Origin of the sequence: Paeniglutamicibacter antarcticus (assembly GCF_039544305.1) — a bacterium.
Taxonomy (GTDB): Bacteria; Actinomycetota; Actinomycetes; order Actinomycetales; family Micrococcaceae; genus Paeniglutamicibacter; species Paeniglutamicibacter antarcticus_C.
Genome location: NZ_BAABLK010000034.1, coordinates 226,941 through 283,121, shown reverse-complemented (window position 1 = coordinate 283,121; position 56,181 = coordinate 226,941). Strand labels below are relative to the sequence as shown.

General features: G+C 63.3%; 55 protein-coding genes, 1 tRNA gene and 2 pseudogenes (2 of these 58 running past the window's edge). 40 read left to right on the top strand and 18 right to left on the bottom strand.

What is annotated here, in order from left to right; translation table 11 throughout:
* From ABEA12_RS12905 to ABEA12_RS12880, 6 genes are all read left to right on the top strand, one after another.
* Positions 1-828, top strand: the 3' portion of a protein-coding gene (locus ABEA12_RS12905; RefSeq protein ID WP_210099937.1) for a TadA family conjugal transfer-associated ATPase. The gene continues 441 nt to the left of window position 1, outside the view; 828 of the gene's 1,269 nt are visible here — the last part of the coding sequence; its start codon lies off the left edge, out of view; the stop codon is at positions 826-828.
* On the top strand, positions 822-1,565 hold the full coding sequence (locus ABEA12_RS12900) for a type II secretion system F family protein (RefSeq protein ID WP_210099938.1): 744 nt from the start codon (positions 822-824) through the stop codon (positions 1,563-1,565). The genes ABEA12_RS12905 and ABEA12_RS12900 overlap by 7 nt, the downstream gene beginning before the upstream one ends.
* The gene (locus ABEA12_RS12895; RefSeq protein ID WP_210099939.1) at positions 1,562-2,125 is read left to right on the top strand and encodes a hypothetical protein; all 564 of its coding nucleotides are present in this window, start codon (positions 1,562-1,564) and stop codon (positions 2,123-2,125) included. Before ABEA12_RS12900 ends, ABEA12_RS12895 begins: the two co-directional genes overlap by 4 nt.
* A 231-nt stretch (positions 2,126-2,356) precedes the next feature.
* Positions 2,357-2,581 carry a DUF4244 domain-containing protein gene (locus tag ABEA12_RS12890; RefSeq protein ID WP_345468532.1) on the top strand — a complete coding sequence of 75 codons (225 nt, stop codon included), beginning with the start codon at positions 2,357-2,359 and terminating at the stop codon, positions 2,579-2,581.
* A gap of 18 nt (positions 2,582-2,599) precedes the next feature.
* The gene (locus ABEA12_RS12885) at positions 2,600-2,944 is read left to right on the top strand and encodes a TadE family type IV pilus minor pilin (RefSeq protein WP_210099940.1); all 345 of its coding nucleotides are present in this window, start codon (positions 2,600-2,602) and stop codon (positions 2,942-2,944) included.
* Positions 2,941-3,348, top strand: coding sequence for an Rv3654c family TadE-like protein (locus ABEA12_RS12880; RefSeq protein WP_210099941.1), 408 nt, complete (start codon positions 2,941-2,943; stop codon positions 3,346-3,348). Before ABEA12_RS12885 ends, ABEA12_RS12880 begins: the two co-directional genes overlap by 4 nt.
* A 39-nt stretch (positions 3,349-3,387) precedes the next feature.
* Here the strand turns inward: ABEA12_RS12880 and ABEA12_RS12875 are convergent, their stop codons facing one another.
* Together ABEA12_RS12875 and ABEA12_RS12870 are read right to left on the bottom strand one after the other, a co-directional pair.
* Positions 3,388-5,733, bottom strand: a complete 2,346-nt coding sequence (locus ABEA12_RS12875; protein ID WP_210099942.1) for a DEAD/DEAH box helicase — start codon at positions 5,731-5,733, stop codon at positions 3,388-3,390.
* Between the two features lie 102 nt (positions 5,734-5,835).
* A complete protein-coding gene (locus ABEA12_RS12870) occupies positions 5,836-6,504 on the bottom strand; it encodes a GNAT family N-acetyltransferase (RefSeq protein ID WP_210099943.1) in 669 nt (222 codons plus the stop codon).
* A 137-nt stretch (positions 6,505-6,641) separates the two neighbouring features.
* Here ABEA12_RS12870 and trhO point away from each other — a divergent pair, with 137 nt between their 5' ends.
* Positions 6,642-7,556 carry an oxygen-dependent tRNA uridine(34) hydroxylase TrhO gene (gene trhO, locus ABEA12_RS12865; protein WP_210099944.1) on the top strand — a complete coding sequence of 305 codons (915 nt, stop codon included), beginning with the start codon at positions 6,642-6,644 and terminating at the stop codon, positions 7,554-7,556.
* Between the two features lie 138 nt (positions 7,557-7,694).
* On the opposite strand, the gene ABEA12_RS12860 is transcribed toward trhO, so the two are convergent.
* A complete protein-coding gene (locus ABEA12_RS12860; protein ID WP_345468526.1) occupies positions 7,695-9,425 on the bottom strand; it encodes an HNH endonuclease signature motif containing protein in 1,731 nt (576 codons plus the stop codon).
* Positions 9,426-9,627: 202 nt separating this feature from the next.
* Positions 9,628-10,212 (bottom strand): GNAT family N-acetyltransferase, encoded by a 585-nt coding sequence (locus tag ABEA12_RS12855; RefSeq protein WP_345468523.1) that lies wholly within the window; start codon positions 10,210-10,212, stop codon positions 9,628-9,630.
* A gap of 58 nt (positions 10,213-10,270) precedes the next feature.
* Between ABEA12_RS12855 and ABEA12_RS12850 the strand changes: the two genes are divergently transcribed.
* From ABEA12_RS12850 to proC, 6 genes are all read left to right on the top strand, one after another.
* Positions 10,271-11,881: a DUF7059 domain-containing protein gene (locus ABEA12_RS12850; RefSeq protein ID WP_210099947.1), complete on the top strand. Its 1,611-nt coding sequence runs from the start codon at positions 10,271-10,273 to the stop codon at positions 11,879-11,881.
* 10 nt (positions 11,882-11,891) lie between these two features.
* Positions 11,892-12,536, top strand: coding sequence for an ArsR/SmtB family transcription factor (locus tag ABEA12_RS12845; RefSeq protein ID WP_210099948.1), 645 nt, complete (start codon positions 11,892-11,894; stop codon positions 12,534-12,536).
* Positions 12,537-12,670: 134 nt separating this feature from the next.
* Positions 12,671-15,469: a type I DNA topoisomerase gene (topA, locus tag ABEA12_RS12840; RefSeq protein WP_210099949.1), complete on the top strand. Its 2,799-nt coding sequence runs from the start codon at positions 12,671-12,673 to the stop codon at positions 15,467-15,469.
* Positions 15,470-15,508: 39 nt separating this feature from the next.
* On the top strand, positions 15,509-16,534 hold the full coding sequence (locus ABEA12_RS12835; RefSeq protein WP_210099950.1) for a Ppx/GppA family phosphatase: 1,026 nt from the start codon (positions 15,509-15,511) through the stop codon (positions 16,532-16,534).
* Between the two features lie 22 nt (positions 16,535-16,556).
* The gene (locus ABEA12_RS12830; RefSeq protein ID WP_210099951.1) at positions 16,557-17,399 is read left to right on the top strand and encodes a sugar phosphate isomerase/epimerase family protein; all 843 of its coding nucleotides are present in this window, start codon (positions 16,557-16,559) and stop codon (positions 17,397-17,399) included.
* A 77-nt stretch (positions 17,400-17,476) separates the two neighbouring features.
* A complete protein-coding gene (gene proC, locus ABEA12_RS12825) occupies positions 17,477-18,337 on the top strand; it encodes a pyrroline-5-carboxylate reductase (RefSeq protein ID WP_210099952.1) in 861 nt (286 codons plus the stop codon).
* 74 nt (positions 18,338-18,411) lie between these two features.
* Here proC and ABEA12_RS12820 read toward each other — a convergent pair whose 3' ends face one another.
* Positions 18,412-19,083, bottom strand: coding sequence for a potassium channel family protein (locus ABEA12_RS12820; protein ID WP_210099953.1), 672 nt, complete (start codon positions 19,081-19,083; stop codon positions 18,412-18,414).
* Positions 19,076-20,515 (bottom strand): TrkH family potassium uptake protein, encoded by a 1,440-nt coding sequence (locus ABEA12_RS12815; RefSeq protein ID WP_210099954.1) that lies wholly within the window; start codon positions 20,513-20,515, stop codon positions 19,076-19,078. The genes ABEA12_RS12820 and ABEA12_RS12815 overlap by 8 nt, the downstream gene beginning before the upstream one ends.
* A 259-nt stretch (positions 20,516-20,774) precedes the next feature.
* Here ABEA12_RS12815 and ABEA12_RS12810 point away from each other — a divergent pair, with 259 nt between their 5' ends.
* The 6 genes from ABEA12_RS12810 to ABEA12_RS12785 all read left to right on the top strand — a co-directional run bounded on the left by ABEA12_RS12810 (position 20,775) and on the right by ABEA12_RS12785 (position 26,108).
* The gene (locus ABEA12_RS12810) at positions 20,775-21,923 is read left to right on the top strand and encodes an acetoin utilization protein AcuC (RefSeq protein WP_210102464.1); all 1,149 of its coding nucleotides are present in this window, start codon (positions 20,775-20,777) and stop codon (positions 21,921-21,923) included.
* Between the two features lie 46 nt (positions 21,924-21,969).
* Positions 21,970-22,422 (top strand): ArsR/SmtB family transcription factor, encoded by a 453-nt coding sequence (locus tag ABEA12_RS12805; RefSeq protein WP_210099955.1) that lies wholly within the window; start codon positions 21,970-21,972, stop codon positions 22,420-22,422.
* A gap of 191 nt (positions 22,423-22,613) precedes the next feature.
* The gene (gene gdhA / locus ABEA12_RS12800) at positions 22,614-23,957 is read left to right on the top strand and encodes an NADP-specific glutamate dehydrogenase (protein ID WP_210099956.1); all 1,344 of its coding nucleotides are present in this window, start codon (positions 22,614-22,616) and stop codon (positions 23,955-23,957) included.
* Positions 23,958-24,352: 395 nt separating this feature from the next.
* Entirely contained in the window at positions 24,353-25,453 is a 1,101-nt protein-coding gene (locus ABEA12_RS12795) for a 3-deoxy-7-phosphoheptulonate synthase (RefSeq protein WP_210099957.1), read from the top strand.
* Between the two features lie 201 nt (positions 25,454-25,654).
* Positions 25,655-25,867, top strand: coding sequence for a helix-turn-helix domain-containing protein (locus ABEA12_RS12790; RefSeq protein WP_210099958.1), 213 nt, complete (start codon positions 25,655-25,657; stop codon positions 25,865-25,867).
* A gap of 142 nt (positions 25,868-26,009) precedes the next feature.
* A complete protein-coding gene (locus ABEA12_RS12785; RefSeq protein WP_003792170.1) occupies positions 26,010-26,108 on the top strand; it encodes a 30S ribosomal protein bS22 in 99 nt (32 codons plus the stop codon).
* 122 nt (positions 26,109-26,230) lie between these two features.
* Here ABEA12_RS12785 and ABEA12_RS12780 read toward each other — a convergent pair whose 3' ends face one another.
* Positions 26,231-27,097: an HAD family hydrolase gene (locus ABEA12_RS12780; RefSeq protein WP_210099959.1), complete on the bottom strand. Its 867-nt coding sequence runs from the start codon at positions 27,095-27,097 to the stop codon at positions 26,231-26,233.
* Between ABEA12_RS12780 and ABEA12_RS12775 the strand changes: the two genes are divergently transcribed.
* Together ABEA12_RS12775 and ABEA12_RS12770 are read left to right on the top strand one after the other, a co-directional pair.
* Positions 27,096-27,350: a glutaredoxin family protein gene (locus ABEA12_RS12775; RefSeq protein ID WP_210099960.1), complete on the top strand. Its 255-nt coding sequence runs from the start codon at positions 27,096-27,098 to the stop codon at positions 27,348-27,350. The genes ABEA12_RS12780 and ABEA12_RS12775 overlap by 2 nt on opposite strands.
* Before the next feature lie 100 nt (positions 27,351-27,450).
* Positions 27,451-28,224 (top strand): redox-sensing transcriptional repressor Rex, encoded by a 774-nt coding sequence (locus ABEA12_RS12770; RefSeq protein ID WP_210099961.1) that lies wholly within the window; start codon positions 27,451-27,453, stop codon positions 28,222-28,224.
* A 76-nt stretch (positions 28,225-28,300) separates the two neighbouring features.
* Here ABEA12_RS12770 and ABEA12_RS12765 read toward each other — a convergent pair whose 3' ends face one another.
* Positions 28,301-29,056, bottom strand: coding sequence for a hypothetical protein (locus ABEA12_RS12765; RefSeq protein WP_210099962.1), 756 nt, complete (start codon positions 29,054-29,056; stop codon positions 28,301-28,303).
* 273 nt (positions 29,057-29,329) lie between these two features.
* On the opposite strand from ABEA12_RS12765, the gene ABEA12_RS12760 reads away from it, so the two are divergent.
* The 7 genes from ABEA12_RS12760 to ABEA12_RS12730 all read left to right on the top strand — a co-directional run bounded on the left by ABEA12_RS12760 (position 29,330) and on the right by ABEA12_RS12730 (position 36,406).
* The gene (locus ABEA12_RS12760) at positions 29,330-29,992 is read left to right on the top strand and encodes a histidine phosphatase family protein (RefSeq protein WP_210099963.1); all 663 of its coding nucleotides are present in this window, start codon (positions 29,330-29,332) and stop codon (positions 29,990-29,992) included.
* Between the two features lie 4 nt (positions 29,993-29,996).
* Positions 29,997-30,623 carry a TlpA family protein disulfide reductase gene (locus tag ABEA12_RS12755; protein WP_210099964.1) on the top strand — a complete coding sequence of 209 codons (627 nt, stop codon included), beginning with the start codon at positions 29,997-29,999 and terminating at the stop codon, positions 30,621-30,623.
* Positions 30,624-30,649: 26 nt separating this feature from the next.
* Positions 30,650-31,414: a cytochrome c biogenesis CcdA family protein gene (locus tag ABEA12_RS12750; protein WP_210102465.1), complete on the top strand. Its 765-nt coding sequence runs from the start codon at positions 30,650-30,652 to the stop codon at positions 31,412-31,414.
* Positions 31,415-31,428: 14 nt separating this feature from the next.
* Complete coding sequence (resB, locus tag ABEA12_RS12745; protein WP_210099965.1) at positions 31,429-33,033, top strand: cytochrome c biogenesis protein ResB; 1,605 nt, start codon at positions 31,429-31,431, stop codon at positions 33,031-33,033.
* Positions 33,034-33,041: 8 nt separating this feature from the next.
* Positions 33,042-34,070 carry a c-type cytochrome biogenesis protein CcsB gene (gene ccsB, locus ABEA12_RS12740; RefSeq protein ID WP_345468498.1) on the top strand — a complete coding sequence of 343 codons (1,029 nt, stop codon included), beginning with the start codon at positions 33,042-33,044 and terminating at the stop codon, positions 34,068-34,070.
* 634 nt (positions 34,071-34,704) lie between these two features.
* Positions 34,705-34,778: transfer RNA gene (locus ABEA12_RS12735), tRNA-Met, on the top strand.
* Positions 34,779-35,239: 461 nt separating this feature from the next.
* Entirely contained in the window at positions 35,240-36,406 is a 1,167-nt protein-coding gene (locus tag ABEA12_RS12730) for an RtcB family protein (RefSeq protein WP_210099966.1), read from the top strand.
* Between the two features lie 69 nt (positions 36,407-36,475).
* Here ABEA12_RS12730 and ABEA12_RS12725 read toward each other — a convergent pair whose 3' ends face one another.
* Positions 36,476-36,892, bottom strand: a complete 417-nt coding sequence (locus ABEA12_RS12725) for a PLD nuclease N-terminal domain-containing protein (RefSeq protein WP_210099967.1) — start codon at positions 36,890-36,892, stop codon at positions 36,476-36,478.
* Positions 36,893-36,944: 52 nt separating this feature from the next.
* Here ABEA12_RS12725 and ABEA12_RS12720 point away from each other — a divergent pair, with 52 nt between their 5' ends.
* Positions 36,945-37,214 carry a DUF4229 domain-containing protein gene (locus ABEA12_RS12720; protein ID WP_210099968.1) on the top strand — a complete coding sequence of 90 codons (270 nt, stop codon included), beginning with the start codon at positions 36,945-36,947 and terminating at the stop codon, positions 37,212-37,214.
* Between the two features lie 473 nt (positions 37,215-37,687).
* On the opposite strand, the pseudogene ABEA12_RS18715 reads toward ABEA12_RS12720, so the two are convergent.
* Positions 37,688-38,056, bottom strand: a pseudogene (locus tag ABEA12_RS18715) (hypothetical protein); the annotation flags it as partial.
* Between ABEA12_RS18715 and ABEA12_RS12715 the strand changes: the two are divergent.
* Positions 38,055-38,573, top strand: coding sequence for a heterodisulfide reductase-related iron-sulfur binding cluster (locus ABEA12_RS12715; RefSeq protein WP_345468490.1), 519 nt, complete (start codon positions 38,055-38,057; stop codon positions 38,571-38,573). The pseudogene ABEA12_RS18715 and the gene ABEA12_RS12715 overlap by 2 nt on opposite strands.
* Positions 38,574-38,655: 82 nt before the next feature.
* Here the strand turns inward: ABEA12_RS12715 and ABEA12_RS12710 are convergent, their stop codons facing one another.
* From ABEA12_RS12710 to ABEA12_RS12695, 4 genes are all read right to left on the bottom strand, one after another.
* On the bottom strand, positions 38,656-39,543 hold the full coding sequence (locus ABEA12_RS12710) for a 1,4-dihydroxy-2-naphthoate polyprenyltransferase (protein ID WP_210102467.1): 888 nt from the start codon (positions 39,541-39,543) through the stop codon (positions 38,656-38,658).
* 94 nt (positions 39,544-39,637) lie between these two features.
* On the bottom strand, positions 39,638-41,005 hold the full coding sequence (locus ABEA12_RS12705) for a short-chain fatty acid transporter (protein ID WP_210099969.1): 1,368 nt from the start codon (positions 41,003-41,005) through the stop codon (positions 39,638-39,640).
* Between the two features lie 155 nt (positions 41,006-41,160).
* Entirely contained in the window at positions 41,161-42,288 is a 1,128-nt protein-coding gene (locus ABEA12_RS12700) for an AMP-binding protein (protein ID WP_210099970.1), read from the bottom strand.
* Positions 42,289-42,315: 27 nt separating this feature from the next.
* Positions 42,316-43,281 (bottom strand): 1,4-dihydroxy-2-naphthoyl-CoA synthase, encoded by a 966-nt coding sequence (locus ABEA12_RS12695; RefSeq protein WP_210099971.1) that lies wholly within the window; start codon positions 43,279-43,281, stop codon positions 42,316-42,318.
* A gap of 358 nt (positions 43,282-43,639) precedes the next feature.
* Here ABEA12_RS12695 and ABEA12_RS12690 point away from each other — a divergent pair, with 358 nt between their 5' ends.
* Positions 43,640-45,145, top strand: a complete 1,506-nt coding sequence (locus ABEA12_RS12690; RefSeq protein ID WP_210099972.1) for an amino acid permease — start codon at positions 43,640-43,642, stop codon at positions 45,143-45,145.
* A 208-nt stretch (positions 45,146-45,353) separates the two neighbouring features.
* Here ABEA12_RS12690 and ABEA12_RS12685 read toward each other — a convergent pair whose 3' ends face one another.
* Positions 45,354-45,878 (bottom strand): MFS transporter, encoded by a 525-nt coding sequence (locus tag ABEA12_RS12685; protein WP_210099973.1) that lies wholly within the window; start codon positions 45,876-45,878, stop codon positions 45,354-45,356.
* A gap of 237 nt (positions 45,879-46,115) precedes the next feature.
* Positions 46,116-46,388: a hypothetical protein gene (locus tag ABEA12_RS12680; protein WP_210099974.1), complete on the bottom strand. Its 273-nt coding sequence runs from the start codon at positions 46,386-46,388 to the stop codon at positions 46,116-46,118.
* A 347-nt stretch (positions 46,389-46,735) separates the two neighbouring features.
* Between ABEA12_RS12680 and ABEA12_RS12675 the strand changes: the two genes are divergently transcribed.
* From ABEA12_RS12675 to ABEA12_RS12650, 6 genes are all read left to right on the top strand, one after another.
* Positions 46,736-47,956: a thiolase family protein gene (locus ABEA12_RS12675; RefSeq protein ID WP_210099975.1), complete on the top strand. Its 1,221-nt coding sequence runs from the start codon at positions 46,736-46,738 to the stop codon at positions 47,954-47,956.
* 3 nt (positions 47,957-47,959) lie between these two features.
* Positions 47,960-48,745, top strand: a complete 786-nt coding sequence (locus ABEA12_RS12670) for an enoyl-CoA hydratase/isomerase family protein (RefSeq protein ID WP_210099976.1) — start codon at positions 47,960-47,962, stop codon at positions 48,743-48,745.
* A complete protein-coding gene (locus ABEA12_RS12665; protein WP_210099977.1) occupies positions 48,745-49,617 on the top strand; it encodes a 3-hydroxyacyl-CoA dehydrogenase family protein in 873 nt (290 codons plus the stop codon). Before ABEA12_RS12670 ends, ABEA12_RS12665 begins: the two co-directional genes overlap by 1 nt.
* Positions 49,618-49,804: 187 nt before the next feature.
* Positions 49,805-50,152: an antibiotic biosynthesis monooxygenase family protein gene (locus ABEA12_RS12660; RefSeq protein WP_210099978.1), complete on the top strand. Its 348-nt coding sequence runs from the start codon at positions 49,805-49,807 to the stop codon at positions 50,150-50,152.
* A 38-nt stretch (positions 50,153-50,190) separates the two neighbouring features.
* Positions 50,191-50,874, top strand: coding sequence for a tyrosine-protein phosphatase (locus ABEA12_RS12655; RefSeq protein ID WP_345468476.1), 684 nt, complete (start codon positions 50,191-50,193; stop codon positions 50,872-50,874).
* A gap of 44 nt (positions 50,875-50,918) precedes the next feature.
* Entirely contained in the window at positions 50,919-51,581 is a 663-nt protein-coding gene (locus tag ABEA12_RS12650) for a GNAT family N-acetyltransferase (protein WP_210099980.1), read from the top strand.
* 166 nt (positions 51,582-51,747) lie between these two features.
* Here the strand turns inward: ABEA12_RS12650 and ABEA12_RS12645 are convergent.
* Positions 51,748-53,122: pseudogene (locus tag ABEA12_RS12645) on the bottom strand (IS1182 family transposase).
* Between the two features lie 627 nt (positions 53,123-53,749).
* On the opposite strand from ABEA12_RS12645, the gene ABEA12_RS12640 reads away from it, so the two are divergent.
* Together ABEA12_RS12640 and ABEA12_RS12635 are read left to right on the top strand one after the other, a co-directional pair.
* Entirely contained in the window at positions 53,750-53,920 is a 171-nt protein-coding gene (locus ABEA12_RS12640) for a hypothetical protein (protein WP_210099981.1), read from the top strand.
* A 4-nt stretch (positions 53,921-53,924) separates the two neighbouring features.
* Positions 53,925-54,161 (top strand): helix-turn-helix domain-containing protein, encoded by a 237-nt coding sequence (locus ABEA12_RS12635; protein ID WP_210099982.1) that lies wholly within the window; start codon positions 53,925-53,927, stop codon positions 54,159-54,161.
* A gap of 46 nt (positions 54,162-54,207) precedes the next feature.
* Here ABEA12_RS12635 and ABEA12_RS12630 read toward each other — a convergent pair whose 3' ends face one another.
* Entirely contained in the window at positions 54,208-54,648 is a 441-nt protein-coding gene (locus tag ABEA12_RS12630; RefSeq protein WP_210099983.1) for a PaaI family thioesterase, read from the bottom strand.
* Between the two features lie 115 nt (positions 54,649-54,763).
* Between ABEA12_RS12630 and paaZ the strand changes: the two genes are divergently transcribed.
* Positions 54,764-56,181: the 5' portion of a phenylacetic acid degradation bifunctional protein PaaZ gene (gene paaZ, locus ABEA12_RS12625; protein WP_210099984.1), read on the top strand. 709 nt of this gene lie beyond the right edge of the window; the window shows 1,418 of its 2,127 coding nt (coding positions 1-1,418); the start codon lies at positions 54,764-54,766; the stop codon falls past the right edge of the window.

Below are 56,181 nucleotides of genomic sequence, written 5' to 3'. Positions count from 1 at the left end.
GCGGCCGGGGGACGCCGGCTCGATGACGCCCAGCCGTTCGTCGATGTCACCCTGGGCAACTACCGCATCCACGCGGTGCTTCCCCCGATCTCTACGGGAGGTCCGCTGCTCTCCATCCGCGTCAAGGCAGCCGGGAACCAGCAGCTCCAGGACCTGGTCCCGGACCCGGCATGGTTGGCAGCCCTCGAGGCCGTCGTGGCCGCCAAACTCAACTTCCTGGTCTCCGGTGGCACCGGGGCGGGAAAGACCACGTTGCTGGCAGCGATGCTGTCCCGGGTGCCGGGGAACCAACGGATCATCGTGGTCGAGGACTCCCAGGAACTGACTCCCATCCATCCCCACCTGGTGGGGATGCAAAGCCGTGGCGGGAACGTGGAGGGCGCCGGGGAGATCGGGCTCCAGGTCCTGGTGCGCCAAGCACTGCGCATGCGCCCCGACCGGCTGGTCGTTGGCGAATGCCGTGGCGCCGAGGTGCGCGAATTCCTCGGCGCCATGAACACCGGGCACGAAGGGGCTGCCGGAACCCTGCACGCCAACAGCGTCGGTGCGGTACCTGCAAGGCTGGCAGCCATGGGGGCACTTGCCGGCTTGGATGCCGGGGCCACGGCGTTGCAAGCCGCCAGCGCCCTGGACGTGCTCATCCACGTCTCACGCAACCGCGCCACGGGCATCAGGGGACCGGTCCAACTGGGCCAGCTTCTCCTGGCCGGGAACGGGAACCTTGCGGTGCGCATGATCCACGAGGGCGGTTCGGGAACCGGAGACCCCGAGGCCCTTGCTTGGTTCCGGGCTCGTCTCAGTGCCGCAGGGCAGGTGAGCCCATGGTGATCCAAGGCCTTGCAATGCTGCTGCTGGGTGCCGCGACCTGGCTATGGCTGGGTCCCGGGAACAGGTTCGGCACTACGAAGACAGTGCGGCCCCGGGGCGAGGGGAACCCTAGACTGATCTTGTTTCCTCGAAACCTCCGACGCCAACGCAGGGATGAGGCCGGTGACACCGACGAATACGCGAAATTCGTCAGACAACTTGCGGCGATGCTGCGTGCCGGCACCAGTCCTGCCACGGCCTTTGAACTGCTCGCCGGGCTGTGGTCATCGGATTCGGGCCGGTGCGCCGTCGACATCCACCGCGCAGCCACGGGCGCACTTGCCCAACTACGTATCGGGGGAACCCTGCAGCAAGGATTGGTCTCCCATGTCTGCGCCCATACACAGGGCCACAGGCTGTGGGCGCGCTTGGCCTGGTCATTGGCCATCTGTGAGGAATCCGGGGCTGCGCTTGCCGACCTGCTTGAGACAGTCGCCGATGACGCGGAAACCTCGGCTGACATGCACCGGGCCCTGCAATCTGCCCTCGCCGGTCCCAGGGCCACCAGCAAGTTACTTACCTACCTGCCGGGGATCGGCCTGGGCTTGGGGCAATTACTGGGTATCAACCCCTTGTCGGTTCTCACCACCCACCCGGTGGGCCGCGTCGCGCTTCTTTTCGGAGTGTGCCTGTGGCTGGGAAACCGCTTGTGGTGCGCGCGGCTGCTCCAAACCATCACCAAAAAGGTTCCCTCGTGATTCCGGCACTGGTGGCAGTGATTCTGGCGGGAGCCGCGGTATGGCTCTGGATTGGGTCTTCGACCCGGTCCGCGCACGCCGAGGAAGCAAGCGATCATACGGGCACCTCCACGCTGGGCGCGCCAGGCAGCGGCGGCGGGGTTCCGGCCGAACCGCTCCCGCTGGTGCTGGAAATGTGCGCGACACTGCTCGATTCGGGACTCCCGATTGGCTTGGTGCTTCGCATCGTCGGAGCCAATGTCCCGGGGTACGACTCCCTTCTGGCAGTTACCCGGGCGTTGGACCTGAACGTGGGATGGGACAGGGCATGGTCCCAGGGCGACGGGACGGCGCGTGAACTTGAGCAGTCGCTGCGGCTCACCAGGCTCTCCGGTGTTCCTGCGGCGGCACTGTTGCGTTCCTCCGCCGTGGCTGCGCGCAAACGGGGCGTACGCCAGGCCGAGGCACGCGGGGCGGAATTCGGGATCAAGCTGATGATCCCGCTGGGATTGTGTGCGCTGCCGGCGTTCATTTGCTTGGGGGTCGTGCCCGTGGTGGTCTCCTTGCTCCCGGACTTCTAGTATGCCTACGGCGGCGGCTTGCGCGTGATCTTTCCCGCACGGGGGATCCGGGGGCCGCCAGAGGGAAAGCTGGGCAGAGAGTTATCCCCAGTTGACAGTGCCCCCCTCCCGAGGGGCTTGGGCAATCCCCAGACTCGTGTTGGGAGCCGGGCAACGCCCACCGGCGGGCACCCGGACCGACCCCCTCATTCCAGGAGCAATCAGGACAACGACCCATTCAAGGAGAAAACCATGGAAAACGACGATACCGAAACTGCCCCCGGGCACATCGATCTGCACGAGCCAGCGAAGCCATCCGAAGCAATGTTCTCCGGCGAGGAAGGCAGCACCACCGCTGAATTTGCCATCGTCACCCTTGCGGCCGTGGCTTTCGCCGGACTGCTGGTGAGCATCCTCTCCAGTGGTGACGTGCGTGGAATGCTGATGGGCCTGATCCGCCAGGCATTGTCCTTCTAGGTACGAAGGAGATGCGCCATGGCAAGATACCCGGAGGCCGGATCCAGCACCGCCGAAGTGGCCGTGCTGTTGCCGGCTGTGGCGATCCTGCTGGCCGTTGCAGCAGGAGCCGGTGCCGTGGGTGGCCAGCAGGTCCGTATCCAGCAGGCAGCAAGTGCCGCGGCTAGGGAACTGGCCCGCGGCACCGCTGCCTCCGAAGCCATCGGGACGGCCCACCGCATTGCCGGGGAACGAATCAGCGTCAGCTGCGGGGAGTCAGGCGGCTACGGCCGCGTGGTAGTGCGTTCGGCGGTCCAGCTGCCGCTGCTTGGCGATATCGAGCTGCGGGCAGAAGCCAGCGCACGCCACGAAAACCTGCCATGAGTCCGGCCCCTGGCTCCGGCGCCGCGCACACCCAGCGCGGCAGCGGAACGGTGCTCATGCTTGCCGTGGTGTGCGTGGCTGCTCTCGGACTGCTCGTGGTGTTGATGTTCACCGCCGTCGCCCAAGCAGGGGCCAAGGCAGGCACGGCAGCCGATTTGGCTGCCCTGGCAGCGGCAGATGCCGCCCGCCTGTTGTTTCCCGGAGATCCATGCGTGGTGGCGGCCGCCACCAGCGTTGCCAACGACGCGACGCTTGCCGGTTGCTCGAGGCAAGGCCCGGGTGGTGAGATTGTGATGGTGCGGGTGGAAGTACCTGTCGCACCGGTGGGCTGGTTGCCGACGCTGGCCCGTGCCCACTCGGTGGCCAAGGCGGGGCCGCCGCCACAACCTTGGCTCCGGGAATAGAATGTGCCAAGGGGAAAACCGACGGCGGCGGTAGAGCCATTAGGCCGCAGGTGCCGGCCCGACCGCCCGTTGGGCTTCCTGCAGGACGGCCGAGAGCAGCCGCACGGCTCCTGCCTTGTCCAGCGGGTTGTTCTTGTTCCCGCATTTGGGGGACTGCACGCACGAGGGGCAACCTGTGGAGCATTCGCAGGCGAGGATGGCATCGCGTGTGGCACCCAGCCAACCCCTCGCCCGTTCGAAGCCGCGCTCGGCAAAGCCGGCACCACCGGGATGGCCGTCGTACACGAAGATCGTCGGCATCCCAGTATCCATGTGGAGCGCCGTTGAAACCCCTCCGATATCCCACCTGTCGCTGGAAGCCACCAACGGCAGCAGTCCGATGGCAGCATGTTCCGCAGCATGCAGTGAGCCAGGGAACTCCTCCTGGCAAATACCGGCGGCAAGAAGGCGTTTCTCCGGAATTGTGAACCACACGGACTTGGTGTGCAAGTCCCGCGACTCGAGCTCCAGCGGCTCCTCTGAGAGGATCTCGTTGCTCATCACCGACTTGCGTTGGAAGGAAACCACTTGCGTTGTTACCACCACATCCCCGAAATTGGCGGTGATCGGTCCCCACTGCCTGGAACGGTCCGTGGTCACGACCTCGACGGTGGTGATGTCACGGGCCTGGGTGTAGAAGTCGGGGTTGGCGCGGGTCACCATGACGCAGTGGTCGGTTTCATTTAGCTCATCGACCACATAGGTGGCGCCTTGGTGGACATAGATGGCCCCGGCATGCGCCTGGTAGTGCGTTTGGGGGGAGTCCATGGTGCCAAGCAGCGCACCGGTATCGGACTCGATGATGCTCACCGGCCCGCCTCCGTCGGCGCGCAGGCTCACCATGGATGCAGCGTGCTGAGGGTGTGTCCAGAACCAGCCGGCAGGACGGCGGCGAAGGAAGCCACGCTCCACCAAGGAATCGAGTAGTCCCTGGGCGGTGGAGCCGAAGGCCTCGAGGTCCTCAACGCGCAAAGGAAGTTCCTCCGCGGCTGCGCAGAGGTGCCCGGAGAGAACGTAGGGGTTTTCCGGATCGAAAACGGTCGCCTCGACCCCAGCCTCGAAAATCGCTTCGGGGTGGTTGACCAGGTAGGTATCAAGAGGATCGTCGCTGGCTACCAACACCGCCAGTGAGTCTTGTCCCGCGCGGCCGGCCCGTCCAATCTGTTGGAAGAAGGAAGCCCGGGTTCCGGGCCATCCCGCTACCAGCACGGCATCGAGGCCTGCAACGTCGATGCCCAGTTCCAAGGCGGAGGTCGAAGCCACTCCGAGAAGTGATCCGTTGCGCAGTGCATTCTCCAGCTCACGGCGCTCGGCAGGCAGGTATCCGGAGCGGTATGCGGCAACCCTGTCGGGAAGGGACGGGTGGACCTGGTCCACCATCGAACGGGTGATCGTTGCAATGGTTTCGGCGCCCCGTCTGGACTTGATGAAGGCCAGTGTCCTTATCTGGGAGCAGACCAAGTTGGCCAGCAGGTTTGAGGTCTCTGCGATCACGGTGCGTCTTGTGGGCGCCCCGTTCTCGCCGTGCAGGTCAGTCAACGGCGGTTCCCACAGGGCAATGGTGACGGATCCCTTAGGGGAGAAGTCGTTGGTGACCTCGGTCGCCGGTGCGCCGATGAGCTTGGAGAACGATGCGGCCGGGTCTGCACTGGTGGCTGAGGCTCCGATAAACACCGGGTCGGCGCCGTAGTGGGCACAGATTCGCCGGAGACGGCGCAGCAGGTTCGCGATGTTGGACCCGAAGACCCCTCGGTAGGAATGTGCTTCGTCGATGATGACGAACTTGAGCCGGCGCAGTACGCGGGCCCACCAAGTGTGGTTGGGTAGGATGCCGAAGTGGAGCATGTCGGGATTGGAGAGAATGAAGTTCGAATGGTCGCGGATCCATCGTCTGGCCGAAACCTCGGTGTCCCCGTCGTAGCTTGCCGCCCGAACCGTTGGCAGTGCAAACCCCTCGATGGCAGTAAGCTGGTCGGCGGCCAATGCTTTGGTCGGGGCCAGATACAGCACCGTGGCGTCGTTGGGGATCAGGCTGGCCTGGTTTTGCAGGGAAGAGACGTGGATCGAGTTGAGCGCCGGCAGTTGGTAGGCCAGTGACTTGCCCGACGCGGTGCCCGTGGCGACGATGGTGTTCCTGCCCTCGTGGGCGAGGTCGGCCGCCTGGACCTGGTGCAGCCACGGGGAAGCCACCCCAATCCGTTCGAAGGCGGTCCGTACATCGGGGTGCACCCAGTCGGGCCATGGGCCCGGCAAGGCTTCCCTGGCCTCGATGATCCGGGAATGGAGCAGCGCCTGGGGGGTGGGTCCATGGCCCAGCAGGGCGATCTGTTCCGAATATTCGTTCACAGGTTCATTGTGGCATCACCTGGCACCGCACCGTGCCCGGAACAAAAGAAATGGGCGGGTCTCGCACCTGTGAGACCCGCCCATTGAATATTCCGTAGCCGGTTAGGCTTCCTGCTTGCCCTCAAAGAGCACGACGTTGCCCAGGTCCGTCCAGCCCAGGGACTTGTAGAGCTGTTGCCCGTCGTTGCTGGCGATCAACAGGCCCTCTTCGACATCATGTTCCAGAGCAAGCGAGACCAATGCGCGCATGGTAAGACTGCCCAGTCCTTGCCGACGAAAATCGGGGGCGGTTATGATGCGGTCAAAGATGGCGAACCCGTTCACTGCCGAGACGTGGCCGCTGGCGGCGACGACTTCCGGCTCGTCCACGGGGTGGATGGATACGTAGGCGTGCGACTGGTCGCGTTCGATCTGGAAAGCGAATCCGTCCGCCGGACGTGGTTCTTCGACATCGTGGCCGCTCATGTCGGTGACCATAAGGATCTCGTTCGCGTTGACGACCTTGAGGCCGGCTGCCTGCGCCGCTTCGATAAGCGTGGTTGTCTCATTGGCGAACGCTGTCAGCCGACGCTTGGGATGCTTGTGCAGTGTTTCGGCGACTGCCACCAACTCATCATTGGATGGCTCGTAAATGACGTATTCCCAGTCACCGGAGGTGTCATGACGGAGCGCAGCATGGACGCGGCCCTCGTGCCTGCTCTCGTAGCCTCGTGCGCCAGCCCAGCCGGAAACCCATGTACCAATTAGTTCATCGCTTGCAGTTGATCCCATAAATCGACCCTACCCCGTGAACTGCCTACATGGGATTCAATTACACGAACTGTTGCGTGCTTGAAACACACCGTCAACCCGGTGATAGTTGCCACGTCGCGTGCACTACGCACGGTTAAGGCCATACCCTTAAGAGCGTGCCGCAGAACCGAATTGTCTTGTACTACGCCTTTACTCCGATTGCCGACCCAGAGGCAGTGCGCCTTTGGCAGCGAGCCCTAATGGAACGGTGGGGCCTTCGCGGCCGCGTCATTATTTCCAAGGACGGCATCAACGGGACGGTGGGCGGTGGTATCAAGGAAATGAAGATGTACGTCAAGGCCACCCGCGAGTATCCGGCGTTCAAGAAAATGGATATCAAGTGGTCCGAAGGTTCAGCCGAGGACTTCCCCCGCATTTCGGTCAAGGTGCGCGATGAAGTGGTGTCTTTCGGTGCCCCGGGCGAACTGGAGGTCAATGCGGATGGTGTTGTGGGCGGTGGCGTCCACCTGAAACCGGAAGCGCTGCACGAGCTTGTTGAAACTAAGAAAGCCGCCGGAGAGGAAGTCCTTTTCTTTGATGGACGCAATGCTTTCGAAGCCCAGATCGGCAAGTTCAAGAACGCAATCGTGCCCGACGTCGAAACCACCCATGACTTCATCGCCGAGATCGAGTCGGGCAAATACGACGAGATGAAAGACCAGCCGATCGTCACCTATTGCACTGGTGGTATTCGTTGCGAAGTGCTCTCGGCGCTCATGGTCAAGCGTGGCTTCACCGAGGTCTACCAGATGCAGGGAGGCATCGTACGCTACGGGGAAACCTACGGCGACAAGGGTCTGTGGGAAGGATCACTATATGTCTTCGACAAGCGCATGCACACGGAATTCAGCGATGAAGCAGTGACCATCGGCCAATGTGTTTGTTGCAACGCACCCACGAGCAAGTTCGAAAACTGTTCAAACCTTTCCTGCCGCAGTCTCCGCCTTTTCTGCAGTGAGTGTGCGGGTAGCGAAGAATTGCGCCAATGCCCCGATTGCGCCGTCGAAGCAAAGAATCTCGTCAAAACATAGGGCGGCCTTCACGCTCCTTGGCTGATTATCGATCGGCACAGCAGGACTTTGCAACATATTTCAAAATTGAGGTCAGCATCCAGTCAATGACTGGATGCTGACCTCTTTTTCTTGTGGCCGTGCCCAGTTGTTCGGTACTCAGAAGAAGGTGGGGTTTTGGATGGTTGCTTTCCAATAGGTGTTGCGGCGGGGAAGCTGTTCGGGGTCCATGAATTTGGGCAGGAGGATGCTAAATAGTCCGTCGTCGTCCCTGATGGGGGTTATCAGTCCTGTGTGGGTGGCGTGGTGGTGGGATGAGCATTGGGGTACGCCTGAGTTGATTTCTGTTTTGCCTCCGTTGCTGACGTAGTCGTAGTGGTGGATTTCGCAGTGTTCCGGTGGGACGGTGCATCCCGGGGTGAGGCATCCTCCGTAGAGGGCGAGGATTGCTTCGCGCATGTAGTCGGGGAAGTAGCGTTCTTCTTTGCCCAGGTCCAGGATCTGGCTTTTGCCGCCCAGGATCATGGGTAAGGCTCCGCCGGTGCATAGTCGTTGGCGTAGTTCGGCGGGGGTGAGTTGTTGGCCGTGGGTGGTGATGCCGTGTTTTTCGGCTTGTTCCTGGAGTTCGGCCAGGGTGGCGATGACCAGGGTCCTGGGTGAAGGCAGTCCGCTGGTTTTCTTCCTCGTGCCGGGTTGTCCTGCGGATTTGAGCAGGTTCATCAGGCCTTGGAGGTGGCGTTGGGGTGGGGTGAGTCCATCTGGTCCGTAGGCGGTGGAGTTCATGGTTCCCGGTTCGGTTTTCGCGTTGCCGTTGCCGTTGTTGTTGGTGAAGAGGTTTCCGGTGTGGGTGCCGTTGGGGTCCAGGGACAGGGACCTGATGGTTGCTGCGTCTTGCAGGGGTTGCCCGGTGGTGGGGTCGATGAGGAAGTCGGGGAACCGGGGGCTGGGTTCGTTGCCGGTGCCGGTGGTGAGTGCTTGTTGGAGCAGTGCTTGGCGGTCGCCGGCCTTGGTGCGGGGGTTGTCGGTTTGGGCGCAGAGGGCCAGCAGTGTTTCGGTGTCGGTGGGTAGGGTGCGGATGAGGAATTCGCCGATGCCTGCGGTGGTGCCGCGGTAGAAGAGTCCGAGTTTGGTGCGCAGGATTTCTTCGGGGATATCGGTGATGCCCTCTTGGAGCGTGGTGCCGATGGTGGCCAGGAGTTTAGAGGTGGTGCGGGGGTCTTGGTGGCGTATGGATTCGGAGACTTGCTGCTCGAGGTCTTCGGTGAGGGCGTCGGGGTTGGGGTGTTGATGGATCTGGGGTGTGAGTTTGTCGAGTTTGCGGGCGGCGGCGTTAATTTCCTGGGGGTCTGCGCTGCCGGTGGCCAGGTCGTGGGCGAGGTGGGGGAATTGTGCGCGGGTGGGTTGGCCGTAGAGGTCGGTGCCTGGCAGGAGCCGGTCGATGGCGCGGAGGCGTTCGCGGGCCTCGTAGTAGCCGATGTGCAGGGTTCCGGTGAGGAAGTCTGTGGTGTTTTTGAAGACCAGTCGTCCGGTGGGGACGGTTCGCGGGTCTGGGGGCAGGGCGGTGGTGCCGGCGATGTAGGGGGCAGAGTTGGCGTGGATGGTTGCGAGGGTGTCGAAGGTGGTTTCGGGTAGTTCGTGGGCCAGGGTGCGCCTGGCGGTTTGTGCTGCGAGGAGTTGGGTGTGGGCTGCGGTGCGGTGGGCGTCTTCGGCGGCGTGGGTGAACAGTGCGGCGGTGGTGGGGGAGGTGGTGTGTGAGGCGATGCGTTGTCCCAGGTCGCGGACAAGGTGCTGGGCGGCCAGTAGGGAGCGTAGTTCATCGTTGGGTGTCACGGTGTGTCCGGGAGTTCTGTCGGTGTGCGTGATTGATGCGATGAACTGCGTTGTTTCCATGCCCACCAGCATGCTTCCGATGTAGGGGGAAGGGTTAGGAGGTGCACGTGGAACTGTGGATAACCCGCGGGAGTTCCGTCGGCCGGTGTGCCGCGGTCACCACCGTCGTCGTTGGCTGCGCCTGGGCCGGCGGCGGCGATCGTTCTCACACGGCTCTTGGCGCGGAGCAGCCAACGAAGCTCCCGGTGTAGATCGGTCGGACTCAGGCGGTGGGAGTGCCCTCGGGCCACAGGCCTGCTGCGCCGTCCCCCGGGGTGGCCATTTCGCTTTCGGTGTGGAAGATGCGTAGGCCGCGGGCCTCGTAATTGGCGATGGCGGTCGGGCCGTCGAGTGAACAAGTGTGCACCCATACCCGGGCGACTGCAGGGAATCCGCTGACGCGCGCATCAATATCCCAGGCCCGGGATATCGCCTCAGCAAGCAATGCTCCGCCCAGCCCGCGCCCGATGCACTGCGGGAACAGGCCAAAGTACATGATCTCGACTTCGGTGCCCGAGTCATGGACCCGTCCAGCCAGCTCCACATAGCCCCCCGGGGCTCCGTCGATGTAGAGCACATGGGTCTCTGTGCCCGCATCTCGCATCAGGGCTTCCCACTGGCTCCGGGCCAGGTTGAGACGGTCCGACCAGTTCAGGTCGCTGCCCACTGACTGGTAGAGGAACTTGCTGAATTCCGGGGTGATCGCCTCGACCCGCTCGATCCTTGCTCCGTCGGGCAACTCCCGGGAAGCAGGACGGAGATCGTGGGGGGAAAGCTGCTGCAAATGCGTGGTGGTGACCTCAATCATGGGTTCCATCATAGGCGCGACAACGGGCCGGCGGGAGCACATCGATAGACTGTGAAGCGTGACTCCCACCGATACCTTCGCCCAGATTCCCGATGCGCCGTGCAGTGGCGATGTGCTGTTGTTGGACGACCTTGCCAAGGACCTGCGCGCAGCCGGCTTCGAACACGAATCCATTACCGTCTTCCTGGGAGAGAGCGCCCACGAGGCGCTGATGCGCGACCAGCTCGTCCCTGCACTTCGTCGCATCGAGGCACAGCCGGCCCCCACTGCGCTAGGCACCATGGTTGGGCTGTTCATGCTTGGAACCGACGCTTCAGCAGCCGAGGTGGCCTCCGCCTTCGCCGACACCGGGATCGAGGGGTTGCAGAAGCTGGGCGTAGTCGAGTCCGTCGAGGGTCCGACGCAACGCTGGCAGGCACGGCTCGACCTTCGCCCGCACGCCTCGGACGCGGACGCGGAGATCTGGGTCGCCAGCGACCTCGGTGCCCACCAGCGCCCGGGGGTGCTTCGCCACGATCACGTCCTGGGCATCGGGCAGGCATCACTCACACTCGCCCAAACCACCATTCGTCCGCAGGTCGATTACGCGCTGGACTTGGGTACCGGGTGCGGCATCCAGGTGTTCCACCTGCTTTCGCATTGCCGCAGGGTCGTTGCCACCGATATCTCGGCCCGGGCGCTGGGCTTCACTCGCTTTAATCTGCTGCTGAACCACCAAGCGCTGGGCATCGATGCCGGTAATCTCGCCGGGCGCGTTGAATTGCGCCTGGGCTCGTTGCTTGAGCCGGTGGCTGGGGAGAACTTCGACCTGGTGGTCTCCAACCCGCCGTTCGTGATCACCCCACGGGCTGCCGGGCAGGAGGACGCCGAGCGCTTCACCTACCGGGACGGCGGAATGTCCGGTGATTCCCTGGTGGCGCACTTGGTCGCCTCGATCACGGGGATCCTGAAGCCCGGCGGCAGCGCGCAGTTGCTCGCCAACTGGGAAATCACTGCTGCCGCCCCCGGGGAAGAGGCCGATTGGAGCTCCGGTCCGCGCTCCTGGCTTACCGGCGACACCGAGGCGTGGTTCATCCAGCGTGAAGAGGTCAGCCCCGCCGGGTATGCCGAGACCTGGCTTCGCGATGCCTCGCAGGGCCGCGACCAGCTGGGGTTCGCCCGGCAGTACGGGGCCTACCTCGATGACTTCGCCTCGCGCAACGTCGGGGCCATCGGCTTCGGGATGGTTTGGCTGCGCACACCCAAGGACGGCGCCCGCGGCGTCGGGCGGGTCTTTGAATCCCTCGCCTACCCCATTGAACAACCCATCGGGCCATGCCTGGGGCGCGACATCGCCGTGGCGGACGGGCTCGAAGGCCGTGCCCTGGGAGAGCTGCACCTGCTGGTGGCCGAGGACGTCACCGAGGAGCGCCACCAGCGTCCCGGTGCCGAACACCCCGGGGTGATCTTGTTACGCCAAGGTGCCGGTTTGCGGCGAACCGAAATACTGGACACCGCACTGGCCGGATTCGTGTCCGCCTGTGACGGGGATCTGGACGTATCGTCCCTAGTCGGTGCGTTGGCGTCACTGCTTGCGCCAAGGGATCGGGAGTTTTCGGACAGGTTATATCAAGGGGTTGTGCGCCTTGTTAAGCGTGGATTCCTCTTGGAGATGCGAAACAACCGCTAAACTTTTTCGTATGACCCAGAACACTTCCGCCGGGCCGGGTGCCAAAGTCGATGGCCGGTCCCCGGCACCGTCACAACCGGTGTCCATCAGCGACCCGCAAGCCATCCGGGCACTGGCCCACGAGGCGCGCCTGACGGTGCTCGAGGAGCTCTTCGCCTCACAGGCCACGCGCACCGCCACCGAGCTGGCGACGCGCTGCGAGCTGACCCCCAGTGCGATGAGCTACCACCTTCGCGCCTTGGAGAAATATGGGTATGTGGTACGGGCGGCAAGCGAGGGTGACGGCCGCGAACGTCGGTGGAAGGCAGCCGGAAGCCAATTGGTCCTGGGCTCGCTCTCGGATTCGACGTCGGCGAAGAACGCGTACCTCAACGTCCAGCTCAATGCCTTCCGCGAGCGGCTCTCGGCGGAGATCGCCCGGCGTGACAAAGAACGCAAGGCCGGCAAGGAACCAGAGGCCGACAGGGCCCCGGTGCTGACCACCGGGATGGTCTTCCTCTCCGATCCGCAGCGCAAGGAATTCATCACCAAGGTCTACGACCTGCTCCACGAATACGAGGAGTTGGCCGAACCGGAGGCGCGCGGAGTCGATGGGCAAAGGCTTTACTACATGCTTTCATTCCTGCCCGAATTCCCTGACCGGCATGGGCACTGATACCCCTTAGCGGGCAGGGAAAACAGCGTCGCGGGAACGCTGCTTGCTTTGCGGCACGTAAATACGGCTAACCTAGATCAGGGAATGTTCGGTGCACCCACTTTGGTGCACCACTGGTTGCTAATAGGAGTGTTGTGCCCGCCAAGGCCAAGGAAAAGACCGGAATGAAACTCGTGATCGTAGAGTCCCCGGCTAAAAGCAAGTCCATCGCCAAGTACCTGGGCGAGGGCTTTGAAGTCGACGCCTCGGTGGGGCACATCCGCGATTTGGCGCAACCCGCCGATCTGCCCGCGGAGATGAAAAAGGGACCCTACGGCAAGTTCGCCGTAGACGTCGAGAACGACTTCGACCCCTATTACGTCGTCTACCCGGACAAGAAGAAGCGGGTCGCCGAACTCAAGGCCAAGCTCAAGGGCGCCGACGCGCTCTATCTCGCAACGGATGCGGACCGTGAAGGCGAAGCCATCGCGTGGCACCTGCTCGAGGTGCTCAAGCCCAAGGTCCCGGTCTACCGCATGGCCTTCACGGAGATCACCCAAGAGGGCATCAACCGTGCCATGGAGAACATCCGGGAGCTGGACACCGACCTGGTCAACGCACAGGAAACCCGTCGTGTGCTGGACCGTCTCTACGGCTACGAGATCTCCCCGGTGCTCTGGCGCAAGGTGGCCCGCGGGCTCTCTGCCGGACGCGTGCAGTCGGTGGCAACCCGGCTGGTCGTGGAGCGAGAACGCGAACGCATGGCCTTCCGCAACGCCTCCTACTGGGATTTGACCGGAACCTTCGCCACCGGCGCAGGGGAGAGCTTCGGGGCGAAGCTGTCCTCGGTCGACGGGGCACGGGTGGCCACCGGCCGCGACTTCACCGACCGCGGCGAACTCAAGACCCCCAAGTCCGGGTCCATCGCGCACCTGGACGAAGCCGGGGCCACAGCCCTGGCAGCCGGCCTTGCCGAGGCGGACTTCGCCGTCACCTCGGTCGATGAGAAGCCCTACACCCGCCGCCCGGCAGCGCCCTTCACCACCTCCACGCTGCAGCAGGAAGCAAGCCGCAAGCTGCGCTGGAGCTCCAAGTCGGCCATGCAGGTCGCCCAGCGCCTGTATGAAAACGGCTACATCACCTACATGCGTACCGACTCGGTGTTCCTGTCCAACGAGGCCGTCAACGCCGCTCGCAAGCAGGCAGCAGAACTCTATGGAACCGACGCGGTCCCGGATAAGCCGCGCGTCTACAAGGCCAAGTCCTCCGCCGCGCAGGAAGCCCACGAGGCCATCCGCCCCGCAGGGGACTCCTTCCGCCGCCCCGCCACGGTACGAGCACAGCTCTCGGGCGACGAGTTCAAGCTCTACGAGCTGATCTGGAAGCGCACGGTCGCCTCCCAGATGGCCGATGCCAAGGGCTTCACGGCCACCATCAAGCTCGCAGGCGAAGCCACCACCGGCCAGGTCGCCGAGTTCTCCGCCTCCGGCACCGTGATCACCTTCCGCGGCTTCATGGCCGCCTACGAGGAAGGCCGTGATGCCGCCCGCGATCAAAAGGCCGCAGACGCCGCCGAAGAGGCGCGCCTGCCAAAGCTGGCTGTCTCGGATCCGCTGGCAGGCACCGGCATCGAAGCGACCGGGCACACCACTTCCCCACCGGCCAGGTACACCGAGGCCTCGATCGTCGCCGAGCTCGAAGCCCGGGAGATCGGGCGCCCCTCGACGTTCGCCCCGACCATCTCCACCATCATGGACCGCGGCTATGTCACCAAGCGCGGCGGTGCCCTGGTACCCAGCTGGATCGCGTTCTCCGTGGTCCGCCTGCTGGAGGAGCACTTCGGCAAGTATGTAGACTACGACTTCACCGCGCGCCTGGAAGACGACCTGGACGAGATCGCCCACGGCCGCAAGGCCCGCACCGCCTGGCTCAAGGACTTCTACTTCGGCACCGGAGACGGCGCCGATGCCGGCTTGGAATCGGTGGTCAACAACCTGGGCGACATCGACGCCCGCGCCATCAACTCCATCGACATCGCCCCGGGCATCGTATTGCGCGTTGGCAAGTTCGGCCCGTACCTGGAAAAGCCGTTGCCGGCCGATGCCCCCGAGGGCACCGACCCGCAGCGCGCCAACGTGCCAGAGGACCTGGCACCGGATGAGCTCACCGCCGAAAAGGCCATCGAGCTGATGGAAAACCAGGGCCCGGGGGAGCGCGAACTGGGTATCGACCCCGAGACCGGCCGGATGGTCGTGGCCAAGGATGGGCGCTACGGCGCCTACGTCACCGAGGTCATCGTGGAGCCAACGGCCGAGGAATTGGTGGCCGCGCCGGTGGAATACTACAAGAACGGCAAGCCGAAGCCGCCGAAGAAACCGGTCAAGGCCAAACCGCGCACCGGCTCGCTCTTTACCTCCATGAGTGTGGATACCGTGACCCTTGAGGAGGCCCTGCGGCTGATTTCGCTGCCGCGGGTGCTGGGCGTGGATGCCGAAGGCGTGGAAATCACCGTGCAGAACGGCCGCTTCGGGCCCTACCTAAAAAAGGGGACGGACTCGCGGTCCATCGGCACCGAGGAGGAGATCTTCTCCATCGCCCTCGAAGAGGCGTTGGAGATCTACTCGCAGCCCAAGGCCCGTGGCGCCCGTACCGCGGTGGCTCCGCTTGCCGAGTTCGGCCCCGACCCGGTCTCGGAGAAGAATATCGTGGTCAAGGAGGGGCGCTTCGGTTCCTATATCACCGACGGGGTCACCAACATCACCATCCCGCGGGACACCACGCTGGAGGAGCTGACCCGGGAAACGGCCATCGAGCTGCTCGCCGACAAGCGGGCCCGCGGACCGGTCAAGCGCAAGACTGCGGCCAAGGCACCGGCGAAGAAGGCCCCGGCGAAAAAGCCGGCGGCCAAGAAGCCTGCGGCCAAGAAGCCTGCGGCCAAGAAAACCGCGGACTAGCCGCACCGCGGCAAGGGGCATGCACATGAGGATGGCACCATGAGGCTGGGCGTACTGGATATCGGATCGAACACGGTCCACTTGTTGCTTGTCGACGCGTATCCGGGCGCCCGCCCGGTGCCCTTCGCCTCGCACAAACGCCCGCTTTCGCTGGTGAGCTACCTCGATGAAAACGGGGCGATCAACCAGGCCGGGCAAAACGAGCTGCTGGACTTCGTCCACGAGGCCGCGCAGTTCGCCGTGAACCACCACGCGGAGGACCTTTTGGCCTTTTGCACCTCGGCGATCCGCGAATCGGCCAACGGTGCCGAAGTGCTCGCCAAGGTCGTCGCCGAGACCGGGGTGAGGCTCACCGAGCTCACCGGCGAGCAGGAAGCCGGCATGACCTACTACGCGGTGCGCCGATGGTTCGGCTGGAGCTCGGATCGGATCCTGAACCTAGACATGGGCGGCGGTTCCTTCGAACTCGCCCTGGGCCAGGACGAGTTCCCCACCGTTGCCCACTCGGTGCCGCTGGGCGCCGGACGGCTCACCCACCAATGGCTGCCGACCGAGCCGGCGTCGATCAAGGAACTCAAGGCGCTGCGCAAGCACGTGCGCGAGGTGCTCACCGAGCCCATCGCCGAGCTGCGCCAGTTCGGCAAGCCGACCCTGGTCACCGGGACCTCAAAGACCTTCCGCTCGCTGGCGCGGATCACCGGGGCGGCCCCATCGGCGGAGGGCCCCTACGTCAAGCGGGTGCTGCGCGCCGAGTCGCTGAAGGTGTGGACCAACAGGCTCATCGCGATGAGCTGGGAGGAACGCGCAGAGCTGCCGGGGGTCTCTGCGATCCGTGCCCCGCAGATGCTCGCCGGGGCCATCGTGGCCCTGGAGGCCATGGAGGCGATGAAGGTCAAGTCCCTGCGCATCTGCCCGTGGGCGCTGCGCGAGGGGTTGATGCTCCGGCGCTTCGACCACGTACTTTTTGACTCAAGCGTGCCGCTCAGTAGTAGCGTGGGTGTCGGAGAGGTGGCTTTGGGACAATCCTCGGTAATGTCGATGTCCTCAAGCAGCACGGCACTTTAGGTATAAGCAGAGGCAGGGTTCCATGATCGAGTCAGGGCACGGCAGCAGCACCGAGATCCCGGTGGCGCTTTCCAGCGCGTCGGTCTACCCGCTGAACGTCCATGACGCCTTCGCGGTGTCCCACGACCTGGGCTACGACGGGGTCGAGGTGCTGGTCACCGGCAACCAGGTCTCGCAGGATCCCGCCGCACTGAACCGGCTGGCCGAACGCTACGAACAACCCATCATGGCCATCCACGCGCCCACGCTTCTGTTGACCCAGCAGGTCTGGGGCACCGCCTGGAACAAGATCGAATCCGCGGCCGCCATGGCCGTTGAGGTGGGGTGCGACGTCGTCGTTGCCCACCCGCCGTTTCGCTGGCAGGGCATCTACGCCACCGAATTCGCCACCGGCATCCGCCGGATCATGGAGGAATACGGGGTGAGGATCGCGGTGGAAAACATGTATCCGTGGCGTGCGCGGGGCCGCGAAGCGAAGATGTACCTGCCGCACTGGAACCCGATCCCCGAACCGTACGAGTTTGTCACCTGGGACTTCTCGCACTCCGCGATCGCGGACATGGACTCGGCGGCGGCCTTCCGTGATCTGGGCGAGAGGCTGAGCCACGTACACCTGTGCGACGGCAAAAACAACGGCAAGGACGAGCACCTGGTGCCCGGACGCGGCACCCAGCCGGTCATCGAGGGGATCGAATACCTGCGCGACTCGGCCTGGGACGGCGTGGTGGCCGTGGAGGTCTCCACACGCAAGGCCAAGGGAGCCGGGGAGCGCGAGGCATGGCTGGGCGAGACACTTCAATTCGCCCGACGCCACCTGGCCCCGGTGAGTCAGGACGCCAAGGGCGGGTCCGCCGCCACGCAGTAGCTGGGCACCCGGGCTTCCACACGCCCGCCCGATGGCTCGACGGGCCATCGGGCACCCATCCGTGGAAGACTGGTGAGATGACTTCTGTGCAATCGACTCCTCCCCATGCCACGAACAAACTCGCCTTCCTGGGCACCGGGTCCATGAACGGGGCGGTGCTGCGGGGCATCATCGCCTCCGGCTACGATCGAACCGCGGTGGTAGCGACCCTGCGCAGCGACGCCAAAGCCGATGACCTGCGCACCGAAACCGGCGTCACCGTGCTGATCGGTGAGCAGGACCCCGAGGCCAACATCAACGCCGTGAAGGATGCGGACGTTGTCTTCCTGGGCGTGAAGCCCGTGGGCATCACCGCCCTGTGCGACCAGATCCGTGGATCGCTCAAGCCCACTGCCGTGGTCGTCTCGGTGGCGGCTGCCATCACCATCGAGATGATGGCGGCACACTTGGAAGCGGGCCAGCCGATCGTGCGTTCGATGCCCAACACGCCGTTGAAGGTGGGTTCCGGAGCGGTGGGCCTGAGCTCCGGCGAATTCGTGACCAAGGAAGACCTGGCCGCCGTTGTCGAGCTGTTCTCCGGTTCCGGGGTGGTCCATGTGGTTCCCGAGGAGCAGCAGAACGCCGTCTCGGCGATCAGCGGCTCGGGACCGGCCTACGCGTTCTATCTGGCCGAGGCCATGGCCGCGGCAGGGGTGGAGCTGGGCCTTGATCCGGCACTGGCCACCGACCTGGCCCGCGCCACCGTTGCAGGGGCGGGCAAGATGCTCGCTGAGGCGGACGCGGATCCCTCGGCCCTGCGCAAGGCCGTGACCAGCCCCAAGGGCACCACCGAACAGGCACTGGCGACTTTCGACGCCGAGGGCATGGCCAAGATCGTCGCCCACGGCGCTGCGGCGGCAGCGGCACGTGCCGCTGCCATCACCAAGGAGCTCGGCTAGCAACCACCAAGGCACCCGCCCCCACCAACCCTGAAAAACCAGGGGACGCGGCGGGTGTCTTTGTGCGTTGTGCCTTAGGGCCGGGCCGCGAAGCGTTCAAGCAGGTCGACGTGTCCCGAGACGATCAGCACGTCGCGCCGGGTGACCTTGGTGTCGGGCTGGGCGTAGGTGAAGTCCTCGCCGGGGGATTTCACTCCCACCACGGTAATCCCGTACTTGGAGCGCACCTGGGACTCGGCGAGGGTGAAGCCCTGGGTCTCCTTGGGCGGGTACATCTTCACGATCGCGAACCCGTCGTCGAACTCGATGAAGTCAAGCATGCGCCCGCCTACCAGGTGCGCGGCACGCACCCCGGCGTCGGCCTCGGGATAGATCACGTGGTTGGCTCCGATCCGGGTGAGGATCTTGCCGTGCGAGGGCGTGATGGCCTTGACCCAGAGGTGCTCGATGCCTAGGTCCACCAGGTTCACGGTGATCAGCACGGAGGACTCGATGGAGGTGCCCACCCCGACCACAGCCGAGGTGAACTCCTGGGCGCCGAGCTGGCGCAGCGCGTCGATGTTGGTGGCGTCGGCCTCCACCACGTGGGTGAGCGTAGAGGCCCACTTCTGCACCAGTTCTTGGCTGCGCTCGATGGCCAGGACCTCGCGGCCCTGTTTGACCAGTTGCTCCGCCATGGAGGCGCCAAAACGGCCCAGCCCGATGACCAGTACCGGGGCGTTGTGGTCCGGTTTCTTCTCAGCCAATGATGGGCCTCTCTTCGGGGAAGTGGTAGAGCTGATTGCGTTGGCGCAGGGCCAACGCGGTTGCCAAGGTAATCGTACCGATTCGACCGGCAAACATCAGCGAGGAGAGCACGTACTTGCCTGCGGGGGGCAACTCGCCGGAGAGCCCCGTGCTCAACCCCACGGTACCGAAGGCCGAGATCGACTCAAAGACCGCCCGTGAGATCGTGGTTCCGCTGATCACCAACAACGACGCGGTGGCCAGCAGCACCAGGGTCGCGCCCAGGACCATGATCGAGATCGCGACGCGCATGGTGCCCTCGGGGATGCGACGGCCGAAGGCGCGAACGTCGGTGTCGCCGCGGGCCTCGGCGAAGATCGCCAGGAACAACACCGCGATGGTGGTGACCTTCAGGCCCCCGGCAGTGGAGGCCGAGCCGCCGCCGGCAAACATCAAGGCGTCCGAGAGCAGCATCGTGACCTGGTTCATCTCACCCTGCTCGACCAGGTTGAAGCCTCCGGAGCGGGTCATCACCGAGGCAAAGACCGAATGGATGACCTTGTCCCCGTTGTTCATGGAGCCGATGGTGGCCGGATTGCTCCATTCCGCCACCGCCCAGAGCAGGGCGCCGGAAACCAGCAGGATCGTGGTGACCAGCAGGGTCAGCTTGGTGTGCAGCGACCACTTCTTGGTATTGAAGCGGTGTGCCAGCAGCACCATCAGCACCGGGAAGCCCAGGGAACCCAGAAACACGCCGAGCATCAGTGGAACAAGGATCCACAGGTCGGTCTCGTAGGGCACCAGGCCATCGGAGTGCGGGGTGAACCCGGCGTTGTTGAAGGAGGAGATCGAATAGAAGATCCCGTGCCACAGTGCCTCGTTCAGCGGCTCGCCCAGGATTAGGAAGCGCGGGATCAACATCAGTGAGAGGGCGACCTCGATGGCCACCGAGGTGGTGATCACGATGCGCAGCAGCGAACCGACCTCGCCCAGGGTCGAAGCGGCGGAGGTGTTCATCGAATTCTGCGCCATCAGTTTCCCGCGCACGCCCAGGCGCTTGGACACCGCCAGGGACAGCACCGAGGCCAGGGTCAAGATGCCCAGGCCGCCGACGAACACCGCGATGATCATCACCAGCTGCCCGAAGAAGGACCAGTGGGTGGCGGTGGACACCACCGTCAGTCCGGTCACGCACACGGCGGAAGTCGCAGTGAACAAGGCGTCGTGGAAGGGGGTTGCTTCGCCGGTGGCGGAGGAGATAGGTAGGGCGAGCACCGAGGAGAACAGGGAGATCACCACGACGAAGGCCAACAGCGCCAGGCGTGCCGGGGACTTGACGGTGAAGTCCGCCGCCGCCCTGCGCCACAGGCCCAGACGCGTGCGCCATCTGGCAAGCGCGCCCGATCCGGCGCCCTGCCGTCGTGGTGAGTCGGAAAAGGGAGAGGACCCCATGTGTTTAGTTCGGCTCCAAGACGTGGACATCTTTCTTTGCGCGGAAACCCGTGTCCCGCAAGCTCCCACAATAAACCATGGCACCTGCGGATTCCTCGGTGGCGGGGCCGACTCGCGCCCACGCAGGACCACGGGCGGGACACCGCTGGCGGCAGGCCGGGTGTCTTGGAGCACACCGGCGCCGTGGATCGCGTAGCCTGAGAGTGTGTTTGCCGACAATGCACCAGTGCCCCCGACCCAAGTGATCTGGAGCGAGGAAATGATGGCGTACCGCTTTAGCGAGACCCATCCCATGCACCCGCTTCGCTTAGATCTCACCGCCCGGCTCTGTACCGAGCTGGGGCTCTTTGAGCGCGCCAACCTCAGCGTCGTTGCACCACCGGTGGCCACCGACGAACAGTTGGCAACGGTCCACGATGTCGGGTACATCGAGGCCGTCCACGAGGTCAGTGAGCATCCGGATGTGCCCAACGAGGCCCGGGGCCTGGGCACCGAGGACAACCCGGCCTATGCGGGGATCCACGAGGCAAGCGCGCGGCTGGCCGGCGGGACGCTGCTGGGGGCCGAATCCATCCTGGCGCAGAACGCCCTGCACGTGGTGAACTTCGGTGGCGGAATGCACCACGCCTCGGCCTCCAAGGCCAGCGGCTTCTGCATCTACAACGACTCCGCGTTGGCGATCCAACGCCTGCTCGACGGGGGAGTGGGCAAGGTCCTGTACATCGATGTGGACGCGCACCACGGCGACGGCACCCAGAGCATTTTCTGGAACGACCCGCGGGTGATGACCATTTCCATCCATGAAACCGGCATGTCCCTGTTCCCCGGCACCGGGTACGCCAACGAGATCGGCGGTCCGGGCGCCGAGGGCACGGCCGTGAACATCGCCGTTCCCCCGCGCACCTCCGACGCCGCCTGGTTGCGTGCCTTCCATGCCGTGGTCCCGCAACTGGCCGCCGCATTCGCACCCGAGGTGATCGTCTCGCAGCACGGCTGCGACGGCCACCGCGACGACGACCTTTCCAACCTGCGCTTGACCATTGACGGGCAACGGCAAAGCGCGCTCGATATCGCCGAGCTGGCCACCCGTCTGTGCGAGGGCCGTTGGATCGCCACCGGCGGCGGAGGATACAACACCGCTTCGGTGGTCCCGAGGGCGTGGAGCCACCTGGTGGCCATTGCCTCCGGCAAACCCGTTCCACTGGCAACCAAGGTGCCGCAGCCGTGGCGCGAATACGTGCACGAGCGCTACGGGATCTGGCCGCCGGAGTCGATGGGGGACGACGCTGAACTCTGGTGGCGCAGCTGGGAGGTCGGCTACGATCCGGCCGACCCGGTGGACCGCACCATCATGGCCACGCGCAAGGAGATCTTTCCGCTTTTCGGGCTGGACCCCTGGTTCGACTAGAGGCTTCGAGGATGCCAACGCACGTATATGCAGATAGAGTTATGCGGTGGCACATGAACAAGTCTTTTCCGCGCTGGCCGATCCGACCAGGCGTCGGTTGCTAGAAGCCCTGCTCGAGGACTCGCGCTCGGTAGGCTCCCTGGTCGAGGCCTTGGGCGTTTCCCAGCCGACGGTCTCCAAGCACCTGAAGGTCTTGCGCGAAGCCGGGCTGATCACGATGCGCGCCGACGGGCAGCGCCGCTACTACGCACTTGAGCCGGCCACCTTCCTCGAGTTGCAAACCTGGCTGCAGCAGTACCTGCCTCCCGTCTGCGCCCTGGCCGTGGTTGCCGATTCCTTACCCGATCCAGCCGCCCTCCCGCACGATGCCACACACCAGGCCACCGTTGCCGCGGCCCAGCTGGGCAGGACCGTGGGACGCGGCCTGGAACAGGTGACCGGACGGGCACAGGACTTCCTCGAACGACTGCCCAAACCGAAGTTCGGGCGCAAGCGCTAGGCGGTTCACGAAGCCGGAAACGTGCGCGTCATCATACATCCAGGACCAAAAAAGTTACGCGGGCTAGGTTCCATGATGACGTTAGGTTGTGCCCCGGGCGCCGCCCATGTCATTCTCTAGAGTGGGGCAGCGTCGCCAGTCATGGCGGTAGCGTGCCCTCATGCCTGCCCCAAGTGATGAGGAGATAAGACTTGGACCAGCAACTTGCGACCATCCGCGACGAAGTGTTCCGTCGCAACCCGGGTGAAGCGGAATTTCACCAAGCCGTGACCGAAGTGTTCGAAAGCCTCGAAGCGGTATCCCACAAGCATCCTGAATATGCCGAAGCCGCCATCCTGCAGCGCATGTGCGAGCCGGAACGACAGATCATTTTCCGTGTCCCCTGGACCGATGACGAAGCCCGTGTGCAGATCAACCGCGGCTTCCGCGTGGAGTTCAACTCCGCGCTGGGCCCCTACAAAGGTGGATTGCGTTTCCACCCTTCGGTCTACTTGGGCATCGTGAAGTTCCTGGGCTTCGAACAGATCTTCAAGAATTCACTCACCGGCATGCCCATCGGCGGCGGCAAGGGCGGATCCGACTTTGACCCGCGCGGCAAGTCCGATGGCGAAGTCATGCGCTTCTGCCAGTCGTTCATGACCGAGCTCTACCGCCACATCGGGGAATACACCGACGTGCCCGCCGGGGACATCGGTGTGGGCGGCCGCGAAATCGGCTACCTCTTTGGCCAGTACAAGCGGATCACCAACCGCTACGAGTCAGGCGTGCTCACCGGCAAGGGAATCAGCTGGGGAGGTTCCCTGGTGCGCCCCGAAGCCACCGGCTTCGGTGCGGTGCTCTTTACCCAGGAGATGCTCAAGACCCGCGGCCAGAGCTTCGACGGCCAGCGAGTGGTCGTCTCGGGCTCCGGAAACGTGGCAATCAACGCCATCGACAAGGCCCAGTCCCTGGGTGCCAAGGTCATCACGGCTTCGGACTCCGGCGGGTACATCGTCGATGAACGAGGCCTGGATGTCGAACTGCTGCGCCAGATCAAGGAAGTCGAGCGCGGGCGCATCAGCGAATACGCCCAGCGTGCCAAGTCCAAGAAGGTTCACTATGTCGAAGGCGGGAACGTCTGGGACGTCGATGCCACCGTCGCGCTGCCCTGCGCCACGCAGAATGAGCTCGACGCCAAGCACGCCAAGCGGCTGATCTCCACCGGTGTGGTCGCGGTCTCCGAAGGAGCAAACATGCCGTGCACCGCTGCGGCAACCTCCCTCTTCCAGGATGCAGGGGTACTCTTTGCCCCCGGCAAGGCAGCCAACGCCGGCGGCGTGGCAACCTCCGCACTGGAGATGCAGCAGAACGCCAGTCGTGACTCCTGGAGCTTTGAGCACACCGAGGCCCGACTGAGCCAGATCATGATCGGGATCCACGACCGCTGCGCTTGGACGGCCGATGAGTACGGAGTGCCAGGCAACTACGTCGCCGGGGCCAACATCGCCGGCTTCGTCAAGGTCGCCGACGCCATGCTGGCCCAGGGCCTGATCTAGCCAAGGCACCAACGGCACCGGCAAGGGGCCGGGACGTATAACGGAAACACGAGGTTTCCGGTGTCGGTCCTGGCCCCTTGCCCTCGTTCTATGACGCAGTGTGTCTCTCCGCACCGAGGAAGTATTTGTGCATATCGGCCGGCGACTGTACATTCTCATCCATGACTAATCGTTGGTATGCGTATTTTGTGTCGGCTCTGGAGGAGCCTAGGACGCGGTAAATTCGCATACCCACCTTCAGAGCCGACAAGGGCCGCAAGCTATTGCTTGCCGGCCCTTCGCTATTTCCACGATAGCGGCCCTGAAGGAATACGCAGCGTGATCGCCGGGGCCGCAGTGAAACCAATGGGCCCCCGGCGCAGAGCACCGGGGCCGCAACTGAAAGGCTCCAGATCATGAGCATTGCCATCGAAACACAGCGCCGGGCGAACACCAATGAACGCGTATGGGAGATTACCGAACTTCCCACCCCGGCCGAGCTGGTTGCGCAGCTTCCCGTGGGGGATACCCAGGGCTACCGGATCATGCGGGCCCGCCAGGAAATCGGTGCGGTCCTCTCCGGCCTTGATGCGCGCCTGTTGGTGGTCATCGGCCCCTGTTCCATCCATGATCCCGTTGCCGGCCTCGAGTATGCCGCCAGGCTTGCCGCAGCGGCCAAGAAACACCAGGGGGAGCTGCTGGTGGTGATGCGCAGCTACTTCGAAAAGCCCCGAACCACCGTGGGGTGGAAGGGGCTGGTCAACGATCCTCACCTCGATGGAAGCCACGAGATGGAAGAGGGCTTGCGCGCTGCACGGGAATTCATGCTCCGCGCCAGCGAGCTGGGCCTGCCGCTGGCCACCGAATTCCTGGAGCCACTCAGCGCACAGTACCTGGCGGACCTCATCAGCTGGGGCGCCATCGGGGCTCGAACCACCGAAAGCCAGACCCACCGCCAACTGGTCTCGGGACTCTCGATGCCTGTGGGCTTCAAGAACGGCACCGACGGCTCGGTGCAGGTGGCCATCGATGCCTGCCAGGCGGCCGCTGCCGCGCAATCGTTCATGGGGATCAATGACCAGGGACGTACCGCGATCGTGCGGACCACAGGAAACAAGGATGCCCACTTGATCTTGCGCGGAGGTGTGGACGGGCCAAATTTCGCCGCCGAGCCGGTGGCAAGGGCCTGCGCGGCTATGAATGGCGCAGGCATGAACCCGAGAGTGGTCATCGATGCCTCCCACGCGAATTCGGGCAAGTCCCACGAGCGCCAGGGCGAGGTCATCACCGAACTGGCGGCCCGGATTGCCGCAGGGGACAACACCATCGCCGGGATCATGGCCGAGAGCTTCCTGGTCCCTGGTGCACAGAAACATGACCCTGACACAGTGGTACAGGGTTCGGATGTGCTCGGCGGCCTGACTTACGGCCAGTCCGTGACCGATGCCTGCATGGGCTGGGAGACCAGCGCGCAGCTGCTCGATGTGCTGGCCAGCGCCGTGGGTGCAGCACGCTAGATACCGGACCCAGGGTTTCCGCGTGTTGCTCCGTTGGGCCGGTGCGCCGTGGAACGTTGTATAGTTCACATTGGCCCCATGTACCACTAAAGTGGGATGTAAGGGCATTGAATATCTTGGGGTGTTTGCGTGGACAGGGAGATCTCCCGCGCCCGCGCCAGGGCACGATTGTCGTGTGGAAATTGTCAGGAGAATCAGGGAATGGTCGAATCGCCAAACTTTGCCAGTGCGCGTTTCATGACGGTCGCTGAGGTGGCCGAGGTAATGCGTGTGTCGAAGATGACCGTCTATCGCCTCGTTCATGCGGGGGATTTGCCGGCTGTTCGGTTTGGTCGTTCCTACCGGGTACCCGAAAATGCCGTCCAGGAATACCTGCGGGCGGCCGGGTACGGACGCGACACGAGCACCGGCTAGTCCCGGCGCTTTTGGTGAAGTGGTCAGAATCCGCTCCAGAAGCAGGTAATCTGTTAAGGAACGTTTAACGTCAAGTTGGCTATTGTGGTGCTTTGGTGCCGAAGTAGTAGTCGGCAATCGAATTAGTTTGTGAGGAACCACTATGGGCTCTGTTATTAAGAAGCGCCGCAAGCGTATGGCCAAGAAGAAGCACCGTAAATTGCTTCGCAAGACCCGCCACCAGCGTCGTAATAAGAAGTAGACGCAGGCTCCGGGCTTGCCCGGAACCTGGCGCATAAAAAGGTGTGCTTCCCCAACGGGGGAAGCACACCTTTTTTGTTGGTCGGGCAGTGTGCCCGGATCGTCCGTGGAGGGCGGGGATGTTCAGCGACGGCGGCGCAGCGCTCCGATGCTTCGCCACAAGCCCCACAGGACTCCGGACACCCCGGCTGCCTTCAATCCAAAGCTTGCTGCCTTGCGGCCGGTCCGGAAATCGTAGATGGGCCAGTCGCGTTCCTTGGCGTGCCGACGCAGCCTACGGTCCGGATTGATGGCCACCGGGTGTCCCACGACCTCGAGCAACGGGATGTCGTTGGCCGAGTCGCTGTAACCCCAGCACTCGGCCAAAACCAGTCCTTGGCTTAGCGCCAGCTCCTGCACCGCCGCCGCCTTGGCTGCCCCATGCAGGATTTCACCCACGAGCCGTCCGGTGTAAACGCCCTCGATGTGCTCCACGCTCGTTCCCAGCGCTCCGCTGAGGCCAAGCCGCCTGGCCATGACCTTGGCGACCTCCAGCGGCGTCGCCGTGACAAGCCAGACCTGGCGGCCGGCGTGCATGTGTTGGTCGGCGATTGCCCGGGTGCCCGGCCAGATCTTTGACTCAATGAACTCGTCATAAATTTCATCCCCGAGCGCAACCATGTCGGACACGGAGAACCCTGCTGCCAGCAAAAGGGCCCGGTCGCGGATGGCGTGGATGTCTCCGAGGTTCTCTCCCCGGGCCACGAAACGTAATTGGTGAACGGCAAACCAGAGCACCTCACGGAGGGTAAAAGCCTGATGTTGGTACAATTTCCGGGCGACCGCGTAGAGCGAGGCGCCACGCATCAGGGTGTTGTCGACATCGAAAAAGGCGGCAGCAGTGCCGGAATTCACCGGCTCTTGCCCATGGAGGGACGCGGGGACAGGAGTGGAGGGCATCCGCCCAGTGTATTGCAATCTTTTTTCGCCGGAGCTGTAGCGTTGGCACATGAGCAGTGTGCAGAACCCCCGAGAGATAGCGTTGTTGGTCCGTTCCGGATGCCACCTGTGCGGCGCCGCGGAGAAGACCCTCGACGAAGTCACGAGTCGTTTGGGATACACCTGGCACAGCGTGGACATCGAACAGGACCAGGACCTCCTTGCCAGGCACTCGGAGGAAGTCCCGGTGCTGTTGGTCGATGGCAGGGTCAGGGATTTTTGGGTGATTGATGCCCAACGCCTTGAGTCCTTGCTCACCAGCTAGCGGCGGTCGGCCGTCGCCTGTTGCAAGCCCAACGCGAGGCAACGTCGCAAAGACCGGCCGGGAGGCCATGAAGCCATTCAAGGAATCGAGCCATAGACCCATGCCCACAGAACACCGTTTCGCTGGCGGCGATGTGAACATCCCCGCCTCCGGCCACCAGGTGGCTTCCGGCATCACGCCAGGGACGGCCTCGGCGCAGCCACCAACTGGATCGTTGGGCAGGGTTCTTCCGGAGGCGACACTGGCGCGAATGACGCAGTACCTGAGGGCCCTGAACATCATGCAGGCCAGCGGTGCGCAACGGACGTCCTCCGGAGTCCTGGCGACTGAAGCAGGGGTCAATCCGGCCATCCTTCGCAAGGATCTGTCCCTGCTTGGCTCCTACGGAACCCGTGGTGTGGGTTACGTCGTGACCGAGTTGACCGAACACATTTCAAGGGCCATGGGACTGCTGCAGGATTGGCGGGTCCTCATCATCGGCGCCGGCAACCTGGGTCGTGCGCTCTCCGGCTACGGGGGATTCAGGAGCAGGGGCTTTGAAGTCGTCGCGCTCCTGGATTCCGCCCCCGAGGTCATAGGCACGACCGTGGGGGACTTGGAGGTCCAGGACATAGTCCAACTGGACGACGTGCTTGAGGCCACCAATGCCAACATTGCGGTCCTTTCGGTTCCAGGTGCTGCCGCCCAGGGACTGTGCGACACGTTGGTGGGCCGGGGTGTGCGCAGCATCCTGAGCTTTGCACCGGTGGTTCTGCAGGTACCCAGCGGAGTGAACCTTCGCAAGGTCGATCTGGCCACTGAACTGCAAATCCTTGCCTACCACGCGCAAAGCCGGGACCGAGGGGAGCCCGTTGGCGGCTCGGTCACGGAGTAGGCCGGAAAAAATAATGGTCCGTGGATCCCGCCGGTTACGGCTGGGATCCACGGACCATTATTTTGCCTATAGGCGTTTACCGGTAGCCGGCGGTCCGTGCCGCGCGACGAGCAGCAATGTACTGGCTCGAGGGACGCAACCAAGCGAAAACCACCCCGACGACGCCCAGGATGACTGAAAGCGCCAGGAGCAGTCCGCTTCCGAGGCCCAGTAGCGACAAGACCGCAAAGACCGTAGCGAAGATCCGCGCCACGCTGCTTCCCTTGCGGACCATGAATGCAACCAATACGTAGACCAGCAACAAGATCACCGCAAAGACGACCACGGTGCTCTGGATCGTGGGGAGCATCCCGACCATTTGGTCGAGGCTCAGTCCTGAGGCTTGAAGTTGGTTCTCCAGGTCAGGAACCATGCTGAGCTCACGCCTGAAGGCTGCAACGTCCATGCTGAAAATCGAGCTGATGGTGCCGAAGGCGAAGATGACTCCCGCGGCAATGATTGCCCAGAAGGATGTTTCGAGCTCCTTGGGGCGGTGCGTCGGCATTTGCGGCGGCGCAAAGTTGCCCTGCTGCGGCATCGGGTAACCGCCGGGATAAGGCTGCTGGCCGGGGGGATAGTTTCCGGGTGCAGGCTGGCCGTACGGATTGTTGCCCTGAGGCACCTGACCGTAGTGGTTGGGGTTCTGCCCATAGGGATTGTAGGGCTGCTCGGCCCCCGGCTGCTGCCCGTAGGGAGGCTGCCCGCTGGCAGGATCCTGCGGTGCGCGCTGCCCGTACTGTGGTGGGTCCGGCTCGCCCGGCGGCGTCTGGGGATCATTTTCAGGGGTAGACATGATCTGCTCCTAGGGTTGGAAAACTACTGCTCTTCTTTCACGATATAGCGTCTGCTTTCTTTTTTGGCCCTCCCAAAGGATGGTATTGATGCCGTGTCCGCTAGCCCCTGCGTTGTAGCCGCCGCCCGCCAGGTAGCCGCGTCGCACGATGAACCGGGGATTGCGCAGCAGCGGGCCTGCTCAAGGAACAAGCGTATGGGAAACAAGGCCGGGAGAGGACGAAATCACGTTCCCGGTTTAGGTATCGGCCCAAAGATTTGAGACACTTAACCTATGTCGACTGCCACCGTTCACCTGCTGCGCCATGGGGAAGTGTATAACCCGGACAGGGTCCTCTACGGTCGACTACCGGAATTCCACCTTTCGGATCTCGGCCATGAAATGGCCGGCCGGGCTGCAGAGTATTTCACCGCGAAGAAAAACGCGGGCGCAAAAATCACACACTTGGTTTCCTCCCCGCTCGTGCGGGCCCAGGAAACAGCAGCCCCCGTCTCCACGGCCATGGGACTGGACATCGTGACCGATGACCGGATCATCGAGGCAGCGAACCGTTTCGAGGGGCTTTCGAGAATCAAGAGCCGACTTAAGGAACCAAAGTACTGGTCCTACGTCGTGAATCCTTTTCGTCCATCCTGGGGGGAGCCCTACCGGGACCAGGTGGCACGAATGATGACCGCAATAGTTGAGCACCGCGATCGAGCGGTCGAACTGGGCGGTCCTGGCGCACAAGCCATCTTGGTCAGCCACCAGCTGCCCATCTGGGTAACGCGCCGTTCCGCCGAAGGCAAGGCCCTCTGGCATGACCCGCGGAAACGCGAGTGCACTCTCACCTCCGTGACTAGCCTGGACTTTGAAGGTGAAAGTCTGGTCGCAGTCCGTTATGCAGAACCTAGCGTGGACCTTTTGGCGAACGCCGCTAACATCCCTGGAGCTTGAGATCATGACCGATCCCATCTCGTCCCAAGCGCAGCGCTTGGGACGACGTTCATTCTTGCGCGCCGCCCTTCTTGGTGCCGCCGTGCTGCCGCTGGCGGCGTGTGTGGGTGAGGAAGATGCCTTGGCGAAGCAGGCCCGTGAAGGCAACAACAAGAATTATATTGCCGGGGACGGATCGGTGCAGGAGTACGGCCCCGATTCACGCACGGATCCTGTGGAGATCAACGCAGTGGCCTACGACGGAACCACGATCGACTCGACCCAGTGGGCGGGCCAAGTGACAGTGCTGAACTTTTGGTATGCCGCATGCGCCCCCTGCCGCATCGAGGCCCCGCACCTGGTGGAACTCAGCAAGGAGTTCAACGGGAAAGTTGGTTTCCTGGGCATCAACGTCCGTGACGAGAAGGAAGCGGCCGAAGCTTTCGAACGCAGCTTCGGAATCAAGTACCCCTCGGTGCAGGACACCAAGGGAGCGATCCAGCTGGCGATGACAAAGTACGTTCCCCTCAAGGCGGTGCCCACCACCCTGGTCCTGGACAAACAAGGCCGCGTTTCGGCACGAATCCTGGGGGTCGCCGAGAAACCAACGCTCAAGGCGTTGATCAACACGGCACTCACAGGGTCATTGTGATCGCCCCCACGCTGGCCGGCGCCTTGATGCTGCCGGCCCAGGGCAACCTGTTTGCCCAGATCGTCCAGGACGGATCGCTGCTGCTGGCCGTTCCCGTGGCGATCCTTGCGGGCCTCGTTTCCTTTCTTTCGCCCTGCGTCCTGCCCTTGGTCCCGGGCTACCTGGGCTACGTGACAGGTCTCTCGGGTGCTGATCTTGCCGATCGCAAGCGTGGTCGAATGGTCGCCGGCATCGGCCTGTTCATCCTTGGGTTCACCGTCGTTTTCGTTTTGGCGGGAGTCGTTTTCTCGCAGATCGCCGGATGGATGATCTACAAGGGCTCGTGGGTCACGCAGCTCCTTGGCCTGGTGGTGATCTTCATGGGCGTTGTCTTCATGGGAGGCTTCTCCTTCATGCAGCGCGAAGCGAAGATCCACAGCAAGCCCCCCGCCGGGCTGTGGGGTGCACCGGTGTTGGGCCTGACCTTCGGATTGGGCTGGGCACCGTGCATCGGCCCTACGCTCGGAGCCGTGCTGATCATGAGCAGCGGACCGGACGCCAACATGGCCAAGGGCGCACTGCTGACCTTCTTCTACTGCATGGGGTTGGGACTGCCGTTCCTGTTCATCGCCATGGCCATCCGTCGGGGCATGGGTGCGATGAAGTTCTTCCGGCGCCACCAATTGGCGATCATGCGTTTTGGCGGCGGTATGTTGATTCTCCTGGGAATCCTGATGGCTACCGGCCTGTGGGGTACCTGGGTCACCCATCTGCAGGACTGGTTCTCCAATGAAGTGCAGTTACCTATCTGATGGAAAAGCTAGATATGAAAAAAGATGTTGCGGTTCCGGCCCTTGGGTTGGTGGGCATGGCTCGTTGGGCGTGGACCCAACTCACCAGCATGCGCACGGCGCTCTTCCTGTTGCTGCTCTTGGCGGTTGCAGCGGTACCCGGTTCGCTTTTCCCCCAGCGTTCGATCAACCCGGAGCAGGTGACCACCTACCTGACCAACAAACCGACAGCCGGTGCCTGGCTTGATCGCTTCCAGCTGTTCGACGTGTACTCCTCGGTGTGGTTCTCGGCGATCTACCTGCTGCTGTTCATTTCCTTGATCGGGTGCATCATTCCCCGGGTCAAGAAGCACGCCAAGGCACTTCGCACCCCGCCGCCGCGCACCCCATCGCGCCTGGACCGCTTGCCGCAGAACGGTGTCATTGAAATCCAATCGGCCGCCGACTCCGGGCTCAGCGATGAACAAGTCATCCAGGACGCGGCCAAGATCCTGAAGAAGCGCGGGTACCGTTCCGAAGCCCGTCTTGAAAGCACCAGCCCGTCTGTGGGTGCCGAACGCGGATACATCCGCGAAATCGGGAACCTCTTGTTCCATATCTCCTTGGTCGGGCTCCTGGCATCGGTGGGAATCGGCGGGGCCTTCGGATACAACGGACAGCGAGTGCTCGTCGAAGGCGAGACTTTCGTGAACTCCTTGGTCTCCTACGACTCGTTCAAGCCCGGCACGTTCTTCCAGGAAGATTCCCTGGATCCCTACTCGGTCGAGCTTGAGAAGTTCAACATCACCTTCGACCGCGAATCCACCACACACTTCGGACAGCCCATCGACTTCACGGCCGAGGTTGAAACCCGCCGTAGCCCCGAGGCGGAACCCAAGAAGGAAAAGCTCCGTGTCAACCACCCGCTGCGGATCGACGGAGCGGACATGTACCTTGTCGGCAACGGGTACGCGCCGATCGTCACCGTCCGCGATGGTCTTGGGAACACCGCGTTCAGCGGCCCGGTGGTCGCGGTCCCGCAGGATGGCATGTTCACCTCCTTGATGGTCATCAAGGTTCCCGATGCCAAGCCGGAACAGCTGGGTTTTCAGGGCTTCCTGCTCCCCACTGCCATGGAGGATGAAACCGGCTTTGCCGTTTCCGGTGACCCGAATGCCATCAACCCCCAGCTGCAGCTGAACTCCTACTACGGAAACCTGGGTCTGGACGACGGCAAGCCGCAGAATGTCTACGTTCTTGAAACGGACGAGCTCAAGGACTTGAACAACAGGAAACTGGACACGGGAGGCATCGTGCTCGGCGCAGGACAGACCTACGAACTGCCCGAGGGCAAGGGAAGCATTTCCTTTGACGGGCTCAAGCGCTTCGTTGGCGTGGATATCGCGTACGACCCGAGCAAGCGTCCCGTGGCAATCTTTGCAGCCCTTTCACTCTTGGGGCTCGCCATCTCGCTCTTCACCCCGCGGCGTCGTGCTTGGGTGAAAATCAAGACCTCGGTTGACGGATCGGGCAGTGAAGAGCGGATAATCGAATACGGATTGTTGGCCCGTGGTGAAGACCACCGTCTTGAATCCGAAGCCAAGGAGCTGCGCAAGCTCCTTGAGCAGCAGTGGCCCGCCGTTGAGCGAGCCGGAGTCTAGGAGACCCTATGGAAAACGATTTGCCCACGATCAATGTGGCGTTGGGACAGTACAGCGACTTGTTCATGCTGCTGGCAGCAATTGTCTACGCAGCGGCCTTCATCGCATTCGCCTGGGATCTTGCAAAGTCAAGCAAGCTCATCAGGGAAATTGACGCCGCTGCCATAGCCTCGGAACAAAAGGTCCTTGTCGCTGCCGGATCCCAGGAAGCTCCTGCCCTTGGCGGAGCCGAGGATGCGCTGGTCAACGACTCCATGAACTACACGGCCGCCTCCGCCAAACGCATGGCTGCGAAGGTCGCTGTCTCCTTGACCTGGCTCGGCGTTCTACTCCAAGGTTTCGCCGTGGTCACCCGTGCCATCGCGGCCGGTCGCGTGCCTTGGGGCAACATGTACGAGTTCCTTTCCACCGGTTCTTTCCTGGTGGCCCTGGTGTTCTCGCTTGTGCTCTTGAAGAAGGACCTGCGCTTCATGGGTACGTTCGTGATTGGCCTTGTCACGGTGATGCTGTGCGGTGCCACCATGGGATTTCCGACGCCTGTCGCCCACCTGGTTCCCGCGTTGCAGAGTTACTGGCTGATCATCCACGTCTCCATTGCCGTTCTTGCGTCCTCCCTGTTCACCATCACCTTTGCGATGAACGTGCTGCAGCTGATCCAGCATCGCAGGATCGATTCGCTGGCTGCCGGCAAGCCTGACAGCATGCCGTTCATGCGCCTGGTCCCGGGCGCCGCCGCGCTGGAGAATTTCGCCTACCGGATCAATGCCGTGGCGTTTGTCATGTGGACGTTCACTGTCATGGCCGGCGCCATCTGGGCCGAGGCCGCATGGGGCCGTTACTGGGGCTGGGACACCAAGGAGGTCTGGAGCTTCGTGATCTGGGTTGTCTACGCCGGCTATCTGCACGCCCGCGCAACCGGGGGTTGGACCGGCGCCCGCTCGGCATGGCTGAGCATCATCGGCTACCTCTGCATCGTCTTTAACTTCACCGTCGTGAACGTTTACTTCAACGGGCTCCACTCCTACGCAGGGCTGTAAGGCTCCAGCTTGACTCCTTGGTGGCTCCACCTCCGTCTTGACGGGAAGTGGAGCCACCGCTGTCTTAACCGGCAGCCAGTGGGAAACTGGTAGCCGTGGCGCGAAACCATATCCGAACAAAGGAGCGGAACCGCGTGGGTGCCAGGCGCCGCACATACCCGGAAAAGAGTACGAGAGGGTCCATCCGATGACGGATGCTCGCTATCTTGGCGTGCGTTTCGTTTGACGATGAGCGGGTGCTGGCCATTGGCCTGTTCGTTGGGCAGGGAGCCGGCTCCGGGCGAAGCGCCGTTGCCGTCGGGGACTCAAGTACCGCGCGGCGCTGGATACCGGTGCCGACAGTGGGTGGTGTCGAGACCGCGGATCCTTCGAGGGCGAACCGGGATCCCATGGTGTCAACGCCAATGCTTGCGGCACCAAGTGGCCGGCCACTTGATGCCGACGCTGAATCACACTGGCCCACAATGTGATATAGGTTACTCTCTTAAGTTCAGCCGTATTGGGTGTTTGGTGGCCTAAGGAATGGAAATATCCTTACTTCCTGCGCGAATCCTCGGCAAAACCCGCCAGTATCAGCGAGCCGATCGACCGATTAGGCGGCTGGGCAATCCACTGTTATTGTTGTATTTACCGACGCGGGGTGGAGCAGTTCGGTAGCTCGCCGGGCTCATAACCCGGAGGTCGCAAGTTCAAATCTTGCCCCCGCCACAAAGAAGAAGCTCCTGTTCCTGTTGAGGAACAGGAGCTTCTTGCATTCCCGAAGCAATCCGGAATCGAGGGCCACCTTGGCCGTTGGCGGTGAACGCCTCCGAAGGTTTCCTTGTCCAATGTCATTTGGTGGTGCTAAGCTCAGTTTTTCCTGGTCACCGAACGTGGCCAACGCAATTGAATTCCCGATACATGGGAAACGGTCTGGACTGAAGGGAAAGAATAATGCTGAATCTGCAAATGACCCAGCCACCTGTTCCTTTCCTGAGCGTATTTAATCGCCAGTACAAGCAAGAACAAGACCGACGGTTGCCACGCCTTTAGACTTCTGCACGCCAGCAGCAAGACAAGCCCCGCAACCACACCGGTTCGGGGCTTCTTTTTGGATCCGATCGTCTCCCCGGACTTTTCGAATTTGCCTTGGACTCCCGAGGCAATAACAACAGTCAGAAAGTTAAACCGTGGAGACCATCAACGGCCGGCTCAAGAACTGGGCGTCCATTCTGGATGAGAAAACTCGTGAGCAGGCAATCACCGCCTCGAAGATGGCGTTCATCTTCCCCCACCTTGCCTTGATGCCCGATGCGCATCTGGGAAAGGGCGCCACCGTCGGCTCCGTGATCCCCACACTGGGCGCGATCATGCCCGCAGCGGTAGGCGTAGACATCGGTTGCGGAATGATTGCCGTCAAGACGCAGTACACCGCACGCCAGCTGCCCACGGATCGCAAGCCGCTTCGTGAGGACATCGAACGCGCGATCCCGCTCTCGGCCGGACGCTCCAACAAGAAGGTCGTAGCGACCGTCGTTCCGCGCATCGCCGAGCTCAAGGCTCTTGCCAACGAGGCCGGCTTCGACCCGGCGGACTACGCAGGGAACTGGGAGCTGCAGCTCGGATCACTCGGATCGGGGAACCACTTCATTGAGGTGTCTCTCGACGAGGACGACAACGTGTGGCTCTTCCTGCACTCCGGTTCCCGTGGAGTCGGGAACCGGATCGCGATGAAGTACATCAAGGTGGCCCAGCAGGTTGCGAAGAAGTACTGGATAGAGCTTCCTGACCCGGATCTTGCCTACTTGGTTGAAGGGACAGCCGAATTCGATGCCTACATCAGAGAACTGCGTTGGGCCCAGCGCTTTGCCCTGCTCAACCGCGAGGAAATGATGGACCGGGTCATTCGGCAGTTCAGCGAATGGGTCGGGGGAGAGGTGAAGGAGATGGAGCGAATCAACTGCCACCACAACTTCACGGAAAAGGAAACGCACTTCGGGAAGGCGGTTTGGCTCTCGCGCAAGGGAGCAATCCGGGCGCGTGAAGGCGATCCGGGTCTGATCCCCGGTTCCATGGGAACCGCTTCGTACGTTGTCATCGGCAAGGGAAATGCCGTGGCGCTGGATTCCTCGCCGCATGGCGCAGGACGCGAATACTCGCGTTCTGCCGCCCGGAAGAACTTCAGCGTCGAGCAGCTGCGGGAGGCGATGAAAGGCATCGAGTACCGCGACACAAACGCATTCATCGACGAAATTCCGGGGGCCTACAAGCCGATCGACCAGGTCATGGAGGACGCCTCGGACTTGGTGGAAGTGAGGCACAAGTTGCGTCAGATCATCAACGTCAAGGGTGATTAAGCAGATGGGTGGTGGTTCAAGGAATTCCTTGAACCACCACCCATCTGGTGTTTTGGTTTCGCCGGGGGGCTACTTCGTGTGCCGGGGTGTTTCCCCGGTGGGGTTGCCGCCTTCATCACGAGGTTTGCCCTCTTCGCGGATTTTGCGTTCGCGGGCTTCCAGCTCGGCTTCCTTGCGGCGGAGATCGTCCTCGCGTGCTTGGTTCCGACGCTGCCTTTCAAGGTTTCGCAGGAAGTCCGGATCATCGTCCGGGGCGCCGGTTGCCTGCCGGCGGGCCTGGTTGGGCTTCTCATAGGTGCTGGCCGCAGGGCGGCCAAGCCAGAACCACAGTCCTGCCCCGATCAGTGGCAGCAGGATGATTGCTGCAATCCAACCGGTCTTGGGCAGCGAACGCACGTCACTTGGACGGGTACGCGCGCATTCGATCAAGGCATAGATAGTTACGGCGAGTGCCACGAGCGCGAGAAAGATAAAGTTCCTGACCATAGTCCTAGTCTAGTGAACTTATCTGGGTTCTTGCTGCGTCTAGACTGGAGGGGTGCAGTTCTTTAAGTACACCGTGATTCGGTTGGCCCTTTTCTTCGTCGTTTTCCTCCCACTGCTGTTTCTGCTGCAGTGGCCCCTGTACACAGCGGGCCTGGTTGCTTTGGTGATCGCCTTTGCCGTGAGCTATTTGTTCCTGAACAAAATGCGACTGGCTGCGAACGCCGATGTGCAGAGAGTGTTCGGCTCCAAGGCACCGAAGAAGTCCAAACGGAACCTGGAAGACGAAGAAGCCGAGGACCGCTTCCTCGACGGCGAGAAGTAGCGTCCTTCCGGCTCGCAACACCGTGGGCCGCGAAGGGTTTTCGCGTGCAACGGGATTTGCGGCGCTAACCCACGCCAAGTTCGGTGGCCAGCAGCTCCCTGGCATGGGCCAGGTATCCACCAAGCGAACTGGCCGCACCCTGGGGATCGCTCGTCTCGAGAAGGGCGCGGATTGCGGCGTGCTCGTTCGCTATCCATCACATCAATCAATGCCGTATGGAAGTCCATGTCCGGGTCGATGATTGCGGAACTCGGCAGGGAACGACGTGAGGAAATTTCGGCGTTGTGGCTGATCGCGGACTGCGGCACGTGGCCGGATCGCGCACGGCGGCGCACCACCTCTGGTTCCGGGATTGCCAGGACGAAATAGATGTCCCTGAGCGAATCCGCACCCAAGGACTTGACCGGTGCCGATTTGTGGGTGCCTCGCTCCAAAAGCGAATCCGCAACCAGCCGTTCTATGGCGGCCCTGGCGGTTGGCCGGGCGACAAAGTAGTGGGCAGCGAGTCCAGCTTCGGTCAGCACCGTTCCCTGGAGCAATGCGCACTCGCAGATTTGCCGCCGCGGGTGCTGGGCAAGGACACGTTGCCGCTGTACTCCTCCGAGCTTCTGGCAGGGGGCCGCAAGCGTGCCCGGCCGCCGCCGAACGGAAAACCGGTTGCCGTCTACGTCCCGGCCTGCGTGAACACCATGTTCGGTCCCGCCGATCCCTCGCAGGCGGGAATCCAGGAAAGCTTCAGCGTCCTGGCCGCGCGGACGGGCGTGGAATTGCTTCTTCCTGAGGCAATCGACTCGCTGTGTTGCGGCACCCCGTTCTCCTCCAGTGGCATGGATAAGGGACATGCGGGCATGGGGGGAGCGGGTGGTGGCCTTACTGCGTGCGGCCAGCAACAACGGCGAGCTCCCGATCCTCTGCGACGCCTCCTCCTGCACGGAGGGCCTGCGCCACTTTATTGATCAGGAGGCGGTCCCCGAGGGGGCCAATCCGCTGAACATCATTGACGTGAGCGACTACACCGCCGAGCACATCCTGCCGCTGCTTCCGGAAGGACGGAAGCTCGCGGCCCTGGCGCTGCACCCGACGTGTTCCTCCACCCGGCTGGGACTCAACGAGGCACTGCAAACCGTTGCCGAAGCCGTGGCCCACAGAGTGAAGGTTCCCGAAAGTTGGGGATGCTGCGGTTTTGCCGGGGACCGGCGGATGCTGCACCCCGAGCTCACCGCCTCGGCCGCCGAAGAGCAGGCCGCCGAGGCCATTGCCTTCGGTGCCGGCGCACACCCCTCGTGCAACCGGACCTGCGAACTGGGCATGACCCGCGCGACAGGGGAACCTTATGAACACATGCTGGAAATGCTGTAGCGCATCACCCGGTGCTGAGCGGGCCCTGATCCCTGGGCACCCCGGCGGGTAAGGGCCGGCAAGGTGGCTGGTGCCACGGAGCTCAGCCCAGGGCCAGGCCCATCGCGATGCCCACGGCGAACAGTGCGGCATAGGCGAGGTTGATGATGCCTGTTTGCTTCAGCACCGGGATCAGGGCGCCGGGCTCGTGGTTGCGCAGCACGATCCAGGACGGCACCAGGCACAGGAGCACGGTCAACAGGACGAGCCACATCCAGGGGTGAGTTGCCACCAGCAGCAGCGGCAGCACGAGGGCAACGGCCAGCATCATCACGTAGCTGATGCGGGCCGCCGGATCGCCCAGCTGCACCGCCAGGGTCATCTTACCGACTTCCTTGTCGGTGGGGATGTCGCGGATGTTGTTGGCCATCAACAACGCGGTGGCGATGAGCCCGGTTCCCACGGCACCCAGGTAGGCGGGAAGGGTGAGCAGGTGGGCCTGGGTGTAGGTGGTTCCCAAGGTTGCCACGAGGCCGAAGAAGATGAAGACGAAGACCTCGCCGAGCCCACGGTATCCGTAGGGGTTCTTGCCCCCGGTGTAGCCCCAGGCCGCAAATATCGCTGCCACCCCGACCAGCAACAGTGGCCAGGCGGAGGTGTAGATGACCAGGAACGCCCCGACGAGGCCAGCGAGCCCGAAACACGCAAAGGCGGCGTTGCGCACCGTGGTGGGTTTGGCCAGGCCGGAAGCGGTCAGGCGAAGCGGCCCGACGCGCACGTCGTCGGTGCCGCGGATCCCATCCGAGTAGTCGTTGGAGTAATTGACACCGACTTGGAGCAAGAGACCGACAACCAGCGCCAGGAGGGCCTCGAACCAGGCGAGCTTCCCGGTGGTGTCCACCGCGGCCGCGGTTCCAATGATCACGGGGGCAATCACAATGGGAAGGGTGCGCAATCGTGCGCCGGCAACCCATTGGGAAATCGTAGCCACCATCGGTCCTCTCGCTGCTTCGGAAAAACGTGCAGCCCTTATTCTCCCTTGCCCGTGGGCAAGGGAGAAATTACACGGGCTCCGGTGAGGTGAGCTAGAGCGAAACGATCAGCAAGGTCGCGGCCAACACGATGCCCGAGGCGATCAGCACCACTGTGGTGTATCCCAGGATGTCTCGCATCTTCAGCCCGGCAATGGCCAGCAACGGCAGGGCCCAGAACGGCTGGATCATGTTGGTCCACTGGTCGCCGTAGGCAACGGCCATGATCGCGATGGACGGGTCCACGTTCAGTTCGGCGGCCGCTGTGAGCATGATGGGTGCCTGGACGGCGAACTGCCCGCCGCCGGAGGGAACGAAGAAGTTCACCAGCCCGGCGGAGAGGAACGCCAGCACGCCAAAGGTCTGCGGGGTGGAAATCGAAACCACGGCATCGGAGAAGATGGCGATCAGCCCTGTGCCACTCATGATGCCCAGGATGCCGGCATACAGGGGGAACTGCAGCAGGATCTCACCCACGTTGGAAGCTGCGTGCTTGGTCAGGGCCACCAGCTCGAAGGGGCTCCGGACAAGCAGCAGGATCAAGGCCAGGAAGGACCAGTTGACGATGTCCAGGGTCAGCGTGCCGCCGGTGGAGAAATGGATCACCAGGTAGGCGACCAGCATCACCCCGAGCAGCAATGTAGGCAACCGGCTGGCATCGACCCGGTCCGCGGGGGTGGTGACCTCGTCGTCCACGGAAACCAGTTCCTCGCGGGCGTCCCTGGCAAGTTCCACGATCTTGTCGTTCCCGCGCGGGGCAACCAGGTACAGGGCCAGGGCGACCACGATGATGGTGATGACGGCGGCGATCATGTTCCACGAGGAGAAGGTGGTCTGTGAGATGGACAGCGGACCGCCGAGCTGCTTCGCGATGAACGAATCCGGGGTGGCGGCGGTCAAGGGCCCGGAACCGGAATATCCCATATGCCAGACGACGAACCCGGCAAAACCGGCGGCAACGAGCATCGGGAAGTGGAAGCGGATGCCGCGTTCCCGGCCTTGGGCCGCGACTTCCCGGGCCAGCAGGCCGCCCACCACGAGCCCCAAGCCCCAGGTGATCAGGGAGGCCACGGCGGCCACGAGGAACACGAACACGTAACCCTGGAGCGGGGTCTTGGGGATGCGCCCCAAAAACGTCAACAGCTTTCGCACCGGGCGGGTGTTGGCAAGGATGAATCCCAGCATCAGCACCAGCGCCATCTGCGTGATGAAGGCCAGCAGCCCGGCCAGTCCGTCGCCCCAGCTTTGCACGATCAGCAGCGGGCTGGAATCGGTGATGAGCAGGGCGAGAATGGCAACGATGAAGGTCAGCGCAATGGCGAAGACCAGGGCCGAGGGGATGAACCTTTCGACCAGGTTGTTGATCGGCCGCATGGCCCGGGAGATAGCTGTTCCGCCTTGCGGCGGGGTGGTTTTGCTCATGGCTTGGCACCTCTTTGTGCGGGACTGGCATGGGGGAACAACCATTGGGACCGGCGCTCCGGTGATGCAGCCCACGTTACTTCAGTTGTGCCGGTATCCAGGGTGCAGCGGTGGAGGCGCCGGATGCGTGTCGTTCCGGTGGCCGGAAGGCGTCTTCAGTGCGCGGTGTCGGTGAGCCAGGAGGCAACCAGCATGCGATCGATCTTCCCGTTGGGCAGCTGCGGCAAGGCCTCAACGATGCGCATGCGCCGGGGCACCGCGGAGGCTCCGAGTGAAGCGCGCACGGCAGCGGCCAAGGACGCGGGATCGGCGGTCCCTACGTAGGCAGCGGCGATCTGCTGCCCCCACTGGGCATCGGGCACCGGCACCACCGCGACGGCCGATACCCCTTGAAGCGCCTCCAGGACGTGTTGGACCTCGGAGGCGGAGACTTTTACCCCGCCGGTGACGATCACGTCATCGACGCGTCCGGCCACCGAGAGGACACCATCGGCGTAGCTGCCAAGGTCGTCGGTGGCATACCAGCGAACCCCGGATCCATCGACGCTGAAATGCGCGGACGTCAGCTCCTTGTCGCCGAGGTAGCCCGAGGCAATGGTGGGCCCGCCCAGCATGATGCGTCCTTCAACGACCTTGGCTTGGACCCTGGGCAGGGTGCGGGCGTCATAGACGCAGCCGCCGCTGGTCTCGGAGGAGCCGTAGGTGAGGTGGATGTTCAGCGAGTGCTTGGCAGCTTCGTCCAGGACGGCGCGCGGTGTGCACGCACCGCCGAGCAGGATTGCGTCGAAGCGCCGCAGCGTTGCCAATGTTTGGCCAGTGGGGTCGGTGAGCAGTCGCTGTAGTTGCGTGGGGACCAGGGAGACCAGGCGCTTGGCATCCGTCAGCGCTGTGGCCGCCTCGTTGAACCCCGCCGCGTCAAAGCTGGGTCCCATGTCCATGGCCCACGGCCGGGTCCCTGCGTAGAGGCTGCGGGTGAGCACCGCCAACCCGGCAACGTAGTGCAGTGGCAGGGCAAGCAGCCATTGGCCTTCGAAGCCCAGATGCTCGGCCGTGGACATGGAAGAGGAGGCCAACGCCTCGATCGACAGCGCGGTGCGCTTGGGGGTTCCGGTGGAACCAGAGGTCCGCACCACCGCGGCGATCTCCGCAAGGCCATCGAGTTCGTGGCCCGGAACCGAGTTAACGACGTAGTCGTTGTTCGTGAGGCCGGGCAGGATTTCCACGGCGTCTCCTTCCTCGTTCAGCGAGGCGGACAGTGCGGCGAGGGCGGTCTCTGGGTTCATGGCGAAGCGGTGCCTTCCTGGCCGGCGCTAGAAGTAGTACGGGTGGGCGGACCAGTCGGGGTCGCGCTTTTCCAAGAAGGCGTCCCTTCCTTCGACCGCCTCGTCGGTCATGTAGGCCATGCGGGTTGCCTCGCCGGCGAAGACCTGCTGGCCGGCAAGGCCGTCGTCGGCCAGGTTGAAGGCGAACTTGAGCATGCGGATGGCCTGCGGGGACTGTTTGGCTATATCGGCCGCGTATTCCAACGCGACGTCTTCCAGGCGGGCGTGGTCGACCGCTTCGTTGACGGCACCCATGTCAACCATGTCCTCGGCGGAGTATTCGCGGGCCAGGAAGAAGATCTCGCGTGCGGTCTTCTGCCCGACCTGCCGGGCCAGCAACGCCGACCCGTAGCCGGCGTCAAAGGAGCCGACGGTGGCGTCGGTCTGCTTGAACCGGCCGTGTTCGCGTGAAGCGATGGAAAGGTCCGAGACAACGTGCAGCGAGTGCCCGCCGCCGGCTGCCCATCCGTTGACCACGGCAATGACGACCTTGGGCATGGTGCGCATCAACCGCTGCACCTCCAGGATGTGCAGGCGTCCGGCGCGTGCCGGATCGATCGAGTCGGCGTGCTCGCCCTGCGCATAGCGGTAGCCGTCACGGCCGCGGATCCGCTGGTCGCCGCCGGAGCAGAAGGAGTGGCCGCCGTCCTTGGCCGAGGGCCCGTTGCCGGTGAGCAGGACGGTTGCCACGTCTGAGCTCATGCGGGCGTGGTCCATGGCACGGTAGAGCTCGTCCACCGTGCCCGGGCGGAACGCGTTGCGCACCTCGGGGCGGTCGAAGGCGATGCGGACGGTTGGCAGGTCGCGGATGACCGTGCCGTCTGCGTCGCGTTCGACCTGGCGGTGGTAGGTCATGTCTTCAAGGTCGAAGCCCTCGACCACGCGCCAGCGCGTGGGATCGAAGATGTCGGAAACCTTGGCTGGCAACTGGGGGTTGGAATCAACGGTGCTCACAAGAATGAATGGTATCCGTTGGGCAGTGCCCGGGGCGAAAGCCGCTCTTGGTGCAGGCAGGAAGCTGCGCCTTTGCCCGGCTTCGTTTCCAGCGATGCGAACAGCGGTTCTCCACGCCACGGCGGCAGCGCCCGAGGAACTGTTCAACAATTAATACTTGTCTTTTGCGCCATGTTGTGAAAGTGGAAAATACTTATTTTGACTAGTTGTTTTGTGATTGTCGGTACCGCTTTGTTGGGACGCTTGCGGGTGTTCCGGTCCACAATTCGGCTTCATGGTAGGTCGAAAAATGCTGTAGGTTTACCGACTGCACCCCCCGCTATTTGCGCCATCGGCACCCCGAAGCGATCCCGGCCGGATGCCGTCCCTGTTTATCGGTACAGGGAGATCGAGCCACACAAGGAGCACCACGTTGGAACCACACGACGTCAAGGAACAACGCCATAGTCTCTCCACCCAAGAAGCCGGGTTGAGCGCGGAAGGATACAAAAAGACGCTGACCAGGCGTCACGTGCAAATGATCGCGATGGGCGGGGCCATTGGCGTTGGCCTGTTCATGGGTGCCGGAGGACGGCTGGCCTCCACCGGGCCCGCGTTAGTCTTCTCCTATGCCCTCGCCGGGATCATTGCGTATTTCTTGATGCGCGCACTGGGCGAATTGATCATGTACCGGCAGTCCTCGGGCTCCTTTGTCTCATACGCCGGCGAGCTCTTTGGTTCCAAGGGAGCCTTCCTGACCGGCTGGATGTACGTATTGAACTGGACCATGACCGGGATCGCCGAGCTCATCGCCATCGGCTTGTACTTCACCTACTTCTTCCCCGGGGTCCCGGTGGAAGCTTCTGCGCTCTGCGCCCTGGGCCTGCTGGTGGCCGTGAACCTCTTCAGCGCCAAGGCGTTTGCCGAGTTCGAGTTCTGGGCCTCCTTCCTCAAGGTCGCCGCGATCGTGCTCTTCCTAATCATCGGCGCCTACCTGGTGATTACCAACGCGGCCGTCGGCGACGGGCACGCCTCGGTGACTAACCTCTGGGCCGGCGAGGGCGGAATGTTCCCGCGCGGCTTCATGATTTCCATCCTGGTGCTCAACGCCGTGATCTTCGCCTACAACGCCATCGAACTGGTGGGCATCACGGCCGGTGAAATGGAAAATCCGGAGAAGGAGGTCCCCGCGGCGATCCGTGCCGTGGTGGTGCGCATCGTGGTCTTCTACGTCGGCTCGGTGACCCTGCTGGCGATGATCCTGCCCTGGAACCAGTACAAGGCCGGCGAAAGCCCCTTCGTCACCGTCTTTGACCAGATCGGCTGGGGCTGGATCGGTAGCGTCATGAACTTCGTGGTCATCGTTGCGGCCCTGAGCTCGTGCAACTCCGGGCTGTACTCGGTTGGCCGCGTCTTCCGCGCGATGGCCAACAACGGCCACGCCCCGCAGTGGCTGACCAAGATGAGCAAGCGCCACGTACCATACGCAGCCATCTGGGCCATCGCCGGGGTCTACTTCATCGGCGTCATCCTCAACGTCTGGCTCGGCGGGTCCTACGCTTTCGACCTGGCGCTGAACACCGCATCGATCGGCGTGCTGTTCACCTGGGCCGCGATCTTCGCGTGCCAATTGATGCTGCGCAAGAAACGCGGGAAGGTTTCCGCGCTGCCGATGCCGGGTTCGCCCTACACCAGTTGGGCCGGGCTGATCGCGCTGGGAATCATCACGGTGCTGATCGGCTTTGACACGTTGGTGGGTCCCGACGGCGAGGTCTTCCATCTCGGTCTCTACACCATTGGCTGCATCCCGTTGATTGCCGCAGGACTCTGGATTGGATGGCGCAAGGTGCGCCACAACAAGCCCAAGAGCGAGCTGTACGCCTAATTCCGGACCGGTGCCTTCGCGGGGACACCGGTTCCTGGACGGGCCCACGTCCCGGAGGGCTCCGGCCTGCGAAGGCCCCGCTGCGGCTGGGTGGAACCGGGGAGCGGCGGAGTCCTCGCATCGAGCATCACGTTGAGCGGCGGACACTATGGTTGTAGAGCAACCGCGGGCTGGCCGACGGGCCGGCCCGTCGGCCAGGATCCCGGTGTCATGGGCATCGGGCATTGCTGTACCGCGCAGTGAGGCACCGGTGGTCTCGGGCATGTACAAGATGCCAGTGAGGGAAATGACGCATGCGGCCAGCATGTAGTCCACGGGAGAAGAGCAGGAAACCGGCTTTCTCGATGACCGCCTGGTTGAGAATCGCAGACGTACCGCCAAAGTTCGCCGGTGCCACATTGCAGGTCACCGATAAGCCGGCGAAACGCACGGTGAGAGGGGAACATCGCCGGGAGGTGGCGGTGAGCGTTGGCAGCTGCGGGATCTTGGACAGGCCCAGCACCGCGAAGGCCATGATTACCAGCGCAAAGCCCCTGCCCGTGGGCCATGGCATCGGAAGTGCCAGCCTGAAGAGCCCGATGGGGGACGCGAAACACATGGATGTTCGCCCATCCCTGTCCCAGAGGGTGCCGGCGAGGGGGATGACTTCCATCATCGCCACTTCGCCGATGAGGATCACCGCGAGCGTGGCCTGGGGATCACGCCCGGGTTGCTTCTCGAGGTACGTGGGCATCTAGCCCGGCTGCGTGTGGTTCACCACGTTCAGCGCGAGGCGTAGGACGCCCATGACCAGCAGCGGAAGCCAGTATGTACCGATGAGCTCACGCAGCGAGTTATCGGACTGGCACATTGCTGCTTTCCTCGAGGTCCTGGAACACCAGGGGGTGTCCTCGAGCTTGCCGCGAAGACACAAGCTCGAGGACACCCCTGGGAAGGGCGAGCATGAACGGCACCCGCCGGCCTCTTGCCGTCATGGCTTCCTCGCCCAGGGCCAGCTGGAAACCGAGCATGACAGCGGTTCCCAAGACAAGCCGCCGAGGGGGCCGAATTCAGGGAACGAGCCAAAGAACCCGCGTCGCTTGCCCATGGCGGAGGCGGCGGTCGCGTTGCGGATTTCCTGCCGACCGGCGGCGGCTTCCAGTTCGGGGCCGGTTCCTGTTTCGAGGGCGATGCCCTCGCGAGCGTTTTCGGCGGCGCTCGTGGTGTTCCTTGGTTGCTTGGGACTGATGCTTTCCGGTTGCATCACTGCTCCGCAAGTGTTCGGCTTTCCGTCGATTAGATGCCCGCTTGCGAGCTGTGACGGCCGAGGATGGTGACGGTCCACGATCCGGGACGGGCCCCGGAGTCGGTCAACTCGAAGGCGGTACGCCCGAGGTTACATGGCGTCAGTCGCAGCTATGTGACTGGCGGAGGCTTGACCCCCGAGGTGGCATGATGGGATTCTATTAGTGAACGAATGGTCGGTAAATGCGTTTGGTGCGATTCCAGGCTTGGTTGCCGGGGCAAAAATGCGGTTCCTTGCGCTGGACTTCTCCGCCCGTACGCGCGCGGCTAGGGTCACGGCAGGAACCCAACGACAAAGGAGTTGTGATGACCGAGGCTTTCTTGGTGGGCGGAGCCCGCACCCCGGTAGGACGTTACGGTGGATCGCTGAGCAGTGTTCGCCCCGATGACCTGGCGGCACTGACGATTCGTGCGGCAGTCGAACGCGCGGGCATCGATCCCGCGGATGTGGACGAGGTTATTTTCGGCAACGCCAACGGCGCCGGGGAAGAAAACCGCAACGTGGCCCGCATGGCCTGGCTGTTGGCCGGGTTCGACGACAGCGTTCCGGGGATCACCGTGAATCGGCTGTGCGCCTCGGGGATGAGTGCGATCACCATGGCCAGCCACATGATCAAGGCGGGGGCTGCCGACATCGTGGTGGCCGGCGGCGTGGAATCCATGTCGCGTGCCCCCTGGGTGATGGAAAAGCCGGACAAGGCCTTTTCCAAGCCAGGGGCCAGCTACGACACGTCGATCGGCTGGCGGTTCCCCAACCCCGAGTTCCTCTCCGGCGAGCTTTCCCGCGAGGGCAAGGCCACCTTCTCGATGCCCGAAACGGCCGAGGAAGTCGCCCGTGTCTACGGCACTTCCCGTGAGGACTGTGACGCGTTTGCCGTGCAGTCCCACGAACGTGCACTCGCCGCGATCGAGGCCGGCCACTTCAAGGACGAGATCGTCCCAGTCACCGTCAAGACCCGCAAGGGCGAAATCATCGTCGACACCGACGAGGGCCCGCGCCCCGGAACCACGATGGAGGTGCTGGCCAAGCTGCGCCCCGTGGTCAAGGGCGGCTCGGTGGTTACCGCCGGCAATGCCTCGACGCTCAACGACGGTGCCTCGGCGATCATCGTGGCTTCCGAAGCGGCCATCAAGAAGTACGGGCTCGTCCCGCGCGCCCGCATCATCGACGGTGCCTCGGCGGGGCTGGCCCAGGAGATCATGGGCATGGGCCCTGTCCCCTCCAGCCGCAAGGTCCTGGAACGTTCCGGCTACACCGTCGATGACCTGGCCGCGGTGGAACTGAACGAGGCCTTCTCCTCGCAGTCCCTGGCCTCCATGCGCGAACTCGGGTTGGACCCGCAGATCGTGAACAGGGACGGTGGCGCCATTGCGTTGGGCCACCCGCTGGGTTCCTCGGGCTCCCGCCTGGTGATCACCTTGCTGGGCCGCCTGGAGCGCGAAGCGAAGACCGGGTCAAAGCTTGGCCTTGCCACGATGTGCGTCGGCGTCGGCCAAGGCGCGGCACTGCTCATCGAGGGGGTCTAGTCCATGGCCCAGAAGCTTTCCGCCGCGGGATTCGCCACGCTGAAGGTCAGCGAGAGCGATGACCGGATCACCGTGGCGCTGAACCGCCCGGAGGTGCGCAACGCCATCGACCAGCTCATGGTCGATGAACTGCACGCCGTCTGCGCCTACCTTGAGTCCAACCCCAAGGTCCTGATCCTCTCGGGCACCGCGGCTGATCCCGAGACCGGCGCCAAGGGCATCTTCGCCTCGGGCGCAGACATCGCCCAATTGCGCGAGCGCCGCAGGGACGATGCCCTGGCCGGGATCAATTCCGGGATCTTCGATCGGCTGGCCAAGCTTCCGATGCCCGTGATTGCGGCCCTTGACGGGTATGCCCTCGGAGGAGGGGCCGAACTGGCCTTCGCCGCTGACTTCCGCATTGGCACCCCCGAGCTGCGCATGGGCAATCCGGAAACCGGCCTGGGTATCATGGCGGCTGCCGGTGCCACCTGGCGCCTGAAGGAACTGGTCGGTGAGCCGGTGGCCAAGGAGATCCTGCTGGCGGGCAAGATCCTCAAGGGCGAGGAATGCCTTCGGGTGGGACTCATCACCGAAATGGTTCAGGGCAAGGACCTTTTGGCGGCGGCCGAGGCACTTGCCGACCGCATTGGCAAACAGGATCCGCTGGCGGTGCGCATCACCAAGTCGGTGTTCCACGCCCCGCGCGAGGCACACCCCGTCATCGACACCCTTGCCCAGGGAATGCTCTTTGAATCCCAAGCGAAATTTGACCGCATGCAGGCCTTCTTGGACAGGAAGAATACATAATGGACACACTTCACAACGGACTCCCGGCCACGGTCGGTGTCCTTGGCGGCGGACGGATGGGCGCCGGGATCGCCCACGCGTTTTTGATCCATGGTTCCAACGTGCTGGTGGTCGAGCGCGATGAAGCCTCGGCAATCGGTGCGCGCGAACGCATCGAGGCGGCCGCCGCGAAGTCGATCGAACGCGGAATGACCGATGCGAACGTCGGTGAAATGGCCTCGCGACTGAGCGTCTCGGTGGACTACGCCGACTTCGCCGACCGCGGCCTGGTCGTCGAGGCGGTCCCGGAAATCTGGGACCTCAAGGTCTCCTCGCTCCAGAGGGTCGAGAAGCACCTGGGGGAGAACGCGATCCTGGCTTCGAACACCTCCTCGCTGTCCATGAGCGGGCTGGCCGAAGAGCTGGCACGGCCCCAACACTTCCTGGGCATGCACTTTTTCAACCCGGTGCCCTCCTCGACGCTCATCGAGGTCGTCATCGCCAAGCAGAGTGCCCCGGAAGTCATCGAACTCGCACGCAAGTGGGTTCAAGCCCTGGGCAAGACCGCCGTGGTGGTCAACGATGCCCCCGGCTTTGCCTCCTCGCGGCTCGGGGTCGCCATTGCCCTGGAAGCGATGCGCATGGTCGAAGAGGGCGTTGCAAGCGCCGAGGACATCGACAACGCCATGGTGCTCGGGTACAAGCACCCCACCGGGCCGTTGAAGACCACCGACATCGTGGGCCTGGACGTACGTTTGGGTATCGCCGAGTACCTGCACTCGACCTTGGGTGAACGTTTTGCCCCGCCGCAGATCCTGCGGGACCTCGTCGAGCAGGGCAACCTGGGACGCAAGACGGGCAAGGGCTTCTACGACTGGTCCACGACCAAGTAGCCACTCACACGGTCCCAACGGCCGGTGCGTGCTCAAGGATCATTGGTCCGCCAGCGTGCACCGGCCTTTCTGCCATGTGGCGTTATCCGGGTCATCCACTGCGCGTGCGGTCGGCCCTTGGGTACGGTGGGAAGCCGAAGAACACTTGTGCCCGCGGGCACCGAGCACCAGCGGAAGAAGAGAGAAAATGTACATTGTCACGAACCGCATCGAGGTACCGGCCGAGCGGGCAGCAGCCTTCGAGGAACGCTTCATCGGCAACATGCGCACCAACCTTCCCAAGGTCCAAGGCCTGGCACGGGCCACGCTTGACCGCCCCGTGGACCCGGCTGCGCGGTACAAGGTGACCATGGAGTTCGAGTCGGAATCCGCTTTCGAGACCTGGCATGATTCCGAGGCCTTCCGCGCCTCCCATGCAAAACCTGCAGCCGGCAATCCGTCGGCACCAAGTGCGCAGACCCCCGGATCAGAGGCGAAAGCGAGCGGGCCGGAACACCACATCCGTATTGAAACCTTTGTGGGCGGGCGCGAGTAGGACCGGGGGAGGGGGGGGTAGCCGGAATGCAGGACTCCATGGGACAGCCCCGGTGGGAAGGCGCCGTCAACGCCAGGCTCGTGCTGGGAAAGGTCTTCCGCATGGGCCGCAGTGAGTGGCTCACGACCACCGGATGGCACCAGGCCTACGCCGATGGCGTGCGCACCGTCATCGACCTGCGCAACCCCGACGAGCGCCGCCGCAGGCACACCGACCCCGACGTCGACGAGGCGGCCAAGGCCGGAATCGCGATCATCAGCTCCCCCACCGAGGAACCTGGACACCCGGAGTTCGAACGTCTCGCGGTTCCCTACATGAATCATCCGCGGATGTACCCGGAAAACCTGGCCTTCTTCCCCGAGCGCATCGTCGAAGTGTTTCACCAGATCGCCATCTCGCAGGGCAATGTGGTGCTGCACTGCTCGGCCGGACGCGACCGCACCGGGCTGATCGTTTCGATGCTTCTCGAATTGGTGGACCGGCAGGACTTGCTCGAACCCCAGTACGAGGCCTCGCTGCGGGGGATCAATGACTGGCACAGGATCAGTTCCTACAAGCACCCCCACGAGTCCTACCTAGAGGAAGAAGACCTGATAGGTCCGCTGCGTGAGCGGTTGGACGCGTTGGAGCAATTCGTGGGATCCCTCAGCGTGGAAACCTTCCTGCGGGAAAACGGGCTCAGCCCCGCAGAACTTGACGCGGTCCGCAGAAGGCTGGTGTGAGCGAACACGACATTTCCGCCCGGGGCCCGACGTAGGCTAAGGAAATGAAAACGCTTGCGCCGTTGACACTGGCAGGTCCCTTGGTGAGCCTCGAGCCGTTGACACACGAACACCATGACGAGCTGGTGCTGGCGGTCAACGATGGCGAACCGTGGAAGCTTTGGTACACCGCTGTCCCGGCGCCTGGGCAGATGCGCGCTGAAATCGACCGACGGCTCGAGCTGCAGGAACAAGGATCGATGTTGCCCTTTGCCACCCGGCGCAAGGCGGACGGACTGCTGCTGGGGATGACGACCTACATGGACATCGACCCGGTCATGCCAAGGCTTGAAATAGGATCGACCTGGAACCGGGCTTCGGCCAGCGGCACCGGGACGAACGTCGATGCAAAGCTGTTGCTGCTGGAACACGCCTTTGACGTACTGGGTTGCCCGGCCGTCGAGTTCCGCACGCATTGGATGAACTTGCCCTCCCGCGCGGCCATTGAACGCCTCGGCGCCAAGCTTGACGGGGTGCTGCGGGCACATCGGCGGATGGCCGACGGTTCGCTGCGCGACACCTGTGTCTATTCGATCATCGCCTCGGAATGGTCACAGGTCCGATCCGGACTTGAACACCGGCTTTCGACGCACTTGGAATCGGCAGGGTTAGGCCCCGCGCACCAGCACGGCCGGCGTCCGGAGCTTCCTGGGTGCGTGGGTCAGTAGCGGTTTGATGCCCGGCGGTAGGTCCCCGAGAGACCAAGCGCATCGACGCCTGGTTCCAATAATCGCCAGCCAAGAACACTGAAAGCCCCGGGTTTGATGGCTTGAAGGCCCGGACAGTGGCTGGTGGGGGTCTTGCGCGCAGCGCAGGACCCCCACCCCTTTCCCGCTACGTTCCCGGATTCACCCGGTAACTATGCAGCTTCATCAAGTTGTGGCCGGCAGTAAGCAGTTTCCACTCATGAGCCACGCTCTGCAGCCCACGTAGCAAAAGGTGCTTGCCTTGACGGGTGTGGATTTGCCCGAAGACCGGCTCCACGATGACCTTACGCCGCGCGTAGACCTTCTTGCCGTATTTGGTTTTCAGCTTCCTGGCCATCCGCTCGCCACGGTCGCACGGGACGGGATCCTGCCCCGCGGCGAATCAGGAATCGGTGCCGAGTGCTTCAACCGCCGGGTGGAAATGAAGAACTCAGTGCCATGTTCACCTTCGAGCCCAAGGGCTTGCTCAAGATTCGCCTTCGAAAAATATCCCGTATCGGCAAGCCACTTATCGGGCATCCGCCCCAGATTCTCCATCGCTTTGTGCACCATGGGAATCAACTGCCCGTAGTCGTTCGCGCCCTGGTTCACCTCGACAGCAACAATGACCTGGTGCTGCGCATCAACGACGGCTTGCCCGTTGTAGCAATAGGAAAACGAACCATCGGCTCTCTTCATGATCCGCGCATCGGGATCGGTGAAGTTCCGATGCTCCGTAGCTTTTGGCACCGCAGCTCCCGCAGCCGTTTCCCCGGCACCAGTGACCTCATCATCACCGTCCCCGCTCTTGCGTGCCTTCGCTTCGGCCTCCATCCTGGCCAAGCCCCGCGGCTTCTGCCTCGATCGAGGCCCGAGCAACAGTCATTGCCCGGGACCGGGCTTCACGGTTGGCCAACTCCACCGGCAACTCATCGGCGCGTTTGCCCGGCCCAAAATGGGCGTCCTCGGCAGCATCCACGGTCTTCGCCTCAGCCATCAGGTCACTGATTTCCTGGGCCAAGACCTTCTGCTTCTCGGTCAGTCGGGCATAGGACATGGCCTTGTGTCTTGAGGCATTCGCCCGCACCTTGGTTCCATCCAAGGCCACTTGCCCCAACTTGACCATTCCTGCGGCCCGGCAGAGTTCCAAAGCCTGTAAGAAGACGTTCGCCAATGCGGCGAGGTGGCGTTCACGAAAAGCGTCCGATGGATCGGAAATCCGGGGCCTGCTGCGCGGCCAACCACCGGAAAGCGACTACATCGGTGCAGGCCTTCTCCAACTGTCGGGAGGAGCGAACGCCCACGCAGTACCCGTAAAGCACGATCCGCAACATCAATCGCGGCTCGTACGGCGGTTGGCCCTTCGCCATGGCATACGAAGCATAAAAGCGTGTCAGATCAAGCTCGCCATCCACCAACTCAGCAATGAAGCGCGCCAGATGATTCGTCGGCAGCCACTCATCCAAGGACGGCGGCACCAACATCACCGCATCGGGTTCGAAGGCTTTGAATCGCTTCTTCACCCCGGCGTTGAGATCGATCCGGTCATCGACCGAGACCTCGATACGCTCCACCAGAGACTCCTCAAACAAGCCATCGTGCGGCTGAGAAGAAGGAATATCCATACCCCCAATTATCCCAGTGCTGGCGTCGAATCCCGGTTAATCCTCCGGCGGTTTAAAGATTCTTAGTGTTCCGCTATCTGACTACTGACCCACGCACCTAGCAAGAACATAACGATAAGCATTGTGCTCGCGTGGTCTAAACCGAGTCGGAGGGGGCCAACATCATGGGCCTTTTATTGCTCATCATCACGCTGTTGGTGGGGCTTGTGGGTTCTCTTCTCGCGTCACCCCTCTTGGATCCAAGAGGGGTGACGCCGGAAGTCGGACTCGTCCGCTGGGTAGCCATCGCGCACGTGGTGGTCGCCGGCGGAGCAACGTTGTACAGGCTGGCTGTAGTGGAGATCGAACCGAGCGTGGGCGTGGATATGCCGGTTCGCGAGTTCCGGCCGGTGCTGCCGGAGAACGCGAGCCTTGCGGGACCCGCGGCCACGGTGATTTCCGGAGGCGTCCCCGGGCTTTCGTCGACGTCGAGGGTCCGGCGGCGGGCACCAGGCATCCTGGCAAGTCCTGGGAAGCGTGGGCGGAATGTGGAACGAGCACGACTCCGGCTGGCAGGGCCCGCCTGACATCCTGGGCGCCCCTGAAGCTGCGTATTTCGAGCTCCAGCTCTGGGCGCTCGGGGCGGGGCTCGGCCTGTTCACCGCGGCGCGGGTCTTCAAGCGTGGGCTGGAGATACAAAGCATGCAGCAGGATTGATCCGATGGGACCCGTTGACACCGATGTTCCCACCGAGATCCAACGCCACCCGGGCCAGCTGCGCACCGACCGCACCAAGATCCTTGTTGACCCCAGCGGGTTGGTGGATATCGGCGTCGCGAACCTGTCGGTGCTGAAGAACAACTGCGCAAAGGCAATCCGCTTTTGCGCGTTGCGGGCCATGTGCCACGCCATGGATTGCGAGGTCGGGGACCTGCCCAGCTATGTCCCTGCCCGGTAGCCGTACCGCTCGCACCGGGCACGGAGTGGTCCGCGGAAGCGTGGACTTATTTCTTGATATCGATGATCAGGTTGGTGATCCGAAGCGTGCACAGGCGTTGGCCGGCCTCGTTCTCGATGACAACTTGGTGGCTCGCCATGCGTCGCCCCAAGCTGATGGGGGTCGCAGTGATCGTGATCAGCCCCTCGCGGGCTCCCTTGTGGTGGGTTGCCGAGACATCGACGCCCACGGCCGACTTTCCCATGGTCGAGGCGTGCTTCACCGCCGCCCACGAGCCGACGGCCTCGCCCACGGCCAGGGAAGCCCCGCCATGCAAGAGCCCGAAGGACTGGCGGTTGCCTTCCACCGGCATTGTCGCCACGACCTTGTCGACCGACTCCTCGATGATCTTGATTCCCATCTTGAGATCGAGCTCGCCCAGGGCAATCTGCCAGACCCCGTCGATAGAGGTGTCCGATGTGGGCGCGGTGGGGCGCTGTGCGCTCATGGTTGCATATCTCCTGAAATGTCGGGGTCTTTGGAAACCCCGGGCTCGTGGTGTACTTCCCCATACTGTACTGTGGTTGCTAATACTGACCGATCGTTCAGGAAGGATTTCGTCGATGACGACAACTCCCATGGCTCCACTGGTTCCCAGCTTCGTCCAAAACTCATGGTGGACCCCCTCCGATCCGGCCGGCGGAACTTCCGTGCTGGATGCCAACACCGGTAAGCCGCTGGCCACGGTCAACAATGACGGCATGGACCTGGCCAAGGTCGTTGAGTACGGCCGCACCGTCGGCCAGCGCGAACTGGGCAAGCTCTCATTGCATGAGCGCGCACTGAAGCTCAAGGAACTGGCACAGTTCCTCAACGAACGCCGCGAGGAAATCTACGAGATCTCCTACCGCACCGGCTCCACCAAGATCGACTCGATGGTCGACATCGATGGCGGCATCGGCGTGCTCTTCACTTTTTCTTCCAAGGGCCGGCGCGAGCTTCCGAACTCCAACGTCATCCTCGACGGGCCCATGGAGGTCCTCTCACGTGACGGCTCCTTTGCCGGTGAGCACATCTACACCCGCATCCCCGGTGTCGCCGCGCAGATCAATGCCTTCAACTTCCCCGTCTGGGGCATGCTGGAGAAGTTCGCCCCCGCCTTCATCGCCGGCGTGCCCACGATCGCCAAGGCCGCCACCCCCACCGGCTACGTGGCCGAGGCCATGGTGCGACTGATGGTCGACTCCGGGATCCTTCCCGAAGGCTCCATCCAGCTGATTTCCGGCTCCGCCCGCACCTTGCTTGACGTGCTGGACTACCGGGACATGCTCTCCTTCACCGGATCGGCATCCACCGCATCGTCCCTGAAGGCCCACAAGAACGTCATTGACGGGGGAGTGCGCTTCACCTCAGAAACAGACTCGCTCAACGCAGCGATCCTGGGACCCGACGCCGTCACCGGAACCCCGGAATTCGACGCCTTCGTCAAATCCGTCGTCACAGAGATGACGGTCAAGGCCGGGCAGAAATGCACAGCCATCCGCCGCGTCATCGTTCCGGCCGCGTTGGTCCAAGACGTAGTCAAGGCAGTGGGGGAACGCATCGATTCACGCGTTGTCATTGGCGACCCGCGTGCCGAAGGTGTCACCATGGGCGCCTTGGCCTCGCTGGAGCAGCTTCGCGACGTACGCTGCGCCGTCGAGGAAATGATCGCTGCCGGCGGCGAGATCGCCTACGGCACACTGGATGCACCGGTCATCCGCACCGCCGAAGGTGAAACCAAGACCGTCGATGCAGGCGCCTTCATGTCCCCATTGGTCCTGACCTGGGATGACGTGAAGAACCAAGCCGTGCACAACCTTGAGGCCTTCGGCCCGGTGTCCTCGGTCATCGGCTACGCGGACCTGGACGAGGCCATCGAGCTGACCGCCATGGGATCGGGCTCGCTGGTTGCCACTGTCTGCACCAACGACGCAGATGCCGCCCGCACGCTGACCACGGGAATCGCATCGCACCACGGACGTGTTCACATGCTCAACCG

Bases quoted from the DNA above. Each gene is read 5' to 3' on its own strand.
- ABEA12_RS12835 (WP_210099950.1), top strand. From the start codon at position 15,509: ATGAGGCTGGGCGTACTGGATATCGGATCGAACACGGTCCACTTGTTG.
- ABEA12_RS12900 (WP_210099938.1), top strand. From the start codon at position 822: ATGGTGATCCAAGGCCTTGCAATGCTGCTGCTGGGTGCCGCGACCTGG.
- ABEA12_RS12665 (WP_210099977.1), top strand. From the start codon at position 48,745: ATGGACACACTTCACAACGGACTCCCGGCCACGGTCGGTGTCCTTGGC.
- ABEA12_RS12640 (WP_210099981.1), top strand. From the start codon at position 53,750: ATGTGGAACGAGCACGACTCCGGCTGGCAGGGCCCGCCTGACATCCTG.
- ABEA12_RS12885 (WP_210099940.1), top strand. From the start codon at position 2,600: ATGGCAAGATACCCGGAGGCCGGATCCAGCACCGCCGAAGTGGCCGTG.
- resB (WP_210099965.1), top strand. From the start codon at position 31,429: ATGAAAAAAGATGTTGCGGTTCCGGCCCTTGGGTTGGTGGGCATGGCT.
- ABEA12_RS12685 (WP_210099973.1), bottom strand. From the start codon at position 45,878: ATGCCCACGTACCTCGAGAAGCAACCCGGGCGTGATCCCCAGGCCACG.
- ABEA12_RS12765 (WP_210099962.1), bottom strand. From the start codon at position 29,056: ATGTCTACCCCTGAAAATGATCCCCAGACGCCGCCGGGCGAGCCGGAC.
- ABEA12_RS12750 (WP_210102465.1), top strand. From the start codon at position 30,650: ATGCTGCCGGCCCAGGGCAACCTGTTTGCCCAGATCGTCCAGGACGGA.
- ABEA12_RS12700 (WP_210099970.1), bottom strand. From the start codon at position 42,288: ATGAACCCAGAGACCGCCCTCGCCGCACTGTCCGCCTCGCTGAACGAG.
- proC (WP_210099952.1), top strand. From the start codon at position 17,477: ATGACTTCTGTGCAATCGACTCCTCCCCATGCCACGAACAAACTCGCC.
- ABEA12_RS12690 (WP_210099972.1), top strand. From the start codon at position 43,640: ATGCCGTCCCTGTTTATCGGTACAGGGAGATCGAGCCACACAAGGAGC.
- ABEA12_RS12760 (WP_210099963.1), top strand. From the start codon at position 29,330: ATGTCGACTGCCACCGTTCACCTGCTGCGCCATGGGGAAGTGTATAAC.
- ABEA12_RS12780 (WP_210099959.1), bottom strand. From the start codon at position 27,097: ATGTGCCAACGCTACAGCTCCGGCGAAAAAAGATTGCAATACACTGGG.
- ABEA12_RS12860 (WP_345468526.1), bottom strand. From the start codon at position 9,425: ATGGAAACAACGCAGTTCATCGCATCAATCACGCACACCGACAGAACT.
- ABEA12_RS12855 (WP_345468523.1), bottom strand. From the start codon at position 10,212: ATGATTGAGGTCACCACCACGCATTTGCAGCAGCTTTCCCCCCACGAT.
- ABEA12_RS12680 (WP_210099974.1), bottom strand. From the start codon at position 46,388: ATGCAACCGGAAAGCATCAGTCCCAAGCAACCAAGGAACACCACGAGC.
- ABEA12_RS12770 (WP_210099961.1), top strand. From the start codon at position 27,451: ATGCCCACAGAACACCGTTTCGCTGGCGGCGATGTGAACATCCCCGCC.
- ABEA12_RS12650 (WP_210099980.1), top strand. From the start codon at position 50,919: ATGAAAACGCTTGCGCCGTTGACACTGGCAGGTCCCTTGGTGAGCCTC.
- ccsB (WP_345468498.1), top strand. From the start codon at position 33,042: ATGGAAAACGATTTGCCCACGATCAATGTGGCGTTGGGACAGTACAGC.
- ABEA12_RS12725 (WP_210099967.1), bottom strand. From the start codon at position 36,892: ATGGTCAGGAACTTTATCTTTCTCGCGCTCGTGGCACTCGCCGTAACT.
- ABEA12_RS12670 (WP_210099976.1), top strand. From the start codon at position 47,960: ATGGCCCAGAAGCTTTCCGCCGCGGGATTCGCCACGCTGAAGGTCAGC.
- ABEA12_RS12880 (WP_210099941.1), top strand. From the start codon at position 2,941: ATGAGTCCGGCCCCTGGCTCCGGCGCCGCGCACACCCAGCGCGGCAGC.
- ABEA12_RS12715 (WP_345468490.1), top strand. From the start codon at position 38,055: ATGCGGGCATGGGGGGAGCGGGTGGTGGCCTTACTGCGTGCGGCCAGC.
- ABEA12_RS12655 (WP_345468476.1), top strand. From the start codon at position 50,191: ATGGGACAGCCCCGGTGGGAAGGCGCCGTCAACGCCAGGCTCGTGCTG.
- ABEA12_RS12890 (WP_345468532.1), top strand. From the start codon at position 2,357: ATGGAAAACGACGATACCGAAACTGCCCCCGGGCACATCGATCTGCAC.
- ABEA12_RS12775 (WP_210099960.1), top strand. From the start codon at position 27,096: ATGAGCAGTGTGCAGAACCCCCGAGAGATAGCGTTGTTGGTCCGTTCC.
- ABEA12_RS12845 (WP_210099948.1), top strand. From the start codon at position 11,892: ATGACCCAGAACACTTCCGCCGGGCCGGGTGCCAAAGTCGATGGCCGG.
- ABEA12_RS12790 (WP_210099958.1), top strand. From the start codon at position 25,655: ATGGTCGAATCGCCAAACTTTGCCAGTGCGCGTTTCATGACGGTCGCT.
- ABEA12_RS12810 (WP_210102464.1), top strand. From the start codon at position 20,775: ATGATGGCGTACCGCTTTAGCGAGACCCATCCCATGCACCCGCTTCGC.
- ABEA12_RS12705 (WP_210099969.1), bottom strand. From the start codon at position 41,005: ATGAGCAAAACCACCCCGCCGCAAGGCGGAACAGCTATCTCCCGGGCC.
- ABEA12_RS12755 (WP_210099964.1), top strand. From the start codon at position 29,997: ATGACCGATCCCATCTCGTCCCAAGCGCAGCGCTTGGGACGACGTTCA.
- ABEA12_RS12830 (WP_210099951.1), top strand. From the start codon at position 16,557: ATGATCGAGTCAGGGCACGGCAGCAGCACCGAGATCCCGGTGGCGCTT.
- ABEA12_RS12675 (WP_210099975.1), top strand. From the start codon at position 46,736: ATGACCGAGGCTTTCTTGGTGGGCGGAGCCCGCACCCCGGTAGGACGT.
- ABEA12_RS12635 (WP_210099982.1), top strand. From the start codon at position 53,925: ATGGGACCCGTTGACACCGATGTTCCCACCGAGATCCAACGCCACCCG.
- ABEA12_RS12815 (WP_210099954.1), bottom strand. From the start codon at position 20,515: ATGGGGTCCTCTCCCTTTTCCGACTCACCACGACGGCAGGGCGCCGGA.
- ABEA12_RS12795 (WP_210099957.1), top strand. From the start codon at position 24,353: ATGAGCATTGCCATCGAAACACAGCGCCGGGCGAACACCAATGAACGC.
- ABEA12_RS12785 (WP_003792170.1), top strand. From the start codon at position 26,010: ATGGGCTCTGTTATTAAGAAGCGCCGCAAGCGTATGGCCAAGAAGAAG.
- ABEA12_RS12630 (WP_210099983.1), bottom strand. From the start codon at position 54,648: ATGAGCGCACAGCGCCCCACCGCGCCCACATCGGACACCTCTATCGAC.
- ABEA12_RS12870 (WP_210099943.1), bottom strand. From the start codon at position 6,504: ATGGGATCAACTGCAAGCGATGAACTAATTGGTACATGGGTTTCCGGC.
- ABEA12_RS12660 (WP_210099978.1), top strand. From the start codon at position 49,805: ATGTACATTGTCACGAACCGCATCGAGGTACCGGCCGAGCGGGCAGCA.